Genomic DNA, 57671 nt, shown 5'->3' with positions numbered 1-57671 from the left:
CAACTCGGCACATACGGCGCGGCCGAGCGTGCCGCTTGCGCCTATGACGACAATTTTCATTGTTCTGCTCCTGCAGATGATTGGAAGAGGCGGGAAGTCATTGCGCGACCCGCAACCTTCGCAGCGGCAGCATCAGCAATATGGCGGCCGCCAGTTTGCCGATCACGCCAAGGCCGGTGACGATCGCCGCAAGCGGAAATACGTGCCACTCGCCGGGTAGCATCGGCGTCACGAAAAACGCCGCAAGAAAGCCGAGCGAGACGGCGATCCAGCGAGCCCAGGCGCGATGCAACGCGACGAAGACGTACAGCGCGCCGAGCAGCACTCGGGCGACGATGGCCGCGAGGAGCGCGGACGCGCCGGCCGCGCTGGTTTGCCCAGGCTGAAACGCGAACTCCAGCGGAATTTCGACCCATGCGAGCGCATAGCTCGCGAGAAGGCAAATGACCGCGACACGAAAACGCGCGGCGGCGGCCGGCTCGAGAGAGCCAGGACCGGATCCGGGCGCGAGCCGGGCGCGCCGTCTCGGCGCGCCGGAAATCAGGCGGCTTGCATTCATGGTCTACTCGCTCGCGGTCGCGTGCGCCCACTGTCGTGTGGCGGGACGAAGGTTCGACGCGTTTCAAACGCGCGTCGTCTTTCCCCTCATCGTAGCGCAGCCACTCGCAACTTCAAGCATGCATCGTGCACGGCGTATTTCATCCCGTGGACGACGTCGCCGGCTCGTCAGACAAGGCCTGTGCTGCCCGCTTCTCGAGACAGCGCGAGGGTTCTCCCCGATTCTCATTTTGGAACGTCACTCCAGCCGCGGCTCGGACGGCGTACCGAGAGTCCGGACCGGCCCGATTTTATTTCTTCGTGGAACCCGTGGTTTCTCGGGAGTATGATTCCTTTCCGGCGACCGGGCGCCCACGATCAAGAACGAGCCGCGGCCTGCCCGATTTCGCCGCCAGTTGGCGACTAAGAAAGGTTAGCGAGAGGGGATTTGGAGGCAGGCGACAATATGCATTCCGACGCCGCATTCACTCATCGGGGATACTTGCTGAACTGCGCGCCCGCGCGGGCCGTGGACGGCACTTATCAACCGTACGTCGTCATTTCGCGCACGAGCGATGGCGAACTCGTGGCCAATCGTTTCTTTCCATCCGATCTGCGTTTTTCCGACGAGGCATCCGCCATCGCACATGCGCGCGATTGGGCGGTGCGCTTGATCGATGCGAGCAGCGTGACCGTGTAGACCCGGGTCGGGCGCGTGCCGATAAAACGCGGTAATCTTTTCGACGTTTTCACTTTCAGGCCGCGCCATGCGGTTTTCGTCGAGCCATGTCCAATCCGCTTGCCCGCCACTGGGGACTCGAGACGATCGTCGCCGAGCTGCGCGCCTCCCGCGAAGAACGGCATCGCACGCGCCACCCGCGCGGCATTCGGGAGCTGCCTTCGCGCGATGCGATCGTTCATATCGTCGACGGACTGCGCGCCTCGATGTTTCCGACGCATTACGGCGCCCCCGATCTGACTGACGAGACTGTCGACTATTACGTCGGCCATACGCTCGACAGTACGTTGAGGCTGCTCAGCGAGCAGGTTCGCCGCGCGCTGCGCTTTTTGCCCGAGCATGCGGAGACGGCCGACGCGGACCTTGGCGCGCTGGCGTTCCAAATCACGCGTACGTTCGGCACTCAGCTGCCGTCCATCCGTGCGCTGCTCGTCAGCGATATTCAAGCTGCATTTGCCGGCGATCCGGCCGCGCAGCACATCACCGAGATTTTGCTCTGCTATCCGGGCGTGCTCGCCGTCGTGCACCATCGCATCGCGCATGCGTTGCATCAGCTCGGCGTCCCGCTATTGGCGCGATTCATCAACGAGATCGCCCATTCCGCGACCGGTATCGACATTCATCCGGGTGCGCGGATCGGTCCGAGCTTCTTCATCGATCATGGTACGGGCGTCGTGATCGGCGAGACCGCCGTCATCGGCGAGCGCGTGCGGCTCTATCAGGCCGTGACGCTCGGCGCCAAGAGCTTTCCCGCCGACGGCGACGGTACGCTCGTGAAGGGGCAGCCTAGGCACCCGATCGTCGAGGACGACGTAGTCATCTATGCGGGGGCGACGATCCTCGGCCGCGTGACGATCGGGCGGGGTGCCGTCATCGGCGGGAACGTCTGGCTGACGCATAGCGTCGCGCCGGGGACCCACGTTTCACAAGGCAACGTGCGCGAAGGGGCGCGTGCCGACGAGCGCGAGCACGAGCCGGCGAGGCGCGCGCGCAAATGAACATCAGGCGCAACGGCCGCGTCGTGATGTACCGCTGCGCGTTGGCAGGCGTGGAGGCAACGTATGCCGACACCGCCCGGTCGTTCGCTCGCCATTCTCATGACCGCTTCGGCGTCGGCGTCGTTGTCCGCGGAGCGCAGCGCTCGGCGAGCGGATGCGGGCCCGTGGAGGCGCGCGCCGGCGACGCCATCACCGTCAATCCCGGCGAAGTGCATGACGGCGCACCGTTCGACGCGCGTGGACGCAGTTGGCGCATGCTCTACGTCGAGCCGCTGCTGGTGCACGACATCGCGCGCGACCTCGGCGCGCCCTCGCCCGCGTCGCTCGAAATCGAGCGCCCGGTGCTGCGCGATGCGAGGTTCGCGGGCCTCTTCGATCGAGCCTTCGTCGCAGCGGTGCACGGTCCGGTTGCGTTGGATGCCATTGCACGCGAAGAAGCGCTCTTTGCCTTTCTCGCCGACGTCGTGGCGCGCCAAACCACGGTTCGACTGCGGCAATCCGCGCCGTTGCCGCGCGGCCGGACGAATATCGCCGTCGCACGCGCGCGCATGCGCATCGACGACGATCCCGCGGGCGCCCTGACGCTTGCCGATCTCGCGGTCGAGGCGGGGCTGAGCCGCTTTCAGCTGCTGCGCGAATTCACGCGCGAAACGGGCTTGCCGCCGCACGCGTATTTGATTCAGCGGCGGGTGGCGCTCGCTCGCCGGCTCATCTCAGCGGGCGCTGCGCTGGCCGACGCGGCGCTCGGCGCGGGCTTTGCCGATCAGAGCCATATGACGCGCGCGTTCGTGCGCTTCTTCGGCGTAACGCCAGCCGGCTATGCCGCCGCGGTGCGTTGAGGCGCCGACCAATGCTTCGGGTCGGGCGGTTCGCGCTCGAGCCGCCGCAGCGCTTAGGAGCATGCGTCCGTAGTCACACGCATTGTTAAGCCCTTGCCGACGTGCGACATTCGGGCGGGGTTTTCCCTGACTGCCTTGAAAATCAAAAGGCTTTCGAAAACAAAACGCGAGAAGACGAAAATGCAAGAAGACATAGAGGCAAAGATGTCCACTCAGAAATCGGCTGAAATCGCGGCGCGCTTTGATCGGCTGCCCCCGTCCCGGACCATCTGGACCATGGTCATCCTGATCTCCCTCGGTGGCGTCTTCGAGTTCTACGATCTCTTCTTTACCGGCTATGTCGCGCCGGGCATGGTTCAATCGGGGCTGTTCAAGCCTGAATCGCTCGGCTTTTTCGCCGCGCTGGCGCCGCTCGCCGTAGCCGGCTTCGGCACGTTCGTCTTCTCCACCTTCGCGGGCTTGTGGATCGGTGCGCTTGTGTTCGGCTTCGTCGCTGATCGCTTCGGCCGCCGCTTTATCTTTACCTGGTCGCTCGTCTGGTATGTCGTCTGCACGGCGATCATGGCCTTCCAGGACTCAGGGCTCACGATCAACCTCTGGCGCTTCGCGGCCGGCATCGGCATCGGCGTCGAACTCGTGACGATCGACTCGTACATCTCTGAACTGATCCCGAGCCGAGAGCGCGGGCGCGCGTATGCCGTCAATCAGTTGATCACGTTTTCGGCCGTACCCGTCGTCGCCTTTCTCGCCTATATCCTCAAAGACACGAAGCCATTCGGCCTCGAATACTGGCGCGTGGTGATCCTGATCGGCACGCTCGGCGCGATCCTGGTCTGGATCATCCGCCGCAACATTCCGGAAAGCCCGCGCTGGCTTGCGCGTCACGGCCGTGCCGACGAAGCGGAGCGGATCGTGGCCGATCTCGAGCGCCGCGTGGCCGCTGAAAAGGGCATCACGTTGCCCGCGCCCGAGCGCGCCGCGGCGGAAATGGAGGGACGCGGCTCGTTCCGTGAAATCTTCGGACCGCTCTATCTGAAGCGCACGATCATCCTCTCGATCTTCAATATGGCCCAGGTCATCGGCTTTTATGGCTTCGCCGCCTGGGTGCCGACCCTGCTCATCCATCGCGGCGTTCACGTGACGGCCAGCCTCGAATACGCGTTCATCATCGCGATCGCCAATCCGTTCGGGCCGCTGCTGGGCACGTTCTTCGCGGACAAGCTCGAACGCAAGACGCAAATCTGCGGTGGCCTCCTCGTCATGGGCATCGTCATCGCGCTCTTCGCTCGCGCGTCGGACCCGGCCGTGCTGATCGTGCTCGGGGTTCTCTTCACGCTTGCTTCGAACGTCATGTCGTACGCCTATCACGGCTATCAGGCCGAGCTCTATCCGACGCGAGTGCGCGCTCGCGCCGTGGGCTTCGTCTACTCGTGGAGCCGCATCGCCGCCGCTTTCGCGGGGCTTGCGATCGGCATTCTTCTGCATAGCTATGGCGTGCCCGGCGTGGCCGTCTTCATCGCGGCATCGATGTTGGTCGGCATTTGCATGATTCTGTTGGGGCCGTCGACGAAGGGGCGCATGCTCGAAGCCATCAGCCACTGACGCGCGCCGGCCACGGCGAGCCGAAGAATCGTCACGCGACGTGCGCTCGCCGCCCGAGAGGCGTACGCTTCCTTGTAGGCGCGCAGGCGGCTACCCCGCCGCGAAGCCCGAAGCCGAAGGAGAATTCTATGAAATCGACCGTTCGGACCGGCGCTCATATCGAAGGCATCCATTGGGTGGCCGAATACGTTGAATCGACGCACGAAGTGCGTCTGCTGCGAGAAGGCGCCGAGGTGGGCGTCTATGACGCGCCGCCCGCGTTCTTCGGCGAGGAGGCGGATGCGGGCGCGAAGAACGCCGCCGATCATCGCGCGCTCGAGGCCGCGCTGCGCGCCTACCTGCTTCGCTTCGTCGCCGAGCACGACGCCGAAGAGTAAGCGCTGCCGGCAGCGTGCTTCTAGCCGCCGCTCGCGGCCGGGCGCGGCTCGTTCAGAAAGTTGAGGACAGCGCGGGTGAACGCGTCGGCCTGCTCGACGTTCGGCAGGTGAAGCGCGTCGAGCTCGACATGACGCGCGCCGGCGATCGAGGCTGCAAGCGCACGGCCGGCTTCCGGAGCGATCGCCGCATCGTGCGTTCCCGTCAAGATCAGCGTAGGCGCTTCGATGCGGACGAGCTCAGCGGTCAGGTCGGTCGATGCGACAGCCGCGCAGTTTCCCGCGTACCCCTCGGGATCGGTATGCCGGATCATGTCGCGGATGGCGGCACAGACGAGCGGCTCGCGCGCAACGAAAGCGGCGCTGAACCATCGGGCAATTACCGCATCCGCGAGTGCGGGCATGCCGCCGCCGCGTGCCTGCTTCATGCGCTCCGCCCATATTTCGGCCGAAGTTGGATTGCGCGGCGGTGCGCTGACGGAGATCAAGCGATCGATGCGCTCTCCGTGTCGCGCGGCCAGCGCCATCCCTGTCGCGCCTCCGAGAGAAATTCCGCAGAAATGCACGCGTTCGATTCCGAGCGCATCGAGGAGAGCGAGCACATCAGCGCTCAGTTGCTCGATCGTATAAGGGCCGGCCGGCGCGCTCGAGCGCCCGAGGCCACGCGTGTCATAACGCAAAACGCGAAAAGTCCGCAACAGCGTATCGATCTGCGGGGACCATAACGCGACATCGGTGCCGAGCGCATTCGATAAGACGAGCCACGGCGCATCGGCCCGCTGGGCGCCGTCGATCCGATAGTAGAGGCTGATGTCGTTGACATTGACGTAAGGCATAAAGGCACTCCTTTTTCCAGACCGAAGCATTTATTGTGCAAGAGGGCGCTCACGCGCGCCGCGGACGTGCGCAGGGCCCTACGAAACGTGAAACAATGGCTGGAGCGGCCGATGCTGAATACGACGACGGTTCGCTAGTGCATCGAGGTCGACTCGATTGCGCCAACATCAAGCCCCATACGCTACATCATAGGAGGACAGTCAGCGATGAGCAGCGGACCCCGATCGAAGAAGAAGAGCGAGCCGATGGCCAAGACCAGGGCGAGCGCCGCAGTGGACGTGGATCCGTCGACGCGCTGGTTAGCGCGGCCGACGCGCGAGCAGGCGGAGGACGCCGTGCGCGTGTTGCTACGCTGGGCCGGCGACGACCCCGACCGGGAAGGCCTGCGCGATACGCCCGCGCGCGTCACACGTGCCTACGAGGAGTTTTTCGCGGGTTACAACGTCGATCCCCGCGAGATCCTCGTCCGCCAGTTCGCGGAAGTCGACGGCTATGACGAAATGGTCGTGCTGAAGGACATCCGCTTCGAGAGCTACTGCGAGCACCACATGGTGCCGATTATCGGACGCGCGCACGTCGCCTATCTGCCGAAGCATCGCGTGGTCGGCATCTCGAAGCTGGCGCGGCTCGTCGACGCATTCGCGAAGCGGCTGCAGATCCAGGAAAAAATGACCGTCCAGATCGCCGATACGCTCAATGAGATTCTGCAGCCGAGAGGGGTAGGCGTCATTCTCGAAGCGGCGCACCAGTGCATCACGACGCGCGGCGTCCACAAGCCTGGCGTCGCGATGGTCACGTCAAGGATGCTCGGTTCGTTCAGGACCGACCCTTCCACTCGCCGCGAGTTTCTGTCGATTGTTGGTACCTCCAGCGTATCGGGGATGCCCAACGTTTGAGGCATTCGACTTCGAAGGCGTCATTCGCGCCGGGCTCCGTCGAGGGCGATCAGCGCCACGGCCGCAAGCACGCATCCCATTGCCGACCACTGTGCAGGGCCGACGGACTCGTGCAGGACCAGCGCCGCGAACGCGGCTGCCGATACGGGGACGAACGCCGTGAACGCGCTCGCCTGCGCGCCGGCAATGCGCGCCGCGCCGGCGAACCAAAGGAGGAAGCCGCCGACCGTCGGTACGAGCGCGTAGTAGACGACGCCCGCCAATGCCGATCGATCGATGCCGGCCGGGTTCCAGGGATGCTCGAAGAGCGCCGGCACGAGCGACAAGGCGAGGCCGATGCCCGACATCAGCGTGGACATCTGTAGCGGCGAGACGGGCGTCTGCAAACGCTTGTTGAGCAGGATGAAGAAGCCTTCGCAGAATACGGCGGCGAGCACGAGCAGATCGCCGAGCAGCGAAGACGCCGCGAGTGAGTCCGGGCGTGCGCCAGCCGCGGCGGCATCCGCCCTCAGGGTGCAGACGACGACACCGACCGTGGCCAGCGCGACGGCCGCGATCGTCATCGCGCCGGGCCGCTCGCGCAACGCAAGCACGGCGACGAGCGCCGCGACGGCCGGCAGGCTGCCGGCAATAACGCCGGCATCGGTGGCCGAGGCGAGGCGCATCCCGCTCAGCAACAAGACGGTGTAGCCGACGCTTCCGCAACCGGATTGCGCGACCAGTAGCCATGCCTCGCGCCGGCGCAGGCGCGGCCAGCGCTCGCCCGTGAGGCGCATCGTCGCCATCAAGATAGGAAATGCAATGGCAAAGCGCAGTGCCGTGGCGGAGAACGGCGGCAGCCCATGTGCAATGAGCTTGCTCGCGACGACCGTGCTGCCGACGCCGATCATCGCGAGCGCGCAAAACAAATAGCCAGTCAGGCGTGAACCCATTTGCAGACCTCTTCGTCTCGTCGAAAGATGAGCGCGAAGTTAGCCTGCGTCGAACGGGGGATCTTGAACGAAATTGCAGTCGGCCGCGTGCGCGTATCGCTCACTGCACGGTAGCGAGCACCTTCCTGACCGTCCCGAAGATCTTCTCGATCTGTTCTTCCTCGATGATGAGCGGCGGCGAGAACGCCACGATGTCGCCCGTGTAGCGGACGAGCACGCCTGCCTCGAAGCACTTGACGAACACTTCGTAGGCGCGCGCGCCAGGCGCGTCGGCCCGCGATTCGAGCTCGATGCCCGCGACGAGCCCCAGGTTGCGTACGTCCTTCACGTAAGGCGCATCGGCAAGCGCGTGCGCCGCGCGTTCGAAAGCGGGCGCGAGGCGACCGGCACGCGCAAAGAGGTCTTCCTTGCGATAGACGTCCTGCGTGGCGATGGCGGCTGCGCTTGCGACCGGGTGAGCCGAATACGTGTAGCCGTGAAAGAGCTCGATCGCGCCGGGCGGACCGCTTTCCACGATGGCATCGTGAACCTTGCGGCTCGCGGCCACCGCGCCCATCGGCACGGCCGCGTTGTTGATCGCCTTGGCGAGCGCGATGAGATCGGGCGTTACGCCGAGGAATTCACTCGCCGTCGCGCGGCCGAGCCGGCCGAAGCCCGTGATGACTTCGTCGAAGATCAGCAGAATGCCGTGCTTCGTGCAGATTTCGCGCAGCCGCTGCAGATACCCCTGCGGCGGGATCAGCACGCCCGTCGAGCCGGCCACGGGCTCGACGATGACGGCCGCGATCGTCGAAGGATCGTGCAGCATCACGAGACGCTCGAGCTCGTCGGCGAGGTGAGCGCCCCACGCCGGCTGCCCCTTCGAGAACGCGTTCTGTTCAAGGTTGTGCGTATGCGGCAGGTGGTCGACGTTGCCGAGCAGCGAGCCTGAGAAGGCCTTGCGGTTCGGCGAAATGCCGCCGACTGAAATGCCGCCGAATCCCACCCCGTGGTAGCCGCGCTCGCGGCCGATGAGCCGCGTCCGTTGCCCTTCGCCACGTGCCCGGTGATAAGCGAGCGCGATCTTGAGCGCCGTATCGACGGCCTCCGAGCCCGAATTCGTGAAGAAGACGCGATCGAGTCCGGCCGGCATGACCTTCGCCACTTTTGCCGCCGCTTCGAACGCGAGCGGATGGCCCATCTGGAACGGCGGGGCATAGTCGAGCGAGGCGGCCGTCTGTTGGACTGCGGCAACGATCTCGTCGCGGCAGTGGCCTGCGTTCACGCACCAAAGACCCGCGCAGCCATCGAGCACTTCCCGCCCGTCGCTCGCGCGGTAGTACATGCCGCGTGCCGAGACGAGCAGCCGCGGCGCGGCCTTGAACTGGCGGTTGGCGGTGAACGGCATCCAGAAACTTGCAAGATCGTCGGACGCAGGGTGGGCGGTCACGGCTTTTCTCCTGTTGTAGGGGTTTCGATCGGCGCTGCGATCAAACGATGCTAAGCGCGCTCGCGGCTTGGCGACGAATCACTCTAGCGCCCCCCGTCAGCCGATGGACATGCACAGTTATTCCACCGCCCTGCCAACTGTGCTGGTAAATTGGCGTTAACCGTATTGGGAAGTGGAGATGACAGCGTGCCCGCCTTGATCGATCTGAACCTCGAGCGCGACCGGGCGCGCGCGCCGACGCTCGTCGAGCAACTGGTGCGTGCGTTCGCGCAGGCGATCGACGCGCAGACGCTGAGGGCCGGCGCCGCACTCCCTTCGGTGCGGCAGCTGGCGCGCGAGCAGGGGCTCAGCACCTTCACGGTGACCGAGGCGTACGGGCGGCTCGTCTCGATGGGGCTCGTCGCGTCGCGGCCGGGCTCGGGCTACCGCGTCGCCGCACGCGGCGAGGCGACGCGCAGCGAGATGCCCGCCTGGCAGCCGCCGAGCTTGACGGCGACTTGGCTGCTCTCGGACGTCTATGCCGACCATTCGGTGCCGATCAAGGCCGGATGCGGCACATTGCCCAACGAGTGGGTCAACGAAGGCGGCCTGCATCAGGCGTTGCGCGCCCTGGCGCGCGTGCCGGCGGCGCGTCTGGCCGACTATGGGCATCCCTACGGTTTCGCGCCGTTGCGCGAGCGAATCGTGGAGCAACTCGATCGCCTCGGGCTGCCTGCCGCGCTCGATAACGTCCTGCTGACGCAAGGTGCGACGCAGGCACTCGATCTCATTGTGCGAACGTTGCTGAGGCCGGGCGATGTGGTCATCGTCGAAGACCCGGGCTACTGCAATCTTCTGCAGATTCTGAAGCTGGCCGGCTTGAAGGTGGTCGGCGTGCCGCGCACGCCAACCGGGCTCGACATCGACGCGCTCGATGCGCTCGTCGCGACGCATCGTCCGAAGGCCGTCTTCGTGAACACCGCGCTGCAAAACCCGACCGGCGCGACGTTCAGCATGGCATCGGCATTCCGCCTCGTTCAGATCGCCGAGCGGGCCGGCATGTGGATCGTCGAGGACGACGTGAGCCGCGAGCTGGCGCCGTCGAACACGCCGGTCATCGCGGCGATGGAAGGATTGCAGCGCGCGCTCTACATCGGCGGGTTTTCCAAGACGGTCACGCCCGCGCTGCGCTGCGGCTACGTCGTCGGTCAACGCGACGTGCTGCGTGAGCTTGCGCGGATCAAGATGGCGGTCGGGTTGACGTCGTCCGAGACGATCGAGCGCATCGTCGACAAGGTTCTCGTCGAGGGGCATTACGCGCGACATGTCGAGCGCGTCGACGAGCGGCTCAAAGAGGCGCATGCGGCCGTCGAGGCGAGCATGGACGAGTTGGGGCTGGAAATCTTTCATCGACCGCGCGCGGGACTCTTCCTTTGGGCTCGCTTGCCGATCGAGGACGAGCGTGCCGCCGAAGTGGCGACCGAAGCGCTCGGCGACGGCATCTGGCTCGCACCTGGCTCCTACTTCCGCCCGGATGATGCCGCGAGCGCCTGGTTTCGCTTCAACGTTCCTTATTCGAACGACGGGCGGCTCTGGCGGTTCTTGCGGCGCGTCGTCGGTACCTGATCGTCAGCATCTGAGACCGGCCGCACCCGCCGTCGCGGTCAAGCAGCGAGGGCCGGCGGCGCGGAGCGATGGAGCAGCACGGGTATCGACTTGGAAGTCGGCGTATTGCACACGTCACCCACGCTCGAGAGTGGCACGAGCGGATTGGTCTCGGGGTAGTAGGCGCCGATGCACCCGCGCGGAATGTCGTACTCGACGAGCAGGAAGGAATCGGCGCGACGGTCGATGCCGTCGTCCCACACCGTAGTCAAGTCGACCCATTCGCCGGCCTTCAGGCCGAGCATGTCGAGATCGGCGCGATTGATGAAGACCACTCGGCGTTGGCCGAACACGCCGCGATAGCGGTCGTCCAGCGCATAAATCGTGGTGTTGTACTGATCGTGTGACCGTGTGGTCATGAGCACCATGACGCGCTCCCCGTGGAGCTTCTTCGCACGCGCGATCGGCGTATCGTGCTCGATCGCGTTGACGACGAAGTTCGCCTTGCCCGTGCCCGTCTTCCAGTCGCGCTCGCGCGATGCCACGCGCAGATGGAAGCCGCCGGGGTGTGCGATGCGCGCATTGTAGTCTTCGAAGCCCTCGATTGTTTGCTCGATCGCATCGCGGACGCGCGAGTAGTCGTTCGCCATGCCGAGCCAGTCCACTTTATCGCTGCCGATCGTCGCATGCGCGATGTTCGCCACGATGGCGACCTCGGACAGGAGATTCTTCGAAGCCGGAGCGTTCATTCCGTATGAGATATGGACCATGCTCATCGAATCCTCCACCGTGACGCCTTGCGCAACGCCGCCTTGCTCGTCGATTTCGGTTCGGCCGAGCGTCGGCAGAATCAGCGCATGCCTGCCGTGCACAAGATGACTGCGATTGAGCTTGGTCGCGATATGGACCGTCAGGTCGCAAGAACGCAGTGCATCGAATGTCCTCGGCGTGTCGGGCGTCGCGATGGCGAAGTTGCCGCCGAGACCGATGAACGCCTTAACATGCCCTTCGATCATGGCTTCGATCGTCTCGACGACATCGTAGCCGTGCTCGCGTGGCGGCTCGAAGTCGAACACCTTGCCGAGGCGGTCGAGAAATTCCTGCGTCGGCTTCTCCTCGATGCCGACCGTTCGATTGCCCTGTACGTTCGAATGTCCGCGCACGGGGCAGAGCCCCGCGCCTGCGCGCCCGATGTTGCCGCGCATCATCATGAGGTTCGACAGCATCTGCACGGTCGCCACCGAGTTCTTGTGCTGCGTCAAGCCCATACCCCACGTCGCGATGACGCGGCGGCCGTTGGCATAAATACCCGCGAGCGCCTCAATGTCCTCGCGCGCCACGCCTGATTCCGCTTCGAGCGTGGGCCAGCTTTCGGCGCGCAGATCAGCGGCGAATGCGTCGAAGCCGTGCGTATGGGCCTCTATGAAGTCGACGTCGAGCACGCGCTCCACGCCGCGCTCGCGCGCTTCGTCATCGAGCTCGAGCACCCGTTTCGCGACGCCCTTGAGCAGCGCGAAATCGCCGCCGACCTTGGGGCGAATGAACGTCGATGCGATCTTCGTGCTCGAAAGCGTCAGCATTTCGATCGGATGCTGAGGGCTCGCGAACCGTTCGAGCCCGCGCTCGCGGAGCGGGTTGATCGAGACGATGGTCGCGCCGCGCCGCGAGCATTCGCGCAGCTCACCGAGCATGCGCGGGTGATTGGTGGCCGGGTTCTGGCCGAAGATGAGAATCGTATCGGCGAGCTCGAAGTCGTCGAGCGTGACCGTGCCCTTGCCGATGCCGACCGTCACCGGCAGGCCTCGGCTCGTCGCCTCGTGGCACATGTTCGAGCAATCGGGGAAGTTATTGGTGCCGAACATCCGCACGAAGAGCTGATAGAGGAATGCGGCTTCGTTGCTCGCACGCCCGGAGGTATAGAAGGCCGCTTGGTGTGGCGAGGAGAGCTTCTTCAGCTCCTCGGCGATCAGCGCGAAAGCGCCGTTCCACGAAATTGGCTTGTATTTATCGGTCAGTGCATCGTAGACCACGGGGTCGGTCAACCGTCCATGCTGCTCGAGCTCATAGTCCGTTTGCTTCATTAGCGCTTCGATCGTATGCGCTTCGAAGAACGCCGGCGTCACCCGTTTCGTCGTCGACTCGGCCGCGACAGCCTTAACTCCGTTTTCGCAGAATTCGAACGTTGAGGAGTGCTTACGATCGGGCCACGCGCAGCCTGGACAATCGAAGCCATCGGGCTGGTTTTGCTTGAAGAGCGTCCGGTAGTTGCCGCCCGCGACCTTCTCCTTGATCAGATTGATCGCGACGTACTTGAGCGCCCCCCAGCCTGCCGCGGGGTGATGATAGGGCTCGATGCGCCCTTGCGGTTTCGATTTGTCCATGACGTCGGTTCCGATGACTTGTCGCGATGCCGAACGGCGCCTCATGCGGCCCGTTGCAGTATTGCCAGATGCGATGGTTGAAGCGTAAAGGCATCGCGGCCTCATCGGAGCACACACATCGGCGTGCGGAAAAAGAGTACAGTTCTGCGGGATGCGGATCTGCTCTGGAACTGTGCTCTATGACGGTGCACCGAAGCAAGGTCAGGGCGCGGCGCGCATGGATTTTGTGCAGGCAGTCAGTTGCGCCGTTGGCGCGTTACCCCGGGGAAGGACGCGGAACACCTATGGTGAAACTCTACGAACAGCTCGCGAAGGACATCGACGATCTCGTCCAACGCGGCGTTTTTCGCGCCGGAGACCGCATTCCGTCGGTCAGGCAGACGAGCCAGCATCGGCAGGTGAGCATCACGACGGTCATCCGTGCGTATCTGCTGCTCGAGAGCAAAGGGGTGATCGAGAGCCGACCGCAGTCGGGGTACTTCGTTCGCCGCGGTGCCGCCGACGCGGCTGAGCGCGACGTGGCGGGGTTGCGCCCCTCGAAGCCGCTCGCCGTTTCGTCGAAGGTCGACGTCAGCCGCCTCGTGCTTTCGACACTTCGCTCGATCGGCACCGATGAGGCGATACCGCTCGGCTCGCCCTATCCGGACCCGCGGCTCTTTCCGTTCGAGAAGATCAACCGCTATGCGTACTCGATCGGACGCGACAAGGCGATATGGGGCGTGACCGACGAATTGCCGCCAGGCAACCCCAATCTCATTCGACAAATCGCCCGCCGTTACCACGAGAACGGCATTGCGGTCGATCCACGTGAAATCGTGGTGACCGTCGGAGCGACAGAAGCGATCAACCTCTGCCTGCAGGCCGTCGGCAAGCCCGGCGACACAGTGGCTGTCGAGTCGCCGACCTTTTACGCGATGCTGCACGCAATCGAGCGCATGGGCATGCGCGCGATCGAAGTCGCGACGCATCCGCGCGAGGGGATCGATCTCGGCTCGCTCGAAGAAATCCTGAAGAAACGAACGATCGCGGCGTGCATGGTCATGCCGAATTTTCAGAACCCGCTCGGATTCCAGATGCCCGACGAGAAAAAGCGCGCGCTGGTCGCGCTGCTGTCGCGTCACGACGTGCCCATCATCGAAAACGACGTCTACAACGAGCTCTATTTCGGCGAGGCGCATCCGAGCGCGCTGAAATCGTACGATAAGAAGGGCATCGTGCTTCATTGCGCGTCGTTTTCGAAGAGCCTGACCGCCGCCTACCGCATCGGCTGGGCAATGCCTGGCCGATATCGCGATCAGGTGGAGAAGCTCAAGTTTCTCAACACGCTGACGACACCGTCGATTCCACAGCTCGCGATTGCCGAGTACCTCGAAAAGGACGGCTACGAGCACCATCTTCGCCGGGTGCGCAAGCTGTACCGGCAGCAGGCAAAGCTGACGAAGACGATCGTCGATCGCTTCTTTCCGGGGGGAACGCGTACATCGGAGCCGATGGGCGGCTACGTGTTGTGGGTCGAGCTGCCCAACAAGGTCGATTCAATGAAGCTCTACCAATCGGCGCTGGAGCGCGGCATCACGATCGGGCCCGGCTATATGTTCTCGACGTCGAACCGCTACAGCAATTTCATTCGGCTCAACTATAGTTATCAATGGTCTCCCGAGCTCGAGAACGCGCTCGTGACGGTCGGCAAGCTCGTCGCCCATGGTGCGCGATAGCGGGCGGCCGATGTCGATCTGACGGCGGGAGACGCCCACGCGGCACGGTATTCGACTTCCCACAGACGAGCAGAGGAGCGCAACTTGGCCCCCGACGAACAGGTAAAGACGCACGACGACGAGCTCGACCCCGTCGTCATGACCGTGCTCCTGTATCTCTGGACGGCGTGGCAGGAATCGCCCGACAAGCCTTGGTCCCTGCCGAAGCTCGGCAAGCGGACGGACCTGCCCATGAGCACACTGCGCCGGACGCTGTCGCGGTTGCAGGGCGCCGGTCTCGTGGAATTGAGGACGAGCGAGGACGACGAGAGGACGACGGCGGCGCTGAGTTCAGCCGGAATCGAGTTTTCCACTCAGCTTTTTCGCCCCGAGTGAACGGCGCTCCCGCGGTTCACCTATCGGCCGTATCCCGAGCAGTGGACGGCTTCGAGCGGCCTGGTCACGCACCGATTCGATACATCTCGTACATTCATTGCTGACTGCGAGTGGGCTTATCGCATCTCCCGAGCAGGACTAAAGTTTTGCGTCGGCGTAGGCGCTGTCCTATGCGAGGCGCAGGCGACATGAGGAGAGATGCAGGATGAAGCGTGAACGTAACGCGAAAATCATCGCGACGCTCGGGCCGTCGAGTTCCGACGGGAAGACGATTCGGCAACTGTTCGAGGCGGGCGTGGATGTCTTCCGTCTCAACTTCAGTCATGGCACGCATGACGACCATCTGCGGCGCTTGACGGAAATCAGAAAGCTCGAGAAGGAGAGCGGCCGGCCGATTGGCGTTTTGCTGGACCTGCAGGGGCCGAAGCTGCGGCTCGGCACGTTCGAGGGCGGCAGTGCCGAGCTGCGCAGCGGCGAACGCTTTCGGCTTGATTTGAATTCGTTGTCCGGCGATGCCACGCGAGCGCCGCTGCCGCATCCGGAGATTTTCGAAGCGATCGAAGCCGGGTCTGACTTATTGCTCGACGACGGCAAGATCCGTTTGCGCGTCGAGCGGAAGGGGCGCGATTTCGCCGACACCCTGGTCGTCGTCGGCGGGCGAATATCCGACCGCAAGGGAGTCAACGTACCGGCCGTCATGCTGCCGATTTCGGCGTTGACGCACAAGGACCGAGAAGACCTCGCGTTCGGGCTCGAGAACGGCATCGACTGGGTGGCGCTGTCGTTCGTGCAGCGCGCCGAGGATATCGACGAAGCGCGCGAGATCATCGGCGATCGCGCGTGGATCATGGCCAAGCTCGAGAAGCCGCTGGCGATCGATCATCTCGACGAAATCGTCGACCGTTGCGACGGCATCATGGTGGCGCGCGGCGATCTCGGGGTCGAGCTGCCGGCCGAGCAGATACCGGAGTTGCAGCGGCGGATCGTGCGTGCTTGCCGGGCGGCTGGAAAGGCGGTTGTCGTTGCGACGCAGATGCTGGAATCGATGACGAACTCTCCCGTTCCCACGCGGGCCGAGACTTCGGACGTGGCGGGCGCGATCTACGAAGGCGCGGATGCGGTGATGCTGTCGGCCGAATCGGCCAGCGGGAAATATCCGCTCGAGGCCGTATCGATGATGAATCGGATCGTCGAGCGCGTGGAACGAGACCCGGAGTACAGGTCCGGAATCGATGCCTCACACACGCGCGCACAGTCGACTGCGGCCGATGCCATATGCTGCGCGCTGCGGGAGGTCGTTCAGCTCATCGGTCCGGCCGTGACGGTGACGTATACGTCGTCGGGTTTCACGAGCGTGCGCGCGGCGAGAGAGCGTGTCGCGACCGCGATTATTGCAATGACGCCTTCGTTGGCGGTGGCACGTCGGCTCACCCTCGTTTGGGGCGTGCATTCGATTGCGTTCAGGAACGCACGGGATGTCGACGATATGATCGCGCTCGCCTCTGAAGCCGCGCGAAGCTCGGGATTCGCGAAACCAGGCGAGTCGATCGTGATCGCGGCCGGCTTGCCATTCGGCGAATCCGGGACGACGAATCTCCTGCATATCGCCAAAGTCGGGCCGTGAGGCGGTTTGCCGCGCATGTCAGGGCGCGGGAATGTGTTTTAAGCGCTGAACTCATTGATGAGGGCGGTTGGAGGGCGATTACTAAAAGTTTGTGGGCGGATGTCGATTCGACGCACTATCGTTCGTCGTGGGTATGGAGCCAGTCGAAGCATCGATTCGACCGTGCGGCTCTTTTCCTCATAACGTTCCAACAGGAGCCATCATCATGTCCGCGACATCCGTCAAGCCGATTCCCGAAGGCATGCATTCGCTCACGCCGCACCTCGTCTGCGCGAACGCTTCCGAGGCTATCGCGTTCTACCAGAAGGCTTTCGGGGCGACGGAGCTGTTCCGCATGCCGGGCCGCGAAGGCAAGATCGCGCATGCTCAGATCAGGATTGGCAACTCCCCTGTGATGCTGACCGACGAAGCACCGGAGCACGACTGCCTGGGCCCCAAGGCGCTCAAGGGTACGCCGGTCAGTCTTTACTTGTACGTCGAGAACGCCGACAAAGCGTTCGAACAGGCCGTGGCGGCAGGAGCGACTGTCAAGATGCCGCTCGCCGACATGTTCTGGGGCGATCGCTGGGGGCTCGTCGAAGATCCGTTCGGGCATCAGTGGCATATCGCGTCGCATACGCGTGATGTCAGCGCTGAGGAAATGCAGAAGGCGATGAAGGAGATGAATTGCCCGGGTTAAGGAGGGGATTGCTCGGTTGGGCATTGTTGTACACGCGCGTCGCCGTCGTTGCGAAGTGCAAACGGCTACGATCGGCGGCGTGCGTTTCGTGCGCGGTTTCTAGCTCGTTGCTAGCCGCCGCTGCGGACTGACGAATTTCGCTGACGCCAGCCGAAAGCGAGCAGCGCGGTTGCCGACATGCCTACCATCGCTGACAGCAGTTGGTAGAGGGCTGGAATGGAGAAATGATCGCAGACCGTGGGTGTCATAAAAATGACGACGCCGACGAAGCTGGTGATAAACAAGCTATTCGCGCGGAAACGGCCTAGGAGGTGCGTGGGGCATTCCGTTAAGAAGCGCGTTTCGCTACGTATGCGGACGAGCGAGAAGGCGGCACCCAACAGGAGGTGCGCCGCAAGCAACGCAGGCAGCCACGGCAAGCGCGGAACAATCGATAAGAGGCCGGTGACAATCACAATGAGGACGAGATCATTGCGGAGGTCGCCGACTCTGACCTTCGGGGATCTTCGCCAAGCCAACGCTCGCTGCGAGTGCACCGATCGACCACGCTGCCTCCACAAGAGAATAGCTCCTGCCTGTAAGCCCAAGATGAAGGCTCATTAGCGGGGGCAAGAGTGTATTCGTGGCCTGTCCAATTGCGAATGCCAGCGCGGAGCAGCACGCGATCGAAAACAAGTGATGATGTTTCAGATACAGAGCGGGACCAGCCAGGAAGACCCCGCGCCTCCTGTCCGGTTGATTGACAGCGGCCAGCGTTAACGGCGGCAGGCGAAAGGCGCAAAGGGCGACGAGAAGGAAACTACATCCGGTAATTGGAAGGAATGCACTCCGCCATGACACACAGGAAACGATGTAGCCACCGAACGCGGTGCCTGCGATTAGTGCGAGCTGAGATACGGAGCTAATCGTCGCAAGTTTCTTGATCCGGTCATCTGATGCAATGGTGAGCTTTGTGAAGTAGTCCATTCCGCCGCCGATGACGACGCTCGATACACTGGCGAGCAGTGCGACGAAGGCAAGAGCGGAGAAGGGTGCCAGTTCAGGCAAAAGAAAATCGATGAAACAGGGGGCCATACCGCAAAGCAAAATGCCCGTATGTCCCGCCATTACCAACGGCTTTTTGCTGACGCAACGATCGATAAGCGCGCCGATGAGAGGGGAAAGCGCGAGGTTCGCCACGCTCGTGATCAGCAGGATCTGACCTGCGGACTCCGCCCGCCCTGTGATTTGCACCGCGGACCATGCGGTGACGACCAGCTGACATCCGATCCTGAAGAAGTTGAGTGCTACCAGCACGACTAGCAGGAGGAAACCCACCGAGTGTGTCTGAGCGTTTGTCGTCGTCGTCGGATCGTTCGTGAACGGGGGCACATTCGTTGTTCGCATCGGTTCGAGATCGGTGGCCAATGTCATCGACAAACCGCAGTTTGCGTATCTCAGTATTTGGCGTCACGTCTATCCGCGCAGAATGCGGCTCTTATATGCGGATCGCATAAAAACCCACTAGCAGTGGCGCCTACCACCTGGATCGGCAAGCTGGTTGGAAGGTGCTTGTAGGTGGGGGCGGCTCCAATGTCATCCGGGGCAGAAAGTGCGAATTTCGCAACATCAGTCGGATATTGATACCGACCGCGACTAACGAATATAGAAAGCTATATGTAATTTTAGTGAAAGATTGTGGCTTCACCTACAGCATCGGTGGCCAAATGAAAAGCCCGTCGGTGCAAGCCACTAACTTATTTTCGCTCGGCCTCGATTGCTTTCAACTTGACATCCATTGAAGCTGCGGAGGCGAAGAGGCGCGTCAAGCTGACGTCGATAGAGACCTTCAGTTAATCGATTTCGTCCGACTTTTTTGTTAGCATGCACCCCGTTTGCCGTCGGGGCGGCCAGCCCGGCAGCGAATGGTTTCGTCAAGAAACGGAAGTCAATAACAAACGAGCAACAGCGCGAGCGGAGAGAGGCTGCAATGAGAGCGGCCAAAACGCGCGGGGACCTGACAAACAACAATGCATTACCGTAAAAGCCGTGCGGGGCTCACGGAAACAACGGTCATCACGCTACGAGGGTTGGCGTTGCGGGCCGGTCGATATGCAAATGTCGTGGCGTTCGTTTCGATCGCCGCGGCTGTTTTCGTTCGTCCGGCGGATGCCGCCGGGATCGTCCCCGACGGCGCAACGGCGACAACCGTCACTACGAGCGGCAATGGCCGGCAGACGGTCTCGATCGCGCCTGCCGTCTTCGGCGTATCGAACAATACCTATACGAGCTTCAACGTCGGAAAACCCGGCGCTGCGCTCGACAATACGAGCATCAACGCTCGCACGATCGTCAATCAGGTCACGGGTACGAACCCGAGCCTCATCGAAGGCCAGATCGCAGTCCTGGGCCCGCGCGCGAACGTCGTGCTCGCCAATCCAAACGGCATCACGGTTAACGGCGGCTCATTCGTCAACACAGGCCACGTTGCGCTGACGACGGGGCAGGTTAGCTTCTCCGACGTTCAACTCGCTTCGGGGCAATTTCAACGCAACGTCGTGCTGAACACGCAGGGCGGCACGATCACGGTCGGCCCCGGCGGCTTGGCCGGGACGCTCATCGGCCTCGACCTGATCGCGAAGAACGTTCAACTGAACGGTCCGGTAACGAACCGCTTTTCATCCGCGACGGCGTACGTCCGGGCCGTTGCGGGCACGACGCAAGTCACGCTCAACACCGGCATCTCGCCCGACGACAACGGCAACGATTGGCTTTCACTGGCCAACAGCCAGATCGCGAACCCGAACTCGATCGCGATCGACGTCGAGCCCGCCGGCAGCATCACGGCCGGCAGTATCCGTCTCATCGCCACCGATCTCGGCGCCGGTGTGCGCACCGCCGGCGCAATCGCGGCCAATGCCGGCGACTTCACGTTGACCGCGGCCGGCGATGTGCAGTTGCTCCAAGGCAGCAGCACGGTCGCCGCGAATAGTGTCACGGCTCAAACGAGCGGCGCCTTGTCGCTGACCGGCGCCAGCTTGCAAGCCGGCGGCGCGCTGTCGATATCGAGCAACGGGTTCACGTCGACGAACGCCGGTGCGACCGAGTCCGTCATCTCGTCGACGTCGAGCGGCGTGCTGATCCGCAGCACCGGCGACATCACCAACAACAGCAGCTTGATCCAGGGCGTCACGCGCATATCGAACAACAGCGCATCGCTTGGCGCGGTCACACTCAATGCGGCCGGCAACGTGACCAACTCGTCGGATACGACTCAGCCCGGAACGCTCGGCGTCGTGTATGGCAGTAGCGACGACGTATCGATCACCGCCAGCGGCAACGTCGTCAACCGCAACGCGCGGATCGAATCGAACGAGAACGTAGCGATCGGTGCGCAAGGCGATATCGACAACATCATCGACCATACGCCTGGCGCGAATGGTGGCCAGTTGACGAGCTATTCCAATCATGGCCACCGCTGGCTGTTCTTTACCGCGAACGACGACGGCTTTTCGATCGACTACGGCGCACTGCCTGCACCGACGCAGCAGTCGTACATCTTTGCCGACTCAGGCAACGTCACGCTGACGGGGCGCAACGTCAACAACCTCGGCGGTAATGTCCTCTCCAACGGGGGCAATGTGACGATTGCGGCGCAGCAGCAGATGGTCAATCAGGCCGTCTTTACCGGGCAGGCGTCTTTCAGTCAGCACTGCTTCATTTTTTGCCACGACAATGCTTGGACCACGATTCAATCGTTCGGCGGACAGATCGAGGCGAGCGGCGACATCGCCATCACCGCCGGAACGCAAGCGATCAACATTGGCGGCAACGTCTACGCTCAAAACGGCAACCTGACGGTGAGCGCACCGACCGTCACGGCGCAGGGCGTGATGGGCTATATCGCGTACAACCGCGATATTGGCCTGAAGGCATGGTTCGGCAACCACTGGGCCGCAATCTACGCGGCCGATGACGGTGGGCTTTTTGAAGCGGCATCCGGCCAAGTCGTGCTCGTCGGCCAGGGCGTGATCAACGGCGGGGTGTTCTCCGGCGCGAAGGGCGTAACCGCGACGAACGGCATTGTCACCGTCGCACCGCCTTATCATCAGCCTGTGACGATCGGCAGTCACAATCACTTGGGGCTCGTGTCATGGTTCGGCCTCTGAGTGCATTGCGGTTGCCGATCGGCGCAAAGCGGGCATTCACGCCGTTGACGATGGCGGCGGCGAGCGTCATATCGCAGCCCGCACTCGCACAGCAGGCGATACCGGCGGCCGCGATTCCTCCGGCATTCGCGGCCGCGGCGCAGCCACCCGCGCCACCGATCATTCAGGACCCAGGCCAGCGGCTGCTCGACGATCAGCGCGCGCGCCAACGCCAGCGCGAGCTCGACGCGGCGCCCGCGCAAATCGAAGCGGCGCCGGGCGCGCTGCCCGCGATTCCAAATCTGCCGGCAGGCGCTGACGTTGAATCCTTGCCCGAGACGGGGCCGACATTCCTGATCGAGCATGTCACGTTTTCGGGCGAGACGGTGCTGTCGCAAAAGCAGCTCGACGCGGTCACGCAGCCGTTCGTCGGCAAGCATCTCGGTCGAAATCGCATCGATCTATTGCTGCGGAGATTGACCGAGGCTTATATCGCCCACGGCTACATCACGACGCGCGTTTATCTGAGCACCCCGCAAAACCTGGCATCGGGAACGCTCGCCATCACGGTCGTGCCGGGGCGCATCCAGGCGATGATGATCAACGGTTCGCCGCTGAGACCCGCACCGCCGTTGCCGAAGAGCGGCTTGCCGGAGACGAAAGGCGGCGGTTTGCTCACCGACGCGGGCACGGCATGGGCGTTTCCGGAAGGTGTCGGCGATGTGCTGCGTCTGCCCGATCTCGAGCAGGGCGTCGATCAGATCAACCGGCTGCGGCGCAATCAAGCACAGATTCAAATACTGCCTGGGCAGGCGAGCGGCGAATCGATCATCGCGCTCACCAATCCTTATGGCGATCGCTTTTCGTACAACCTCGGCGTCGACAACTACGGCGATTCGGCGACCGGCCGGCTGCGCTATCGCGCGGGTGCGGAGGCTGACAATGTGATCGGGCTGCAAGAGTCGCTCGCGCTTTCGTACATCGGAACGAACGATAGCAACGCCGTGGTTTTCTCGGCGGCCGTTCCGTTCGGATTTCAGACGTTCAGCTACACCACATCACTTTCCGAGTACCAGCAGACCATCGGCGACTCGGCGCTGCTGTTCGGCCGCACGTTCAGCCAGATTGTGGGATGGGACTACGTTTTTGCGCGCTCTTCCGTGGCGCGATACGCGTTCGATGCCACGCTGACGAAGCTCAGCTCGCAGCGCGAGGTGAACGACATCCAGCTGACCCCGCAAAACCTCACCGTTCTCCGCGTCGCGGTTTCGGGCTTGTGGCATTTCACGTCGCATGACGAACCTGCGGCATTGAGTGCCGAGGCCGGAATTGCGCAGGGCATGCCGTGGCTCGCCGCGACTCACGATGCGCCCGGCATCGACGAGACCGATGCGCATGCGCAGTTCACGCGGCTCGATGGGACCGCCACGCTGCAGATGCCGCTCGGACGTCTGGGATCGAGCGCGTGGACGTACCGCGGTACGTTGACGGGGCAGTACAGCCACGATGCGCTGTTCGGCAACGAGCAGATCTTTCTCGGCGGCACGGATACCGTGCGCGGCTTTACGCAAGGCGCCGTCAGCGGCGACAGCGGCTTTTATCTGCGCGACGAGTGCGTCTGGACCAATGCGCCTTCGTGGCGTGACGGTCATTGGGAGCCGTATGTGTTTCTCGATGCGGGCAAGGCGCACCTCGTTTCGCGAGGAGGTTGGCCGACGCTTGCAGGAGCGGGTATCGGGGCACGCGCGCAATGGCGCGTTCATTCGCAGTTGCTTTCCGGAGAAGTCATGGCCGGGCAGGCGCTGCTGCAGCCCGCCTCGATGGGGCCCAAGGCGCGCGTGCTGTTATTTACTTTGAACTGGGCGACGTAGGGCACATGCATACGGGTGGCCTGCGTTTTTCCATTAATTGATCCCTCTCAGGGGAAAGGAAAGGACGAGTCGATGAAGCATGATCTAAAAGCCAGCATCAAGCGAGGTGCCACTGCCGTTTTGCTCTTGTCGTTGATGAGCGCAACGACGACAACGTTTGCCGCGAAGAAGTCCGCGCAGGAGCCGGCGACGGCACAGGCGGCGATCGGGGCGAGTGGAGCGTTGCCATCGGGCGTGATTGCGCGAGTGAATAGTGTGTCGATTCAGCAATCGGATCTCGATGCCGCTGTCCGCGCGACCGGGCAGCCGGATACGCCGGCCCTGCGTGCGTCCCTGAAGAACCAGCTCATCGCTCGCGAGCTTTTCCGTCAGGCGGCGCAGAAGCAGCACTATGAGACGCACGCCGATGTGCAAGCGATCGTCGAGCAGGCAAAGACCGCGGCGATGATGCAGGCGTATCTGCGCGATGCGGTGAAGCCTGCACCGGTTACCGATGCCGACGTGAAGGCCAGGTATGACTCGATCGTCGCGTCTCTCGGCGAAAACGAATACAAGGCAAGTGCGATCGCCGTGAAAGACGAGGCGACGGCCAAGACGATTCTCGATCAGTTGAAGAAGGGTGGTGATTTTGCGCAGCTCGCCAAGCAGTACAGCCAAGGTCCGAACGCCGCGCAAGGTGGTGTGCTCAATTGGGTATCGTTCAAGACCCCGATCGTCGCGGGGCAGACGCAGAACTGGCCGCAGCCGCTTGCGGAGGCGATCGTGAAGCTGCCGCAAGGTGCGGTATCGAGTGCGCCGATACAGGTCGGGGAAGCGTATTGGATTCTGCGCGCCGACCAGGTGCGCAAGACGCAGGTTCCGACGTTCGATCAAACGAAGGATTCGTTGCGTAAGGAGCTCGAGCAAGTGGCGTTGGCGAAGGCGACGGCGCAGGTGGTGACCGAGCTCGTCAAGAGCGCGCATATCGAGCAGTGAGCGTGGCATTGAGCTTGTAGGACTTGCGCATCGGAGAGATGAATCGCTAAGGAGTGCGAACTCCATCCGATGCGCCGCCGGTAGGCCACCGGCACATGATCGGCTCGACAAAAATCAACAACGATCGAGAAGAAGAAATGAACAAGGCAAAGCGGGGTATCTGGTCGCAACTGGAACGCGCACGGATGGCGCGTGACGGGCTGCGAGGGATGACGGGGTTGACTGCGACCGAGGCGGGCGAGCGCCGCTATCGCTCGTGGCAACGCGTGCTGAGCGCATTCGTCGCGGCGACGCTGTTCGTTGGGCCGATCACGGTCACGGTCGAGACAGGCCGCGATGCCGCGGGTGTGCTTGCTGCCGGCAGCCATCGCCTGGATGACGAGGCGTGGCGCACGATCCAGGACCTCGCCTCGCTACGCATCCGCTTTGCCATGAACGCGGCCGAGGCCACGCCGATCGTCGATCCGACCGCGCCGATCACGTTCCGGCCGCAAATCACGCAGTCGACTGGCTCGGGCGGCGGCGTGCCCGTCGTAAACATTGCCACGCCCAATCAGGCCGGCATCTCGCTCAATCAATATCAAAGCTTCAACATCGATGCAGTCGGGCTGATTCTGAACAACAGTCTGCAAGGCGGCACGACGCTCACGGGCGGCAACGTATCGGCGAATCCGAACCTGAACGGACGCACGGCCAGCGTGATTGTCAATCAGGTCACTTCGAGTGGGCCGAGCTATGCGAGCGTGCTGGCGGGGCCGTTGGAAGTCTTCGGCGCGCCGGCTACGGTTGTCATCGCGAACCCGAACGGCATCGCCGTGCGCGGCGCCGGCTTCACCAATACGGTCGGGGTGACGCTCACCACCGGCACGCCGCAGTTTCTGACCAGTGTTGGCGGTACGCAAACCGACTTCACGAACGGCGAGGCGCTCGCCTATGACGTGACGGGCGGCCACATTCAGATCGAAGGCAACGCGGGCGTGAACGGCCCGGGCGCTGGCATCGAGGGCACGGTCGGCACGATCGATTTGATCGGCGAGACGATCGGCATCAACGCGCCGCTCTATGCGGGCACGCGTATCAATGTGATCGCGGGCGATCAACGCGTGACGCCGACCGTAGTCGATGCAACGACGGGCAGCACGACATACGGCACGAGCGCGAACGGCAGCGCGAATACGGCGGCGGCGATCGGCAACGTGAACCAGGGCTACGCGATCGACGCGACGGCGTATGGGGCGATGACGGCTGGTCAGATCGCGATCGTCGCGACGCCGGCGGGCATGGGCGTGCGCAGCGATGCGGCGCTCTCGGCCACAGCGGGGGATTTGACGTTGTCGTCGAATGGCGATTTGACGACGACCGGGGCGGGGCTCAGCGCCGGCAACTACGAGGTCAGCGCGCAGGGCGATGTCGTCTCAACCGGAACAGTGAAGTCGAATGCCGACCTGTCGGTTGTGGCGGGGCACAGCGTCACCATCTCTGCTCAGACGACAGCGGTCAACAACATTACGCTTTCGGCTGGGCAGGACGTTGCCTTGACTGGCTCGCTCGCCAGCGGGAAGGCATTTGACGCAGCCGTCGGCGGTGCGTTCAACGTGTCCGGTTCGCTGCTGACCGGCACCGATGCCACGATCACCAGCGGTACCTTCGATGTACCGGGAGTCGTCATCGTTCAGCAGAACGGAATCGTGACCACACAGGGCGACATCACCGGTAGCGGCTCCATTGCGTTCGGGCAAAGCGGAACGATGGCGAGCGGCCATGACGTCAATCTGAGCGGGAAGCTCCTTGCCAATGACCTACAGGTCAATGCTGCCAACAGCGCGACGTTCGCCGACGTACAGGCGGGTGGCGCGTTTGGGGTGGTGGCTAACGGCTCGGCCGGCAACGGCAACGTGACGTTCAACGGTAACGCGGCCTCAGTGGGCGATGCGACCGTTCGGGCTGCGGGCGATGTGGTTGTCAATGGAACGATGGCCGGCGGGGCGCACACCGCCGTGACGGCGCAAGGCAACATCACGGTCGCAAGCTGGGGAACGCTTCAATCGGTCGGCGATCTGTCGATGACCGCGTCGACCGGCAGCGTCAACTCGACGGGATCGATCACTAGCGGTGGTGCGCTCGCAGCACAGGCCGCACAGAACGTGGCGTTGACCGGCACGACGAACGCGGTCGGCGATACGAGTCTCAGTGCAGGGAGCGACGTGACGATCGCCGGTACGTTCGCCGACAAGGGCAACGGCACGCTGACGGCGGGACACGACGTGACGCTAGCCGGCACCAGCGGATTTACGAAGGATGTGACCGCCACCGCCGGCAACAACATCTCCGTCACTGGTGCGCTGCAAGGCAACAACGTCACGCTGACCGCCAACGATGCCATCGCGCTGAACGACGTGCAGGCCAACGGTGCATTGGCCATAACGACGACGGGGACGGCGGGCAGCGGCGACATCGCCGTCAATGGGACCGTCGCATCGCTTTCGAGCGGCGCCCTGAACGCGGCTGGCGCCGTTGCTGTGAACGGCACGCTGAAGACGGCTGGTACGCTGGGTATCGCGGCGGCGACGGATACGACTATCGCGGGGACGTTGACGTCCAACGGCGATATGACGCTCTCGAACACGACCGGATCGTTAGCGAGCACCGGCACGATTCAGTCGGGCGGGAATCTCACGGCCAACGCCGCGCAGTCGATCGATCTAGGAACCGGCGCCACGTCGACATTGGGTGATCTCTCGTTGACGGCGGGTCAGAACGTCACCATGAACGGCACGATCGTGAGCCAGGGCAACGGCACGGTCACGGCCGGCGGGGCGATCTCGGGCGCGGCCTCGCTTGCGTTCGGTCTGAACGCGAGCCTCGCCTCGGTTGGAGATACCACGCTCACTGGCTCGCTGCGCGGCGCGACGATTCAGACGACCGCGGGCGGCTCAGGCACGTTCGCCAACGTGCAGGCCGGCTCCAACATCGCCATGGCGGCCAGCAGTGACCTGAGCGTGACAGGCACGCTCGTCGGCGGCGCCAATGTGAACATGACGGCGGGGCGCGATGTCAACGTCAGCGGCACGACGACGGTGACGCTCGATACCACGTTGCAAAGCGGGCGCGATGTCAACGTCACAGGTACGTTGAACGGCCAAGGCAACGGGTACCTGACGGCGGGCCGCGACATCATCGGAAACGGATCGCTCGGGTTTCAACAGTCGGCAGTCCTAAACGCCGCGGCGGATGTTGCGCAAAGCGGGCTGATACAAGGGCAGAGCGTGCAGGCATCGGCCGGCGGCAACATGGCGCTGAACAACGTACAGTCGGCAACCACTGTCACCTTGAACGCCGGCACGAGCAGCTTGGGTGACCTCACGGTCAATGGCGCGGTGTCCGCCGCGCAAGGCATCACGGCGACCGCGCTCGGCAATGTCACGATCGGCAGCAACGGCAAGCTGGCGGCCGGTTCGACGATCGGCGTCGCGGCGCTGAACGACATCAACGTGGCCGGTGCGATCGAATCGGTAGGCGACACCGCGCTCAACGCGCAGTTCGGCAGCGTGAATGCGACGGGCGGCATCAATAGCGGCGCAAAGCTGTCAATTGCGACGTGGCTAGACCTGTCGCTCGGTGCGAGCACGACCTCGGTGGGCGACATGACGCTCACGGCGGGACGCAATGCGGTCCTGAACGGCACGCTCGTCAGTCAAAGCAACGGCTACGTCAGTGCTGGGCAAGACATCACCGGCCCGGGCACGCAGGCGTTTTCGGCTGCGGCCGTGCTGACTGCGCAACGCGACATTTCGCTGATCGGCGCCTTGCAGGCAAATTCGGTTCAAGCGGCGGGGGGCGACAGCGCGGCGCTGAATAACGTCACGTCCGCAACGACGCTGTCCTTGACGGCCAACGGCAATGCCGGCAATGGCGATGCCTCCATTGCGGGCACGGCTACGGCGCCGGGCGACGTCACGATCACTGCTGCGCGAGATGCAATCGTCAACGGTTCGCTGGGCGGTGGCTCGATGGTCGCACTCACAGCAACGCGCAACCTCACGATCACGGGCGGCGTGCAATCGGCTTCCGACCTGAACATCACCGCGACGAGCGGGACGGCATCGCTCACGGGTACTGCAGCGACCTCGGGTGCGCTGAACATCACCTCGGGCCTGGACACGATCCTCGGCGGACAGACAAACGCCTTAGGTGCGGTCAATGTTCAGGCAGGCAACAACGTTCAACTGACCGGGTCTCTCGCCGGTCAGGCCGCAGGTACCTTGACGGCAGGCCAAGACATCACGGGAGCGGGCTCGGCAGCGTTCGCACAGGCCGCGACGCTGGCGGCGACCAACAATGTTGCCTTGACCGGATCGCTGCAAGGCGCAAGCGTGAGCGTGATCGGCCTGAACAACGCCGGTCTCGGTACGGTGCAATCGACAACGGGCGACCTGAGCGTGAAGGCGTTCGGCCTCGCGGGCCAAGGCGATGTGATGATCGGCGGCGCGGCGACGTCGATGGGTAATTTGATCCTGCAAGCGGCCCGCGACCTAAGCGTGACTGGAGCCGCCAACGGCATTGGAGCGGCGACGATCGCCGCGAGGCGCAATGCGACGACCTCCGACGTGACAGCGGGTGGCGCGCTGTCAATGACGGCGGCAAACGGCAGCATCAAGACCGGCAACCTGAAGACAAACGCCAATCTTTCCGGCACGGCGGGCAACAGCTTATCGACGGGCCTAATCAACGCTGGTGGGACCGTTACACTGCAAGCGCAAGGTCTCGACGGAACGGGCGATCTTACCGTGGGCGGTGCAATGGCGTCGGGCGGTGAGACCGGCATCACGGCTACGCGTGACGCAACGCTCAGTTCGACCGTGAAGACGGGCGACGCATTGACCGTGTCGGCGGGTCGCAATCTAACGGTGAACGGCGACATCTCGACGAACGCCGACACCACGCTGACCGCGACGATCGGCAACCTTGGCGTGACCGGTGCTGTCACCACGGTTGGCAATCTGAATGCCAGCGCGGGCGGACCACTTGCGTTGGCGGGTGGCCTGATCAACGGCAATACGACGCTGACCTCGGGCACCGCGATGTCGCTGACGAATGCCTTCTATGGGCTCGGTGTCGCGACGATCACGGCGGGCGGCGCGATCAGCGGCGGGGGCTCGCTCACGTTCGGCAACGATATCGCGCTAACATCCGGTGCCGGCTTGACGCTAGGCGGCGTACAGGGTGCTGGGCAGTTGACGGCCACGTCGGTGGACGATATGTCGTTCGGTGCAACGACGGCAGTCGGTAACGTCACAGCGAAATCGACTGCGGGGAGTATCGCGTTCAATGGCCAGTTGCAATCCGGCGGCGATGTTCAGCTCACTGCGACCAACGACGCTTCGGTAACGGGAGGTGTGTCGTCCGCCGGGAAGGTGACCGTCACTGGAAAGCACGGCAACGTCAATATCGCGGGCGTGTCGTCGAACGGCGATACGACGTTGACGGCAGGCAAGACGCTCACGCTGAGCGGCACGAGCGTGGTGGCTGGCGAATTCTCGCTGACGGGAGGCAACGTCACGCTGTCGGGCTCGCAAAGCGGCTCGAAGAGCATTGCTGTCGCCGCGCAAGGCACGCTTGACGCGAGTCAGTCGTCGATCGTGTCATCGCAAAACTTGCAGATGAGTGGCACGAACGTGACGCTCGGCAATGCGATCGTGGGCGGAACGTTGAATGCGCAGGCGTCGAATCAGTTGTCGCTTGTGGGCAGTGCGGTTGATGTCGTTGGAAATGCAACCCTTACGTCGCAGAACGGACTCTATAACGCAAGCAATGTGCTGGCCGGAGGTGCACTCAACGTTTCAGCACCTTCCATTACCAACGCGGCCAATGCGTCGCTTGCTTCGACTAGTACAACGACGATTAGCGCGACGAACTTCACGAACGCCGGCCTCGTCAACGGCAAGACGACGTCTGTCAATGTAGGCGGCACCCTGAATAACAGCGGTGGCTCGCTGATGGGCGTCAACGCGCTGACGATCAATGCAGGAGCGCTGAACAACCAGAACGGGCTCATCTTCGCGGGCGACCCGAATTCGCCGACGGGCGCGACGGGGGACTTGTCGATCACGATTAATGGTGGCGGCAGCGCATTCGCGAACGCAGGCGGACAACTGTTGGCCCAGCGCAATCTGACGCTCGGCGCGGTCAATGCCGCGCTCGATCCGTCGCAGGGGACGATCAGCCAAGGCGGTCAGCTGTCGATTACGGCGGGTTCTATCAACGTCGGGAGCATGTGGAATTACGGTGGCCAAAGCGTTTCGGTTGACGGGATCAACGGCATCACCAACACCGGCACGATGACAGGTACCGCGCCGCTCACGATTTCGACGAATGGCACGTTCACGAACTACGGCCAGGTCATTGGCAACGACGTCACCTTCAACGGTTCGCTTTACAACGTCGCCAATGCGGTGATGCATGCCGGCAGCACGCTCAGCCTCAATGGCAGTGTAACGAATCGCGGTACGGTCGAAAGCGCTGGCGACATCGCTTTCAACGGCGGGGGGAATTACGACAATCAGAGTGCAACGACACAGGCAAACGGCAACATCTTGATCCAGACCGGTGGCACGGTGTACAACCAAGCCGGCATGATAACCGCGAACGGGAACGTCACCCTCAGCGCAGGCGCCGTCATCAACGATGCGACGGCTGGCGCGATGCAGACGCAGGTGCAGATGATTGCGGCGTCGGCGGACGAGGCGCTCTATAACCCTCTCATAATTGGCACCCGGTACGGGCGCGCCACGCGTTGCGGCGGGGGGGGCGATGGCTGTGGCGGCTTGGTGATCACGCCGAGGAATGCGACTTTTGCGGACCTCGGGCCGGACTGGGCGAATGGCGTCATCGATGTACAGACCAACGCGCCTGGCACGTGCGATATGGCGACTGATTGCTATCCCGATCCGACGGTGCAGGTCGGGTCGAAGCTGACGCCAGGTCAATACGGATACGAAACGATCGCGCTGCCAGAAATCGAGCGCACGATCACCTCGCAGGCGGCTGGAACAGCCGGCACAATCATGGCCGGCGGAAGTGTCAACATCAGCACGGCTTCGCTCTCGAACGCGGCGGGCGTCGTATCGGCGGGGCTAGACGTCAACCTGAATCTCCAGTCGCTCAACAATGGCACGCTCGGCAACGTATCCACGCAGGTCGTCGATCAAATTGATCAAGGCCAGCTCAACACCTTTCTCGCCCAGTTGAATGCATTCGGCACGATCGGACTGGCGAATGTCGCGTTCAGCGAGATGGAATCGACGGCGACGATCAACGCCTCGGTCGCCGCACCGTCGTCAAGCGGCTCGGCAACGAGCTTCGGGCAACAAGGCACGCTTCTCGCCGGCCGCGACCTGAACGTGTCGGGCGGGAATGTCGTCAACGCGGGGATCATCTATGCAGGCCGGAACTTCAATGCGTCCGGCACGCAGAGTTTCACCAACCAGGGCTCACAGCTTTCCTCGACATCGACGCAGCCCGGCTGCACGCCAGACGCGACTACCGTGCAATGCGCATTCTACGGCTACGGCATGCGTAGCGGCGCAAGCACGACGACATTCAGCTATCAGCAGCAAAACGCCACGATCGTTGCAGGTAACGATCTGGTGATTGCGGCGGGGCAAGTTAGCAATACGTACGGGACACTGCTGGCCGGGCACGATGTCGTAATCGGAGGGGTTGGCACGACGGCCAGCTCCACGACGCCCGCGCAAGGCTTGACCAACACCTCGGGGACCATCGTTGCTGGCAATAACGTCACGTTGAACGTTTCCGGCGCACTCACCAACACTTTGCCGCCGCCCGTATCGGTTCATCAGAACTATGGGACGAAGGAGGAGTACACGGGCTGCATGACCTCGGGTGGGTATAAGCAAGGCTACTGCGAGGCTTACGTCGATCAGCAATCGGGCAACTCATCGCTGATCAGCGCGGGCAACAACCTACAAATCAATGCAGGCAGCCTGGCGAATATCGGCAGCCTAATCTCGGCAGGCACCAGTGCGGCGATCAACGTCGCGGGCCCCGTCGTCAACGAAGCACAAACGCTGAACGCCTATTGGCACTCCCACTGGGTGCAGGAAACGGGCATGTTCAGCAAGGACAAGCCGCACGACATCTGGGCGTGCGGCTCGGCGGCCGAATGTACGGCGTTGTATGGCAGTGCCTATACGAGTGTCGGCGGCACGATCGACCCGCCGCAACCGGTGGGCAACATCGCGGCGACAATCGAGGCGCCGAATCTGTCGATTACTTCGGGTGGACAGATTGAGAACGTAGGCAACGTGCTGGGCATGTCGGTGACATTGACGGGGCAAAAGCTCATCAACGGCATCACGACGGCGAACACCTACGCACCGCGTGTAAATGCACCTTCGCAAGTCATCTCATTGAGCCCTGTAAACGTCAAGGGAGCGAGCCTGTTCAGCTCGCATGCGGGGACGGTATCGACGCCGGTTGCGGGGCAAGCATCGTACGTCGATCAATCGCTGGGCAGTACCGCGATGGTGGGACCTCAGTTGCTGCTGACGAGTCTGCCATCGAAGCTGCAGCCAAGCTCGACGCTGTTTTACTACAACCCGCAGGAAGAGGACCTGTTGCTGCAACAGGCGGCGTTGCAGCAAACGGGCAAGGCGAGCTTTGTCGATGGCTTGTCGTACGACAGCAAGAGCAATCTCTCGGTTACGGAGCAGGAGAAGGCCTACCTCTATGCGAACGCGCTGAGCTATGCCGAGGCGAATGACCTCCAGCTCGGGCAAGCGTTGACGCAGACGCAAATCACCGCGCTCGACAAGCCGATGCTGTGGTACGTGGAGCAGACGGTCCCGGATCCGAGTTGCACGGCGACGGGACCAGCCACGTGCCCGACGATCACGGCGTTGATGCCGCAGGTGTATCTACCGTCGACGACGAGCGCGTTGTCCGCGGGCGGCAACATCATCGGCACCGATGTGACGCTGAACTTCGAGGGCAACGGGCAGGGCAGCATTCTCAATACGGGGTCCATCACTGCCTCGGACACATTGAAGGTCGATACGCCGACGCTGACGAACGAGGCGAATCAGGTCAACATCGGGCAGATCTGGAGCAAGGTCAAGGGCGGATACGTCGATACGACGGGCACCGAGGTCCAGCCGGGCGGGTTCATGAGCGCGGCGAACATGGACCTGAACGTGCAGACGTTGAATCAGATCGGCGGCGCGCTACAAAAGCTCAACGCGGACGGCACGATCGATCAAGCGGGCACGCAGCAGATGCTCGCGGCCCTTCAGCAGCAACTGGGCGGCAACTTCACGCAGATGACGTTGACCGATCAGCTGCATACGGACTTCGTGAAACAGGGGGGCGGCCTACCGACGTTCGTCGTCGCAGCCCTTGCCATTGCCGCGTCGATCGTTACGGCGGGTGCCGCGGCGGCGGCCGCAGGTGTCGTGATGACCCAGCTGTCGATCGGATCGGTGCTGATCGGCGCGCTCGGTGGGATGGTCGGCAGTGCGGTCAGCCAAGTCGCATCGGGTCAAGGCTTCAATTTTGGACAGATTCTAGAAGCTGGCGCGATCGGCGCTATTACCGCGGGTGCATTCGCGGCGATGGGGGCGAGCACGCAAGCGCTTCAGCAATTCGGCAGCAAGATCGCGAACGGGACCGTTGGTCTCGCCGACGTTGGAAATGCACTGAAGGTGGTGATCGAGCGCGGCGTGGTGACTGCTACGGCCGAAAGCACTATCGAGGGAACCGACTTTGGTCAGGCGCTGGAAGGCAGCGCAATCAGCGATCTCGGCGCCATCGGGGCCTCCGCGATCGGTACGGAATTCAACGGAGCGAACGGGCATCCGGACATCAACAATCCGCTCTATGTAGCAAGCCATGCCGCGCTGGGCTGCGTGTTGTCGGCGGCACAGGGTACCGGATGCGCAGGGGGGGCGATCGGAGGGGCGGTGTCTGCCGCCTCGGCCGAAACGATTGCGTACGGTATTACGGGGGGGCAAGGTAATCCGAATTCCGCTCAGTTGGCAGCGATCACATCACTATCGATGCTCGCAGGAGGGAGCGTTGCAGCTGCACTAGGTCAAAATGCTGACGCTGCAGCGAGCGTTGCTGAAAATGAGACGTTAAACAATACATGTGGGAGTGACGATCCGAACGGCTGTGGCAAGAAGCTTGGCGCATTGGGAGCTCTCGCGGGCGCCGCGAGCGCGTTCTTCGCCTCGCTGGTGGGCGACGAAGTGACCGTTGGCGGCAACTTGCCGTTGACGCTGGAGGAAATGGCTGCCGGCGCAAGCCTGGGACGAAAAATCGGTACCACGATCGGCAACGGCGCCGATGCATTGCTTTCGGAAGGAAACACTCAAACCACTGGCACCGCGAATTCGACGGAGGGAGGGCAGAGCACGCCTGGGCAGACATTGGCCAACTCACGTGCGGCACACAACGCTGCGGTAAACGAGGTGGCCAACGGCTTCGCCGAACAAGGCGCGGTCGTCCAGCCAGAAGTAACGTTGGATGCCGCCAACGCCGCGGGCGAGTCCGTGCGCGCGCGGGCCGATCAGGTCGTCACCGTTACAGGATCTTCGGGGGGGACGCTGCAAGTGCCTCCTGGATATGTAGCGACCGACTTAAACGGCAACGTTCTACAGTCGATTCCACTAAACTCCGCAGGGCAGGTCATCGTCGAGGTGAAGACTGGCGGAGGGAATTTGACGTCGAACCAAGCGACGGTCTACCCCAGCGCTTCCGTCGGCAATGCTGCCGGCGCGGGACGCAACGCAGCAAATGCCAATGTCCAAGGGCCGATTTCCCCTACTCCTGTCGTAATTATTCGTCCGAAAGCGCTATGACATTCAAGACAGAGATATTTGACATAGGTCGTCAGGTGGCTGTACAGACGGCTGACTGGGCTTTCAGTTCGGCCGGTGACTTTGTCAACAAGGGGCTCAAGCACACGGACCTGGTTGTCAGCCCAGGGTTCACCTTCAACAATGAGCCAAGTTGCTCGGTTACCCCCATTGCAGGTCTACGGAACAAAAAGATCATTCGTCTCTGCAAAGAGATTCTCGGTCGAGACCCGTTTTGGACGTTGTCGATCAAATTTCAGTTGGAATCGGAGAAGTATCGTGGGCCTGCGAGTCCCAAGCGGATCTATCCCCGCAAGGTTCCGTTTACGACAGTGCACGGTGAACCCAACTACTGGCCTGCGGACTTCATCACCCAAGAGCAGACCTACGACTACCTTCGCGGCGTCTTGGCGGACGGCAACGAGTATCTCGGGCGGTATTTCAACTTTGAGAGCGAAGAAGCTTTGCTTAGCCATCTGCCCATGACGTATCGGTGGATGGACAAGGGAATCGGAAACGCTGGCCTGATGGGATCTTTTTACGAACAAATGGACGGGATAATTCATTGTCTTGCCGCTATCGTCCTTGGTAATTTTGAGTTTGTCGAAAGATACGCGAGCGATGATTTCAAGACGATGGCGCCAAAGCGCATGCAGGACCTGGCGAAGATTATTTCGGCGTTGCCGGAGCTTCAGCGCCGCTTCGCTGAGACGGGGAAGGTGGTCTAGCCGGGAGGCACGTGCCGCCGGCGGGTGAGAGTGGTTGGAGCTGGGAAGCCAGGGTTTCCAGGTGGAACCACGATTCCACCGACGATTGTCGAAATTATCCGAGGGCCTTGAGCGTTATGTCTATTGAGCAAACCGGTACGGTCGACGTCGTGAACGTTGATCGTGTCTCTGGCGATCTATTGCTTACGGTGAGCGATCATCTTCCTTGGTGCGAAGGAGAGCGACAGCACCTCCTTCTTCTCCAGGCGAAATTGAATGCATACCTTCGCTTCATTGAGAGTGGCGAGCTTGCTAAGAGATTTCCTGAAGCGAGCGGGCGGCGCATAGTGATCAATGTTGTGGGTAAATTCCCCTTGAATGAGACGGCTCAGGCGTTCTTCGAAAAAGTAGGAGCCGCGATTGATGCGGCTGGATTCAAGCTTCGATTTAGCCCCTTGCGCCCGAATTGAGCGAGAGATATAACTTCGCATGTGCAGCGAGCCCGGCTTCGGCCGGGTTCGCTGCCTCGATGGTTGTTCAGGCGGGCGTGATCACAAGCCGTTCGTCATGGACTTCGATCTTGAGCCGTTGGTGGGGCTTGAAGCCGGCATGCTCTAGCCAACGGCCTGAGACCTTGAACCAGGGAAAGAGCGGCGGGTCGGAGCGGTAGCTGCGGTTGGGCTTCCATTGGCGATAGCGCCACGACTGCTGAATGGTGACGCGCCGCTCGGGATGGACGGGACGTGCGTTAAGATTGGCGTCAGCCATGATCGACTCTCCTAGCGAGTTGATGGTGGTCAGCGGGTCGTATGGGTTGCAGCCCATGCGGCCCGCGCTGCGTTTACGGCGATGGAAGGGGTAGCCGTTCTCCTGTTGGTGGTGATGTTAAGTCTTTGATTGTATTAAAAATCACCACTCCTAACCATTAGCCGATCGGCCTAGGACGCTGGGTAATGCAGGGCGGGCCATGCGGCTGTGTGCCGAGCATCCCCTGCGGCAATGGCAGGCCACGGCGTGTTTCGAGATAACTACACTTGCCGTATACAAGCAAAGGTTGGGAGTGAAAACATGGGGACGAACTACGAGACGGATGTAGTGGCGTGGGCCAACGAACAGGCCGCGTTATTGCGAGCGCGAAAGTTCTCGGCGCTAGATATCGAACACGTAGCGGAGGAGATCGAGAGCGTGGGCAGGAGCGAGCAGCGTGAATTGGCAAATCACCTGGCCCTGCTAGTGGCCAACCTTCTAAAGTGGCAATATCAATGTGGCCGCCGCTCGTCAGCTCGACGGCGTGTGATCGGGGAGCTGCGACGCCTACTTAGCATACAGTTGCAGATGACGCCCACTCTACAAAAATCGCTCACTGATCCGCACTGGGCGACGAGAGTTTGGGCGGACGCGATCGTTCAATCCGTTGAGGAAATCGGTTTGGCGTTACCGGAGACTTGTCCATGGACGATGCAGCAGGTGATCGACGAGACTTTCCTACCGGAATAGAGCGAATGGCACGGTCGCCGAAGTCCGGGGCAGTTTGCTCTTAGCGCCTGCGACCAAAGGGTCCTCTCCCATCGCTGCCCGGCGGATACATTCGGCCCACGGCGACCGCCTGCCCGCCGCTCGCTCAATCGTCTTTGTCCCCGCTGTCCTGGGCCGTCGTCGCGGAAGCAGCTGCACCTGTCGCAGAGCCTGCCTCCGGCGCCGAAGCTTCGTCGGGCCCATCCTCATCCTTGATTTCATAACGCGCATTGTGAACCCAGCGCCGCAAGTCTTTAGCGATGGCCACGCTGGTGCGATCAAGAATCGAGCAAGTGCCTTTAAATGCGCCCCACACGCCACCGACAGACCAACGCTTGAACTTCGTGTGACGGACGACCTTCCCGTTGTCGATCAGATCGGCTGACAGAGAGATGGCTTTGGGCCCCGTCCATGCGCCGCCGCCGACGCCCATCACATACGTAATCTGCAGTCTCAGAACCTCTGCGTCGCCCGGAGAGCTGTTCGCGTCGATCGTCCCTTCGCCGGTCCGATTGAGCCGGCGAAGGGCTTCCCCGACGCGACGCGTCAACAAATCGTCAATGTGGCACTCGTCCTTCACTCGCTCGACGACGCCGGCACCCGAAGCGTAGGTGACCGGCGTTTCGAGCAAGACCTGCCTGCGCTCTCCCGAGAAAGCGGCGGCGGAGACCAGGCACAGGGCAATCAAAAGAAGGCGTTTCATGGAATTATCGGACCCCTCGTGTGGTTGGTCGTTATTGTCGAAGCGATGCCATCAAAAGCCGTCAATGTCGAAGGCTCGCGCCCACTCCTTGGCTATTACGGCCTCGCTTTGTGGATCTTTAACGCGCTACCTGCGGAGCCGCCGACAGGCTGCTTGTCACATCTCGGCGCTGGCGATCATCTCATCCGTTGCCGCCTTTGTGGCGTCACATCCGCCAGATTAAGACTTGCCTTCCCAGTCACGATATCCTCAGCGAGTTGAAAGGCCGAACGCTGGCTTTCGAGGTCAGCTTCGGCCATGCCGCAGCCCTCGACATACAACGAGCGCCACGATTCGTGAACCGTCCTGGCCATCACCTGCAGCGTTTCCCATGCTTCTTGTTTTGTGTAGGAAAACAGATCAGCGCTATAGACGAGCGATTCGGGCGTCGCGATGCGTTGTCCAACCCGCCCGGTTTCGAGCCGCTTTCGGTTGATGGCCATGCCTTGCCCGCCGCGGCTGTTTGGCATCGCGACGATGTCATAGGCTGGCGAAAGCCCCCAGTTGCCGTCACGAAAGAGCAGCCCGTGATTGCGCGGGTGATCGTCGATGTTGCCGACGAGCGCGTTGAACACCATGCGACGCCATAGCTCACGTTGCTCAGCGGCGTATCGCTCGCCTTCGACGGCGCACCAGCGCCGTATTTCATCGGAAAACGCAACGTAAGATCGCGCATCGTCTTCCCGGGTAGTAACGCTGCGCAATCGCAGGACCGTTGCCGCACTTGCGAAAAGCGATCGCTCGATTCCGGCTGGACTGACCTTGCGGTCGAAGCGCCGGATAAGGACGATCCCGTGCGGTCCGACTCGCCGATAGTTGACCGTGGCGGCGTCGATGTCGCACTTTCTGGCGAGCGTCATAGCCACGTACTCGCGGGCCGGCAACAAGAGGCTGCCGCCACGCTCCGGCAACTTCGCGATCCACCACTCATGTGCATTCCCGACAGCTCGAGAAACGGTCAGCTTGGGTTTCTCTCCACCGAGACTCGTGCCGTCGTCCGCACCTGATAGACGTTGTACGATGGGGCGGACTGATCCAGGCAGGTCAGCTTTCCCCAGTTCGGCGAGCAGCTTTTTCTCGGGGGGAGGAGCGAAGGCCAGCTTATGTTCCAACTGTTCCTCGGAGCACACTTCGATCGCGCCGACGCCGTCGCCAGCCGACAGCTCCATTCGGTCGATCTCATCGAGTGACTCACGCGAGTATTTGGAAAGCAGCAGGTCTAGCCCAAAGCCTTCCGGTGCGGCGTCACGCAGGACGCCAAACAGTCCATTCCATTGGTCGGTCGAATAGGGCTTGCTCGACCGCGTAAAAGGCAAGTTGATGGGATCGATGGGTACCGCACCCGCAACCTTCCTGTATTCCTCTCCATAACGGAAGCGGCCCAGCCCAGGCGACCACCAAAATGTGCCGCATCGAACGGGTTCGGTTCGGCCAGGAAGCCACACCCATACCGGCCGCTCCTTTTCAGCCATGACGGTCTCCGCGAGCTCGTCGCGGAATGCGGCGCAGCCCCTCGGCCTGGACCACCGGATCGAGTTCGGGACGTAGCGAATCCTGAAGCACGTCCAAGCGGTCCAGAGTCCATAGTGCCTTGAGCAGCTGCGCCAACGAGACCGACGGTCGGCCCTTTTCGAGATTGACCACCGTGTTGACGCTGACGCCCATCTTCGCGGCGAGATCGCCTTGCGTCCAAAAGCGTGCTCGGCGTGCCAGGGAAATGGTCTCACCCAGCGCGCGAGCCACATTCTCGGCCTCATAAGGCAGAAGTTCTGCAAGCTGGCGAGTTTTCACGATATATTCAAAGCAAAAGCTGTTTTATTTGAGTATAAGCAAAATTCTCTGGCAGCTCAATGACGTCGGGACGACTTCGACGTTCCGTATGCGCATCACCGCAGCGGCGCTAGGGGTTAGGCGAGATTCCGCGCGTATTTGCGTTCTAATGCCGTCTCGAACAAAAGAGCCAGGAGCCAACGTCCGATGTCGGCGCAATTTCCTCAACGCCTTACCGCAAGCACCGCTGTACTCCTCACCGTCCCGCCGATGATGTGGGCGGGCAATGCCGTAGTCGGACGGATGGTGAGCGGTTTGGTGCCGCCCGTCACGCTGAATTTTCTGCGTTGGGCGCTGGCCTTCCTCATTCTTCTGCCGCTCGCGGGACGGGTACTCAGTCCGGCAAGCGGACTCTGGGCGCATTGGCGTCGATTTGCAGTGCTCGGCCTGCTGGGCGTCGGCTGCTACAACGCCTTGCAGTACCTGGCGCTGAAGAGCTCAAGTCCCCTCAACGTCACGTTGATGGCATCGAGCATCCCGGTCTGGATGCTGCTCGTCGGCTGGCTATGGTTCGGACAACGAATCAGTTATCGGCAACTCATCGGAATTGTCTTCTCCGTCGCCGGCGTCGTGCTCGTGCTGTGCCGCGGACAGTTAGCACTACTAACGCATTTCCGGCTGGTCCCCGGCGACCTGTTGATGCTCGTCGCGGCCTTTGCCTGGGCCATCTATAGTTGGCTGCTGGCGCGCTCTCGCGAGCCCGCCCGCTGGCGCAACGACTGGTCGGCATTCCTGCTCGCACAAATCACTTTCGGCTTGTTCTGGTCCGGCATCTTCGCCGCTGGAGAATGGGCTTCGACCGACGCGCGTATCGTCTGGGGCTGGCCGCTCGCGGCCGCGCTGCTCTACGTCGGCATCGGCCCCGCAGTGCTCGCCTACTGTTGTTGGGGGCTCGGCGTGCAGCGCGTCGGCCCCAACATCGCCGGCTTCTTTTCGAATCTCGCTCCGTTGTTTGCGGCGCTGATGTCGGCCGCGTTTCTCGGGGAGCCCCCGCAGCCCTATCATGCCGCGGCGTTTTTGCTGATCGTCGGGGGCATCGTAGTCGCTTCGCGTCGCTGATCTCGCGCCGAGCCAAGGCTGGCGCGGGACGCAAGCAGGCAGCCGCTCCTGGCCGACCGAAGGGGCGGGCCGTGGGCCATTAAGCGGCCGTTTCCGTCGCCAATATCGCAGTACAATCGCCGGAAGTCGTCGTAATATACCAAGCTCTATAACGCTACCGGGGATAACATGCTTCGCAAGCTGTTCGTTTGCTGCACGGTACTGGCTGCCGCGCTTGGAACACAGGCACACGCCGCCGACGACGACACGGTGAAAGTGCTCTACGCGGGCTCGCTCGTCAATTTGATGGAGCGCAGCGTCGGTCCCGCCTTCGAAAGGGAGACGGGGCTGCACTTTCAGGGCTACGCGGCCGGGTCCAACAAGATCGCGAACGAAATCAAAGGCAAACTGCGGCGCGGCGACGTGTTCATCAGCGCGAGCCCCAAGGTCAACACGAGCCTGATGGGAACGGCGAACGGCAATCACGTCACGTGGTACGTCAATTTCGCGGAATCTCCACTATTGATCGGCTACAACCCGCAAAGCCGCTTTGCGAACGACTTCAAGACGAAGCGCTGGGACGAGGTGCTGCAAGAGCCCGGTATTCGCATCGGTCGCACCGATCCCGCACTCGATCCGAAGGGCGCGTTTACGGTGGAAATGATGACAAAGGCCGCCGAGCTTTATCACCAGCCCGACCTCGTGGAGAAGACACTCGGTGCCCCGGAGAATCCCGCTCAGGTATTGCCTGAGGAAACGCTTGTCGGCCGCCTTCAGTCGGGCCAGCTCGATGCGGGATTCTTTTATTCGACCGAAACGTCTGACCTGAAGATTGCCGCAGTGAGCCCTGCACCCGAGCTCGGCGTCAAGGCGAGCTACACGCTGACGATTCTCGCCGATGCAGCCAATCCGACTGGCGCCGCGCGGTTCGTCAATTTTCTGCTGAGTGCGCAGGGTCGCACGCTGCTGCGGGAGCACGGCGTCGATGTCGTGAAGCCGGCCGTGACGGGCGACGCTCAGGCGATCCCGGCATCACTGCAGGCGGTCGTCGAAGCGGGGCCGTGAATCTATGAAGACAACCGTGGCGCGGCCGCTCGCCGCGCTTGCCGTCCTCCTTGCCGTCTATCTCTGCGCGCCGTTCATCGCGAGCCTGCCTCAAATCGGCCACGCCGATTGGGCGAGCGTCGATTGGCGAACGATGGGCGCGGCGGTCGGCACGTCGGTTGCCAGTGCCAGCGTCGCGGCGCTCCTCATTCTTATCGGCGGTGTGCCGCTCGGCTATTGGCTTGCACGTTCGTCGTCGCGAGCGATGTCGCTGCTCGGCTTCGTCGTTCAACTGCCGCTTGCACTGCCGCCGCTGACGAGCGGCGTGCTGCTGCTTTTTCTTTTCGGCCCTTACAGCTTGATCGGTCGCACGGCGAGCGGCCTGCTGACCGACTCGTTCGCGGGCATCGTGCTCGCCGAGACGTTCGTTGCCGCGCCGTTTCTGATCGTGGCGGCGCGGTCGGCGTTCGCGTCGGTGGACCCGGTGCTCGAAGATGTCGCCGCAACGCTCGGACATCACGCGGCCAGCCGCTTCTTTCGCGTGGCGCTGCCGGCCGCGTGGCCCGGGATTCGCGCAGGGCTTGCGCTTGCATGGCTGCGCGCATTCGGCGAATTCGGCGCGACGGTGATGGTCGCCTACCATCCCTACTCGTTGCCGGTTTATACCTATGTCGTCTTCGGCGGGCAGGGTTTGCCGGCGATGATGCCGTTGCTGTTGCCGACGCTCGCCATCGCCGTCGCGTGCGCTGCGTTGTCGGTCTATCGCCGCGGCAACCGATATGAAACAACGGTATCGCACATCGAGAATGGCGACGAACCGCTCGTCCCCGTGCCGAATTCCATCGCAACGGCGCCGAGCCGAGATCTGCGGCTCGCCATCCAGGTGAGTCGCCGGTTGGGGCCATTCAGCCTGGATATCGCGTGGGCGCCTTCAACGCGGCGGCTCGCCATCATTGGGCCTTCCGGTTCTGGGAAATCGCTGACGTTGCGTCTCATCGCAGGCCTCGAGGACAACGAGGGCGGCACGGTCATGCTTGGCGCGGCGGATCTCTCGAAGTTGCCGCCCGAGCGGCGGCAAATCGGCTATATGCCGCAGGATTACGGGCTTTTTCCGCACATGACAGTCGGCGAGCAGTTGGCGTTTCCTGTCGATGGGGATCCGGCCGCCGCGCGTTACTGGACCGGCCATCTGGGGTTGACGGGATTGCTGGGCCGTTTTCCGCGCGAGCTGTCGCTCGGGCAGCGTCAGCGTGTTGCGCTCGCGCGAGCGCTCACGCGTCACAGCCATCTGTTGTTGTTCGACGAACCCTTTGCCGCGCTCGACACGCCGCGGCGGCGCCGTCTGCAGCGATCGCTGCGCGATCTGCAGCGCGAAATCGCGGCCGTCACGATCATCGTCACCCATGACCCCGACGAGGCGGCGCTGCTCGCCGACGAGATTCTCGTGATCGATCAGGGTCGTGCGCTACAGGCTGGAACGATCGAAAGCGTGTTCGAGCAACCGGCGAACATGCGCGTGGCGGAACTGCTCGGCTTGCGCAATGTAGGCACAGGCGTGGTCTGTGCGCCGGGATCGATCAGGATCAACGATCGATTGGTGTTGGAAACGGCCGACCGTTCAACCGAGGTCGGGACGCGGGTGATGTGGCGCGTTGCATCGCGGGCGATTCGGCTGTCGGCGCGGGGGCCGCTCGAGGCCGTCGTCGATTCGGTCGAACTGCGTGACGGAGAACGATTCGCACGCCTGAATATCGGCGGCGTTCAGCTTGACGTCGCGGTCAACGACGCTTTGCTGCGCGAGCGGGAGGTCTGCCGATTCTTTATCGATCCGGCCGGAGTGTCGGCGTGGACCAGCGGCGCAGGGGCCCGCCAGGAAGCGCTTAGCAACGCCGCACAATGCTGTCCTTAGCCTTGACGATTCCCGTTGCCGGAAGCCTTCGGCGATTGGCGTTAGACTTGTTGCTATGGAAAAGTGTCGCTACTGCGGAAGAATTCGTGACGAATGGGACTGTCACGGGGACGAGTGTCGCAAGGCGATAGCCAGGGCTTTGCGGCGGCAACGCTCCGGCTTGCCGATGATTCCAAATGTGATCCGAAACGAGATTCCGCCTGATGCAACGACGGATCAGGTAATTGGCGTGCTCTCGCGACAACGGCTGCGTGCACGCCGTGGCAATGAAGAACGCCGGGAACGCAAGGCGGTGGAAGATGGCGAGGAAGGTTGACGGTGCGTTGCGCTCTCCCGATGGACTCGCCTTAACCGCGTGACGCGCCTGCCTCGCTTGCTCAGCGCTCCGCAACCGGATCATACGGCTCCACCCGATCATTTTCCTCGGCCATGTTGCGCGCGACGATCGCGCGCGCGGGCATTGTGTCGCTGAGGTTGACCGGTTGATGCGGTACGCCGGGTGGCACGAACAGAAAATCTCCGGCCTCGGTGACGACTGATTCCCGCAAGCCCGGACCATAGCGCGTCTCGACACGGCCTTCGAGCACGTAGATCCCCGTTTCATAACCGACGTGCACATGTGGTTCCGCCTGCCCGCCGGGCGGCACGACAACGAGATGCATCGACAAATTCTTCGAACCCACGGTATCGGCTGAAATACCCACGAAGTAAGGCAAGCGCTGAGTTGTGGCGATCTCGCGATCGGGATGCACCACCACCAGTGATGCTTGCATGCCGGACGAGCCGTTTTCCATGGCGCACCTCCGAATGACGAACTCTTACTGCGTAACCGCAGTTTGGCGTTTGCGGCGCCACTCGGCATATTGCCAAGCGAAGAGTCCCGGCAAAAAGATGATCAAGTCGCGTATCCGTCGGGCGCCCGCGAGTGCCAAGCTGGTCTGTGCATCGAGGCCTAGCGCGCTACCGATCAACAGGAATCCGCCCTCCTGAATGCCGAGCGCGCCTGGAACAAAGAACGCGGCGCTGCTCAACGCCTGAACGAGCGATTCAATGGCGACCGCCTTCAAAAAACTGACTTTCGCGCCGAGGAAGTAAAGGGCGAGCCAGATCTCGAGCGCCGTCGCGAGCCACTGCAGCGACTGCCAGACGAACAGGTAGCGGGTCACGATGCCTGGCTGGCGCCAGATCCTCTTGATCGATTGATCGATGCGCGCTGATTCGCCGACGAGCGTCGCCAGCTTGCCGCTCGTGACGTGATTGAAGAAGTGCGTAAGGCGTTGGAACGGCCTCGCATGTTGCACGAGCGAAAACAACACAAGCACCGGCGTCAGCAATGCGAGGCCCCACGCGAAGTTCGCTGCCAGCTCGACTGAGCCTGACACGGTATGCCCGAGCAGATAGCCGATGCCGGCTATGGCAAAAATCACCTGGCTGATGAGCGTGAGTTGAATATCGACGATCAGGCTCGCCATCGCGGCAGCGGGGCGCATGCCCCATTGCCGCATCATGCGAAACGTGACGATCTCGCCGCCTATTCGCGCAACGGGCAACATGCCGTTCACGGACTCACGAATCCATACGAGGCCCAGGACGGCCGACAGCTTCGGCTTGATTGCACCGCGCATCAGCAATTGCCAATCCTTAGCATTGGCGAGCATCGGCAAAACGTGCGCGATGCCGGCGAGCAGCAGCCCCGCGCCCGCGGCGCGCATCAACGTGAGCACGGCGTGGGCGTCCTCGCGCCAGAACAGCCAAACGGCGACGGCCAGTCCGACGACTGCTGCAATCGGGCCTAGATGTTTCATGGTGCCGTCAATATCAAACATACGTCGCGCAGCGCCGCCGGCCCGACGGTGCGAAGCCCGAGCATAACTGGCTGAGCCCGGGCGATGCGGACATCAAAACACGTGCGGGCCATGGCTATTTGTCCTGGACGGGGCGCAGCAGCCCGTTGCGATCGACTTCGAAGCTGGCGCCTCGCCAGATCACGCGCGTCGAGAAGAAACTGACGATTAGGACTGCGAACGATGCGACGTCTCTGAGCGGCAGCAGCCACAAGTCGCGACCGGGTTCTCGAACCGCCGAATCCGAAAGGCATTTCAACGCGATGCGGGCGAGGAGCGCGGCGAGCACGAGCAGCCATGCCCACGCGGCCCCCTCGGACAGCAGGGCGGCCAGCAGAGCGAGCGGCACGGGATGGGTCAGCACGGAGCCGAGGTGCCCGAGCGGATCGACTGCGCGAATCGTTCGGCTCCAGCGCAGCTCATGCGCGGCGAGCGCCCGCGCGCTCGGCTCCTCACACGTATGCGAGACGACGAGTGGAGGAATCGCGACTTTCTGGCCAGTTTTGCGGACAGCCTCGCCTATCGCATTGTCTTCAGCCAACAGGTGCGCGAACTGGCCGAATCCGCCGATCCGCTCGAGCGTGGTGCGCCGCGTGGCGATGGTCTGGCCGAAGCACGGGCGCGCGAGACCGAGCGCCAGCCCGGTCATCACGCTGGGCATGAAGTGATAGTTGATCCATTGCGCCGACAATCTTGGCCACAATCCGGGGCCGGGCCTGCCGCGATAGACGCAGGTCACGAGTCCGACGTTGGGCTTTTGCAGCTCCCCAATGACATGGCGAAGGTAGTCCGGAGGGGCGCTGACATCGCTATCCGCGAATACCAGCAAGTCGTGTAATGCGTGCGGCATCATGTTGAGAATGTTGCTGATCTTCCGATTCGGCCCGTGCATGCGGGTATCGGTCACCACGGTGACATGTGCGCCCGGATAGAGACGCTGAAGCGTTTCGACCGCCTTCAAAGCGGGGTCCGCGCTGTCTTGCACGCCGAACAGAAACTGTATTGGACCCGGATACTCCTGCTCGCAGAAGCTCTTCAGATTGCTCAGCAATTCCCACTCGTCGCCATGGAGCGGTTTGACGATCGTGACCGGCGGGAAGCTCGTGGGCTCCGACGTGGGCTGCGCGAAGAACCGGCAAACGAGCACTGTGGCCAACAACGTGTACAAAATTCCGAACAAAGCGGCCACGCTGAAGATGAACGCGGGCAGCTGGGTCAGAAGATGTGCCGCATCGGATGTGCCGGCCCGAACCAATAGTTCGAGCGCGGCAAGCACGCCGACCAAGCAGGCAAGCCACGTCAATTGCCTCATATTCCGGAGCTCTGGAGAGGGTGGAGAAACGAGGCGAGTGCGCCTCGTTCCGAGGTGGGACTTCGCAGGCAAGGCTTCGCGTATCCTACAACAGTCCGGACCTCATTTGCTCCGATAAGAGAACCTGAAAGTCAGATGAAAGAGCGATGCGACTCCTCATATTGTGTGATGACGTCGCTCAAAGCAGGCGCTTTGCAACGGTTGAGGGTGTGACAGTCGGCGGTCTCTGCCCTCCGGTGCCCAGGGGATTCGGAGGAAGCGCTAGCGCTCAGCGTCTTGTCGGTCGATTCCCGCCACACCATCGAGCTCGCGTACCGCTTCTTCGGGCAAGTCGATAGCGGCTGCCGCGAGGTTTTCGCGCAGATGCGCGAGCGACGACGTGCCGGGAATCAAAAGGATATTAGGCGCGCGGCGCAGCAACCACGCGAGCGCCACCTGCATCGGCGTCGCATGGAGCCGAGCAGCCACATCGCTGAGGATCGACGATTGCAACGGGCTGAAGCCGCCGAGCGGAAAGTACGGCACGTAGGCGATTCCGTCCTGAGCGAGTGCGTCGATGAAGTTGTCATCGGCCCGGTGCGCGAGATTGAAATGGTTTTGCACACAGGCGATGTCACAAAGCCGGCGAGCTTCCGCCACCTGCATGGGCGTGACATTGCTCAAACCGATATGGCGCACGAGACCTTGCCGCTGGAGCTCGGCCAGCACGGTGAGCGGGGCCTCGATCGAGCCTTCGGCGGGCTGGTGCGCATCGAACATAATCCGCAAGTTCACGACGTCGAGTACGTCGAGGCCAAGGTTGCGAAGGTTGTCGTGCACCGCTTGCGTCAGTGCGTCAGCCGAGAATGCGGGCTGCCACGACGCGTCGTCGCCGCGTCGGGCACCGATCTTCGTCACGATGACGAGATCGTCGCGATACGGGTGCAACGCCTCGCGGATCAATTGGTTCGTGACGTGAGGACCGTAGAAATCGCTGGTGTCAATGTGATTGACCCCGGATGCGACGGCTTCGCGCAGCACGGCCAGTGCCGTATCGCGATCTCTGGGCGGCCCGAACACGCCGGGCCCCGCGAGTTGCATCGCACCGTAGCCGAGGCGGTAAACGGTGCGGTCGCCGAGGACGAAAGTGCCGGATTTGCGGACGCTGGTCATGGTTGCTCTCCTTTCTCGAATGATCCGCAAAGACTAAGCGCTGCGTTATCGAACGGGAATAGGCCATAATCCGCACAGGCCGTTCGGGGAAGCGAACAATGCAAGTGGACCTTGGTGATCTGAGCGCATTCGTCGCGGTAGCGCGTGCGAAGGGCTTCCGTGAGGGCGCGCGCGTCAGCGGCGCCAGCGCATCCGGGCTTAGCGAGGCGCTACGCCGGCTCGAAACGCAGCTCGGTGTCCGATTGCTTCATCGCACGACGCGCAGTGTCGTGCCAACGGAAGCCGGCGAGCGGCTGCTGGCACGACTCGGGCCCGCACTGACGGAAGTCGAGGCGGCGCTCGACATCGTCAACCATTTCCGTGACCGGCCCGCGGGGACGCTCAAACTCAACGTCCCGGTCAGCGCGGCGCGGCTCGTCCTGCCTTCGATCGTCCCTGCATTCCTCGACGCCTATCCCGAGATACGGCTGGAAGTGATCGCGGAGGAAAGCTTCGTCGACATCCTGGCCGCGGGCTGCGACGCAGGCATCCGCTATGAGGAGCGCCTGGAGCAGGACATGATCGCCGTGCCGATCGGGCCTCGAGAGCAACGCTTCGCAACTGCCGCGGCGCCTGCATACCTCGATCGCCGTGGCCGGCCGGCGCACCCGCGAGAATTGCTCGATTACGCCTGCCTGCGCGGACGTTTCGCGAGTGGCGCGATGCCGCTCTGGGAATTCGAGCGCGACGGGGAGGTCGTACGCCTCGATCCGTCGGGGCCGCTCCTGGTCCAAATCGGCGGTGGGGCCGATCTGCTAGTCGACGCAGCGCTCGCCGGAACCGGCATCGTGCATCTCTTCGAGGCTTGGCTGCGCCCGTACTTCGAGAGCGGAGCGCTCGAACCCGTTCTCGAGCCCTGGTGGCGGCCCTTCTCGGGGCCGTACCTGTATTACCCGGGCCGGCGTCTCGTGCCCGCGCCACTGCGCGCGTTCATCGATTTCGTCAAGGGGCGGTAAGGCTTCGTGCTGATCGAGCTCGAAGAAAAAGCAAGGCGCCTTTCGCCGTGGAATCCGCTTTCTGTTCTTCCGGGCGCAGCCTAATATTCCTCTACGCATGTCTTGTCCGAACGTGATCTATCGGGTTCGACCCAATGGGGAGAGAGCGATGGCGGATCAAGTCCCATGGCACCTTTCCGGTGACTATTTCGAGAATTGCAGTTGCAGCATCGTGTGTCCGTGCCTCGTGTCGGCGGCCGCCCCGCTGACTTCGCGACCGACCGAGGGTTTTTGTGACGTCCCGCTGATCTTCCATGTCGCAAGTGGCCGCTATGGGGACACCGAGCTCGATGGTCTCAATGTTCTGGTTGTCTTCCACGCACCTGGGGTCATGGCGGACGGAGAATGGTCGATGGCCACCTACGTCGATGAGCGTGCCGACGACGCGCAGACCGAGGCGCTAGCTGCGATTTTCACCGGCACCGCCGGAGGGCCTATGGCCGCGTTCGCACCGCTCGTCAGCCAGAACCTGGGGGTGAGCAAGGCCCCGATCAGCTTCCGCATCGAGGGCAAGACGCGTTCCGCGGAAATCCCGGGCATTCTGCACATGTCCGTCGATCCGCTGCCGACGATGCATCCGGGCGAGGAAATGTGGGCGAATCTCGGCCATCCGATCAGCCCCGACAAAATGGCATTGGCGGTCGGGGCCCCCGGCAATACGTTCAGCGATCACGGCATGCGCTGGGACAATTCCGGCAAGAACGGTTTCTACGCGTCCATCAGCTGGTCGAACCAGGCTTGATCGATGTACGTGACGAGGCGGTCCGTCGGCTGGGCCGATGAGATCGTAAGTTCATGGGCGATGGCACTCTGGAAGCGGTGCTGCGGCGCGATCGCGTCGTCGTTGCGGGCGCTCTCGGCGTAGTCGCTGCGCTGGCGTGGGCCTATGTGCTTTGGCTCGCCGCCGATATGAGCATGGGTGGGATGAGCATGCGCGGGTACCGCATGGTACCTGCGGGCCTCGGCTGGATGGCGCCGGCCGCCGCGCCGTGGAGCGCTATCGAATTCGCCCTCGTGTTCGCGATGTGGGCGGTCATGATGGTCGGCATGATGGCGCCCTCCGCGGCGCCAATGCTGCTCATGTATGCCCACGTGGGTCGCAACAAAAAAAGCGCAGGCAAGCCGTTAGCGGCGACCGGTTGGTTCGCGGCAGGCTATTTCCTGGCGTGGACCGGATTTTCGCTGGCCGCAACGGTTGTCCAATGGGCGTTGGAGCGGGCAGCCCTCATCGATGCCCGCATGGCGAGCGGCAATGTCGTGCTCGGATCGATCGTGCTGATCGCGGCCGGCATCTACCAGTGGACACCCATCAAGAACGCCTGTCTCACCCAATGCCAGACGCCGTTCGGGTTCCTGATGAGACACGGCGGCTTTCGCGGCAATGTCCTCGGGTGTTTGCAGCTGGGGCTTCTCCACGGAGCTTATTGCGTCGGCTGCTGCTGGGTCCTGATGGCGCTCTTGTTCGTAGTTGGCGTGATGAACGTACTCTGGATCGCGCTTCTGGCGCTGCTCGTCCTCCTGGAAAAGCTCACCCCGTGGGGACGGTGGGTCGCACGCATTGCCGGCGCCGGTTGTATTGTCGCGGGCGCCTGGATGGCATTTTCGTGACGCTATCGGCCCTCGGGGCCGAGCGGTTCGGCGACCGTCGAACCGATGTTTCCCTCGCGATATTTTTCGGCGCTGATGTCCATCGGCGTCCGGCCCGCGCGTCATTGTCATGGCGGCCCGGTGTAGTTACCGCCCCAACTCTACGACGGAGGCTCAAATGCAATACCTGTTGATGATCTATTCGGAAGAAAACCGCTGGAATGAGATGAGCGACAGCGAGCGGCAGCAAGGTGTTGCCGCGTATCAGGCGTATACGGAATCGCTGAAGAAGGCGGAGGTGCTGGTGGGCGCGAACCGGCTGCAGCACACGAATACGGCCACCACGGTGCGGCTCGTCGACGGCAAGGCGCGGGTACTCGACGGCCCGTATTCCGATTCCAAGGAACAGCTTGCCGGATACTACCTGATCGATGTACCCGATCTTGACGCCGCGATCGCGTGGGCATCGCGTTGCCCAGGCGCGGCGCACGGTCTCATGGAAGTGCGCCCGGTCTGGAACGCTCCCGACTATGCGCGATCCGCGGCATGAGTCTTTCCGCCGGCGGGCGCGACGCTGAGGACGCTGCGCGCTCGATCGCGGAGGCGGTCGCTCGGCGCAGCTACGGCAAGCTCGTAGCGCTTCTGGCGATGCGAACGCGCGACGTCGCCGCGGCCGAGGACGCGCTGGCCGACGCGTTCGCGGCCGCGCTGGCGGACTGGCCGGAGCGCGGCTGCCCCGCGAATCCCGAAGCATGGCTGATGACGGTGGCGCGCCGCCGAGCGATCGATGGCGTGCGCCATCGTCAGCTTGGCGATGAGGTGACGAACCAGCTCGCGATCCTCGCGGATGAAATCGACGAGCGGGAAGGCGGTGCATTGCCCGATCGGCGGCTTGCCTTGCTGTTCGCATGCACCCACCCTGCGCTCGAGGCCGCGATTCGCACGCCGCTTATGCTGCAAGTCGTACTGGGACTGGAAGCGAAGACGATTGCGTCTGCCTTTCTGATGTCTCCCTCGGCGATGAGCAAGCGCCTCGTGCGGGCGAAGACCAAGATCCGTGAAGCCGGCATTCCGTTCACCGTGCCCGAGCGCGAGGAGCTGCCGGGCCGGCTCGATGCGGTGCTGGAAGCCGTCTATGCAGCGTATGCGGAAGGGTGGACCGATCCGGTCGGAGGCGATGTCGTGCGGCGCGAGCTCACTGACGAGGCGCTCTATCTTGCGCATGTGCTCGTCGAGCTACTGCCCGGGGAGCCCGAGACGCTCGGTCTGCTGGCGCTGATGCTGTATGCGCAGGCACGGCGCGACGCGCGACGCGATGTGGCCGGCAACTACGTGCCGCTGTCGGCTCAGGATCCAGCGACGTGGAACGCGCCGATGCTCGACGCAGCCGATGCACTGCTGCGGCGCGCGAGCACGTTCAACGCGATCGGCCGCTTCCAACTCGAGGCCGCGCTGCAGTCTGCCCATGTTTACCGCTGCCGGACGCGTTGCCCGAACTGGGACGAAGTGGTGCAGCTTTACGATGCGCTGCTCGCGATTGCCGCCTCTCCGGTAGTCGCGGTGAACCGTGCAATCGCGCTGGCGGAAAGGGACGGCCCGCAGGCGGCGCTGGACGCCCTCGCGCCGTATGCGGATGATCCGCGGCTCTCCGACTACCAACCATACTGGGCCGCGCGCGCCGATTTGCTGTCACGCGTGGGTGCAATGACAGAAGCCCTCGGCGCGTACGATGTCGCGATCGGGCTGGAGCGCGATCCTGCCGTGCGCCGGTTTTTGCAAGGCAAGCGCGCGGGATTGTCGCCGGCGAGCGGATAAAGGGAAGCCCTGCCGCCGCGCTGCTCGGCATCACCCTAGCCTTTGTCCATTCCCCGTATCGAAGAGATGCACGTGCTCGGCCGGCAGGCGCAACGTCACGCGCTGTCCGGGCTCGATCGACGCGCGCTGGCGCGTCGTGGCACACCACGTGCTGCCGCCGATCTTGCCGTACACGTGGGTTTCGGCGCCGGTCGGCTCGATTACTTCCACTTCCATCACCACGCCCTCGGACGCGCGCGTTTCGATGTGCTCGGGTCGGACGCCGAGCGTAATCTTCGCGCCCGGAGCCGCGGAAACATTCGTCTGCGGTAGCGCAATCGAACCGCCATCGGCGAGCAAAAGCCGCGCTCCCTGAGCGTCGCGCTGCCATTCGCCTTCGACGAAATTCATCGACGGCGAGCCGAGAAAGCTCGCGACAAACAGGTTCGCAGGCCGGTCGTACAGTTCGAGCGGCCGGCCGATCTGTTCGATGCGCCCCGCGTTCATCACGACGATGCGGTCGGCCATCGTCATCGCCTCGATCTGATCGTGGGTCACATAAATGACCGTGTTCTTCAAGCGCTGATGCAGCGCCTTGATTTCGGTGCGCATCTGCACGCGCAGTTTCGCGTCGAGGTTCGACAGCGGTTCGTCGAACAGGAACAGCTCCGGCTCGCGCACCACCGCGCGCCCCATCGCCACGCGCTGCCGCTGGCCGCCCGACAGCGCGCGCGGCAAACGGTCCAGATAGCCGGAAAGGTTCAGCATCTTCGCGGCGGCCTCAATGCGCGGCTTGAAGCGCGTTGCCGGCTCTTTGCGGATGCGCGGACCGAACGCGATGTTCTCGAAGACGGATAGATGCGGGTAGAGCGCATAGCTCTGGAATACCATCGACACATTGCGCTGCTGCGGCGAAAGCCCATTCGCGCGCTTGCCGCCGATGGTCAGCTCGCCGCCGGAGATCTCTTCGAGCCCGGCGACCATTCGCATCAGCGTGCTCTTGCCACAACCCGACGGGCCGACCAGCACGACGAACTCGCCGTCGTCGATCGAAAGATCGATGCCGTGCACGACCTGGGTGTCGCCATAGCGTTTGAAAATGCCGCTCATCTGCACTGCTGCCATGCTGTCCTCGTTGCGGTCGGATACGTCGTTCTCGTTACAGGATGGAAGCGAGGATCAGAACGATTCGAGCGTCAGCTCCTCGGCCATTAGCCGGTTGCCCGCCATAAGCCCGCCGTCGACCGGCAGCGCGACCCCGGTGATCACGCGCGCCATCGGGGAGGCAAGGAAGATTACGGCGTCGGCGACATCGTCGGGCGTTGGAAAGTCCCCGAGCGGGTACCATTTCTTCAATGCTTCGAACACCTGCGGATTCTTGTCGACGCGCGCCTGCCAGGCCGGCGTTTTCACGGTGCCGGGGCAGACAATGTTCGCGCGGATGCCGTGGCGGCCCAGTTCCATCGCAAGCGCCTTGGTATAGCTGATCAAGCCTGCCTTCGCGGCGCTATATGCCGGGTGACCTAACGCGGTCATGCCGTTCACGGAGCCAATCAGCACGATCGCGCCGCGCCTGCGCTCGATCATCGAAGCGCGCACGGCTTCGACCGTGTGATAGGTGCCGTTCAGGTTGAGATGCACGTCGCGCTGCCAGCTTGCCGGGTCGGTGGAGGCGAGCGAGCCGCTTGTCGCCCCGCCCGCATTCGCGACGAGCACGTCAACGGGGCCTGTGGCGGCAACGGCCTGCGCGACGGCCGATTTGACGGCGGCTGCCTCGCCCAGGTCCACTGTGACAGGGCTCATGCGATCGGCGCCGAGCTCACCAGCGAGTGCGCTCAGGGCTCCCGCGTCGATATCGAGCGCGAGCACGTGGTCCCCTGCCTCTACGAAACGCCTGCACAGCGCGCTGCCGATCCCGCCGCATGCGCCAGTCACCAGCACGACACGATTCATCCTGTCCTCGTCTGTTGGGCCGTTTTCAAAAGACCACCACGGAAGCCCGCCTCCGACTGGTTCGTCGCGCTGAGACAGCCATGCCGGCCACCGAGTCCGCACTGCAGCAATTTCGCGTTGCTAACAAGATATCAGGCAAACGATAGGCGCGCGGGAAATGTCGCAGATCCTACGTGACAAGCGCATTTTCGTAACGTAGGATTTTTGCAAATCGAATAATCAACAACCCGGCGGCCTGTCAGGCGGCGGATTCATTCAGGAGAGTCAACATGTCGTTGCAATCCCGTGCTTCCCTCGCGCTTGGCAAATTTGCCGCGGCCCTGGCGTTTGCTGGACTCGCCGTGTCGGCCTCGGCCGACACCGTCCGGGTCACCGTCGCCCACTACAGCGATGCGACCGCGCCGTACTTCGAGAAGATGGCCCGCAACTTCGAAAAGGCCAACCCTGGCACGACGATCAAGATCGAGGACGTGAACTGGGACACGCTGCAACAAAAGCTGCAGACGGACATTTCCGGCGGTGCCAACGCGGACCTCGCGATCATCGGGACGCGTTGGCTCCTCGACTTCGTGAAGGACGACGTGGCCGAGCCGCTCGACAGCTACATGGGCCCGGACTTCAAGAACCGCTTCATCGCCCCGTTCCTGGCCCCGGGGCAGATCAACGGCAAGACCTATGGCCTGCCCATCGCGGCTTCCGCGCGCGCGCTCTACTACAACAAGGACATGCTCGCGTCGGTGGGTTATCCGGATGGTCCCAAAACGTGGAACGACGTGATCGATGCATCGAAGAAGCTGAAGGCGAAAGGCATCGCGGGCTTCGGGCTGCAAGGCAAGGAGATCGAAACGGACGTCTACTTTTACTACGCGCTGTGGACCGATGGCGGCGAGGTTGTCAACAAGGCGGACAAGGCCGCATTCAATTCGCCGGCCGGCGTCAAGGCCGCGACGATGTACAAGATGATGATCGATGAAGGGCTTACGCAGCCGGGCGTCACGGGCTATAGCCGCGAGGACGTGCAGAACCTTTTCAAGCAGGGCCGCGTCGCGATGATGATTTCGGCGCCGTTCCTCGCGAAGCAGATCAAGAAGGAAGCGCCGAACCTCAAATATGGGATCGATCCGATTCCGATGGGTACGACGCATGCGACTTACGCGGTCACCGATTCGATCATGATGTTCAAGAACTCGAAGGTGAAGCAGACCGCGTGGAAATTCCTCGACTATCTGTTCACGAAGGAACCGCGCGTCGAGTTCACGAGCACCGAGGGTTTCCTGCCGACCACGAAGGCCGAGGCCGACGATCCGGCCTTCAAGGATCCGGACACCAAGGCGTTTGTCGCGCTCCTGCCGACGGCCCGCTTCGCCCCGACCGTCACGGGCTGGGAAGACACGGCGAAGGCCGTGACGGACGCGATGCAGTCGATCTATCTCGGCAAGGCGAAACCGGCCGATGCGCTGAACGCGGCGGCCGCCAAGGCCGACAAGTCGCTCGGTCATTGACGTAACGATGTCACGGCGGGTGGCCTGGCGCGAGCCTGCGCCGCCTGTCCACGCACGCAATTTATGGCCCATCTCTCCTATGACCAAACCGGTGTCGGCCGCCCGGCAGCGTCGCGCTTCAATCAGCCATGGCTGCTGATCGTGCCGAGCCTCGTCCTCGCGCTTTTCATCATCAGCTACCCGATTTTCAACATTGTGTACCAGTCGGTGCATGATGTGTCGCGCTTCGGGGCGATACGCGGCTTCAACGGCCTGCAGAACTTCTACGACGTATTCAGCGATCCGGTCTTTATTGGCTCGGTCAGGCGCACGCTCGTGTGGACAGCGTGCGTAGTCGGTGGCACGGTGCTGCTTTCCGTACCGGTCGCGCTCGTGCTCAACCAGGATTTTTACGGGCGCGGCGTGGCGCGCACGATCGTGATGCTGCCTTGGTCCGTTTCGTTGACGATGACGGCCGTCGTCTGGCGCTGGGCGTTCAATGACGATTACGGGATGGTCAACGTCACGCTGCAACGGCTCGGGCTGATCAACGGGGCGATCCACTGGCTCGCGAGGCCCGAGATCGCTTTTCCGGTGGAGATCGGCATTGGCATTCTCGTATCGATTCCCTTCACGGTGACAATCCTCCTGGGCGGTCTCTCTTCGGTGCCGGCCGATATCTATGAAGCCGCGCGCATCGAAGGCGCGAGTGCATGGCAGCAGTTCCGCAAGCTGACGCTGCCCTTGCTGCGGCCTTTCGTGAACATGGCGATCCTGCTGAATGTCATCTACGTCTTCAATTCGTTTCCCATTATCTGGGTCATGACGCAAGGCGGACCCGATGAGGGCACACATATCCTCGTCACGTACCTCTACGAGCTCGGCTTCAGACTTGGGCGTCCCGGTCAGGCGGCGGCGGTATCGCTGATCATGCTCGTCATGCTCTTTGTCTTCACGGTGATCTACTTACGGCTGCAGCCTAAGCAGGGAGGGGAATAATGGACGACCCCCACACTCACTTTCGTTCGCTGCCCCCTCCCACACGGGGACTTCCTCAGGGGGCCCCCGAGAGGGTGCCCCCTTCGGGGCGCGAGGGGGCGGATGCCTCCCTTGGGGCGGCCCGGCAGGAGGCATCGTGAATGCCAAGCTGAAACGCACCGTATGGTGCTGGCTCGCGCTATCCCCGCTGATCGTGATCGTGCTGTTCCCGTTTGCGGTCATGCTGTGCACTGCGTTCAAGCCGGCCGATGAGATCTTCGTCTATCCGGCTCGCTGGCTGCCCGTGCATTGGCGCTGGGAGAACTTCGTCGAGATGTGGGATGCGGCCAACTTCGGCGTCGC

The 57671-nt window shown here is 62.8% G+C and carries 48 protein-coding genes (2 of these 48 only partly in view); 30 read left to right on the top strand and 18 right to left on the bottom strand.

From position 1 onward, the window contains the following. Positions 1 to 60: the start of a short chain dehydrogenase gene (locus AB4Y31_RS20780; protein WP_018444421.1), read on the bottom strand. It extends 543 nt beyond the left edge of the window; 60 of the gene's 603 nt are visible here — the first part of the coding sequence; it begins with the start codon at positions 58 to 60; its stop codon lies beyond the left edge, outside the window. 37 nt (positions 61 to 97) lie between these two features. Continuing rightward, entirely contained in the window at positions 98 to 559 is a 462-nt protein-coding gene (locus AB4Y31_RS20775) for a hypothetical protein (RefSeq protein ID WP_368675575.1), read from the bottom strand. 444 nt (positions 560 to 1003) lie between these two features. On the opposite strand from AB4Y31_RS20775, the gene AB4Y31_RS20770 reads away from it, so the two are divergent. From AB4Y31_RS20770 to AB4Y31_RS20750, 5 genes are all read left to right on the top strand, one after another. Beyond that, positions 1004 to 1237: a hypothetical protein gene (locus AB4Y31_RS20770; protein WP_018444423.1), complete on the top strand. Its 234-nt coding sequence runs from the start codon at positions 1004 to 1006 to the stop codon at positions 1235 to 1237. An 86-nt stretch (positions 1238 to 1323) separates the two neighbouring features. Next, positions 1324 to 2274, top strand: coding sequence for a serine O-acetyltransferase EpsC (epsC, locus tag AB4Y31_RS20765; protein WP_368675574.1), 951 nt, complete (start codon positions 1324 to 1326; stop codon positions 2272 to 2274). After that, on the top strand, positions 2271 to 3113 hold the full coding sequence (locus AB4Y31_RS20760) for an AraC family ligand binding domain-containing protein (RefSeq protein ID WP_368675573.1): 843 nt from the start codon (positions 2271 to 2273) through the stop codon (positions 3111 to 3113). The genes epsC and AB4Y31_RS20760 overlap by 4 nt, the downstream gene beginning before the upstream one ends. A 276-nt stretch (positions 3114 to 3389) precedes the next feature. Beyond that, on the top strand, positions 3390 to 4715 hold the full coding sequence (locus AB4Y31_RS20755) for an MFS transporter (protein ID WP_368675930.1): 1326 nt from the start codon (positions 3390 to 3392) through the stop codon (positions 4713 to 4715). Between the two features lie 128 nt (positions 4716 to 4843). Continuing rightward, positions 4844 to 5092 carry a hypothetical protein gene (locus AB4Y31_RS20750; protein WP_368675572.1) on the top strand — a complete coding sequence of 83 codons (249 nt, stop codon included), beginning with the start codon at positions 4844 to 4846 and terminating at the stop codon, positions 5090 to 5092. A 20-nt stretch (positions 5093 to 5112) separates the two neighbouring features. Here the strand turns inward: AB4Y31_RS20750 and pcaD are convergent, their stop codons facing one another. Next, positions 5113 to 5925: a 3-oxoadipate enol-lactonase gene (pcaD, locus tag AB4Y31_RS20745; protein WP_368675571.1), complete on the bottom strand. Its 813-nt coding sequence runs from the start codon at positions 5923 to 5925 to the stop codon at positions 5113 to 5115. 246 nt (positions 5926 to 6171) lie between these two features. Here pcaD and folE point away from each other — a divergent pair, with 246 nt between their 5' ends. After that, on the top strand, positions 6172 to 6822 hold the full coding sequence (gene folE / locus AB4Y31_RS20740; protein ID WP_368675929.1) for a GTP cyclohydrolase I FolE: 651 nt from the start codon (positions 6172 to 6174) through the stop codon (positions 6820 to 6822). Positions 6823 to 6842: 20 nt separating this feature from the next. Here the strand turns inward: folE and AB4Y31_RS20735 are convergent, their stop codons facing one another. Beyond that, complete coding sequence (locus tag AB4Y31_RS20735; RefSeq protein WP_368675570.1) at positions 6843 to 7754, bottom strand: DMT family transporter; 912 nt, start codon at positions 7752 to 7754, stop codon at positions 6843 to 6845. 100 nt (positions 7755 to 7854) lie between these two features. Next, on the bottom strand, positions 7855 to 9183 hold the full coding sequence (locus AB4Y31_RS20730) for an aspartate aminotransferase family protein (protein ID WP_368675569.1): 1329 nt from the start codon (positions 9181 to 9183) through the stop codon (positions 7855 to 7857). A 195-nt stretch (positions 9184 to 9378) separates the two neighbouring features. Here AB4Y31_RS20730 and AB4Y31_RS20725 point away from each other — a divergent pair, with 195 nt between their 5' ends. After that, positions 9379 to 10788: a PLP-dependent aminotransferase family protein gene (locus AB4Y31_RS20725; protein WP_368675928.1), complete on the top strand. Its 1410-nt coding sequence runs from the start codon at positions 9379 to 9381 to the stop codon at positions 10786 to 10788. A 38-nt stretch (positions 10789 to 10826) separates the two neighbouring features. Here the strand turns inward: AB4Y31_RS20725 and AB4Y31_RS20720 are convergent, their stop codons facing one another. Beyond that, entirely contained in the window at positions 10827 to 13148 is a 2322-nt protein-coding gene (locus AB4Y31_RS20720; RefSeq protein ID WP_368675568.1) for an FdhF/YdeP family oxidoreductase, read from the bottom strand. Positions 13149 to 13435: 287 nt separating this feature from the next. On the opposite strand from AB4Y31_RS20720, the gene AB4Y31_RS20715 reads away from it, so the two are divergent. From AB4Y31_RS20715 to AB4Y31_RS20700, 4 genes are all read left to right on the top strand, one after another. Beyond that, a complete protein-coding gene (locus AB4Y31_RS20715) occupies positions 13436 to 14863 on the top strand; it encodes a PLP-dependent aminotransferase family protein (protein WP_368675927.1) in 1428 nt (475 codons plus the stop codon). Between the two features lie 84 nt (positions 14864 to 14947). After that, the gene (locus tag AB4Y31_RS20710; protein WP_368675567.1) at positions 14948 to 15238 is read left to right on the top strand and encodes a helix-turn-helix domain-containing protein; all 291 of its coding nucleotides are present in this window, start codon (positions 14948 to 14950) and stop codon (positions 15236 to 15238) included. Positions 15239 to 15443: 205 nt separating this feature from the next. Then, entirely contained in the window at positions 15444 to 16862 is a 1419-nt protein-coding gene (pyk, locus tag AB4Y31_RS20705; protein ID WP_368675566.1) for a pyruvate kinase, read from the top strand. A gap of 205 nt (positions 16863 to 17067) precedes the next feature. Beyond that, the gene (locus AB4Y31_RS20700; RefSeq protein ID WP_368675565.1) at positions 17068 to 17541 is read left to right on the top strand and encodes a VOC family protein; all 474 of its coding nucleotides are present in this window, start codon (positions 17068 to 17070) and stop codon (positions 17539 to 17541) included. Between the two features lie 110 nt (positions 17542 to 17651). Here the strand turns inward: AB4Y31_RS20700 and AB4Y31_RS20695 are convergent, their stop codons facing one another. After that, positions 17652 to 17960 (bottom strand): hypothetical protein, encoded by a 309-nt coding sequence (locus tag AB4Y31_RS20695; RefSeq protein WP_368675564.1) that lies wholly within the window; start codon positions 17958 to 17960, stop codon positions 17652 to 17654. Positions 17961 to 18009: 49 nt separating this feature from the next. Then, entirely contained in the window at positions 18010 to 18954 is a 945-nt protein-coding gene (locus AB4Y31_RS20690; protein WP_368675563.1) for an MFS transporter, read from the bottom strand. Between the two features lie 596 nt (positions 18955 to 19550). On the opposite strand from AB4Y31_RS20690, the gene AB4Y31_RS20685 reads away from it, so the two are divergent. From AB4Y31_RS20685 to AB4Y31_RS20660, 6 genes are all read left to right on the top strand, one after another. Then, entirely contained in the window at positions 19551 to 21689 is a 2139-nt protein-coding gene (locus AB4Y31_RS20685) for a filamentous hemagglutinin N-terminal domain-containing protein (protein ID WP_368675562.1), read from the top strand. Continuing rightward, positions 21674 to 23539 carry a ShlB/FhaC/HecB family hemolysin secretion/activation protein gene (locus AB4Y31_RS20680; RefSeq protein WP_368675561.1) on the top strand — a complete coding sequence of 622 codons (1866 nt, stop codon included), beginning with the start codon at positions 21674 to 21676 and terminating at the stop codon, positions 23537 to 23539. The genes AB4Y31_RS20685 and AB4Y31_RS20680 overlap by 16 nt, the downstream gene beginning before the upstream one ends. A 135-nt stretch (positions 23540 to 23674) precedes the next feature. Beyond that, the gene (locus tag AB4Y31_RS20675) at positions 23675 to 24514 is read left to right on the top strand and encodes a peptidyl-prolyl cis-trans isomerase (RefSeq protein ID WP_368675926.1); all 840 of its coding nucleotides are present in this window, start codon (positions 23675 to 23677) and stop codon (positions 24512 to 24514) included. A gap of 137 nt (positions 24515 to 24651) precedes the next feature. Beyond that, positions 24652 to 35391 (top strand): filamentous hemagglutinin N-terminal domain-containing protein, encoded by a 10740-nt coding sequence (locus AB4Y31_RS20670; RefSeq protein ID WP_368675560.1) that lies wholly within the window; start codon positions 24652 to 24654, stop codon positions 35389 to 35391. Continuing rightward, positions 35388 to 36116 carry a hypothetical protein gene (locus tag AB4Y31_RS20665; protein ID WP_368675559.1) on the top strand — a complete coding sequence of 243 codons (729 nt, stop codon included), beginning with the start codon at positions 35388 to 35390 and terminating at the stop codon, positions 36114 to 36116. The genes AB4Y31_RS20670 and AB4Y31_RS20665 overlap by 4 nt, the downstream gene beginning before the upstream one ends. Positions 36117 to 36232: 116 nt before the next feature. Beyond that, a complete protein-coding gene (locus AB4Y31_RS20660) occupies positions 36233 to 36565 on the top strand; it encodes a DUF6572 domain-containing protein (RefSeq protein WP_368675558.1) in 333 nt (110 codons plus the stop codon). A 67-nt stretch (positions 36566 to 36632) separates the two neighbouring features. Here the strand turns inward: AB4Y31_RS20660 and AB4Y31_RS20655 are convergent, their stop codons facing one another. Beyond that, complete coding sequence (locus AB4Y31_RS20655) at positions 36633 to 36863, bottom strand: SymE family type I addiction module toxin (RefSeq protein WP_368675557.1); 231 nt, start codon at positions 36861 to 36863, stop codon at positions 36633 to 36635. Between the two features lie 300 nt (positions 36864 to 37163). Here AB4Y31_RS20655 and AB4Y31_RS20650 point away from each other — a divergent pair, with 300 nt between their 5' ends. Next, the gene (locus AB4Y31_RS20650) at positions 37164 to 37592 is read left to right on the top strand and encodes a DUF29 domain-containing protein (protein WP_368675556.1); all 429 of its coding nucleotides are present in this window, start codon (positions 37164 to 37166) and stop codon (positions 37590 to 37592) included. A 124-nt stretch (positions 37593 to 37716) separates the two neighbouring features. Here the strand turns inward: AB4Y31_RS20650 and AB4Y31_RS20645 are convergent, their stop codons facing one another. The 3 genes from AB4Y31_RS20645 to AB4Y31_RS20635 form a co-directional block, all read right to left on the bottom strand. Continuing rightward, positions 37717 to 38313, bottom strand: coding sequence for a hypothetical protein (locus tag AB4Y31_RS20645; protein WP_368675555.1), 597 nt, complete (start codon positions 38311 to 38313; stop codon positions 37717 to 37719). 176 nt (positions 38314 to 38489) lie between these two features. Continuing rightward, positions 38490 to 39824 carry a type II toxin-antitoxin system HipA family toxin gene (locus AB4Y31_RS20640; RefSeq protein WP_368675554.1) on the bottom strand — a complete coding sequence of 445 codons (1335 nt, stop codon included), beginning with the start codon at positions 39822 to 39824 and terminating at the stop codon, positions 38490 to 38492. Beyond that, positions 39817 to 40143, bottom strand: a complete 327-nt coding sequence (locus tag AB4Y31_RS20635; RefSeq protein WP_368675553.1) for a helix-turn-helix domain-containing protein — start codon at positions 40141 to 40143, stop codon at positions 39817 to 39819. Before AB4Y31_RS20635 ends, AB4Y31_RS20640 begins: the two co-directional genes overlap by 8 nt. A 186-nt stretch (positions 40144 to 40329) precedes the next feature. Between AB4Y31_RS20635 and AB4Y31_RS20630 the strand changes: the two genes are divergently transcribed. The 4 genes from AB4Y31_RS20630 to AB4Y31_RS20615 all read left to right on the top strand — a co-directional run bounded on the left by AB4Y31_RS20630 (position 40330) and on the right by AB4Y31_RS20615 (position 44489). Further along, on the top strand, positions 40330 to 41241 hold the full coding sequence (locus tag AB4Y31_RS20630) for a DMT family transporter (RefSeq protein ID WP_368675552.1): 912 nt from the start codon (positions 40330 to 40332) through the stop codon (positions 41239 to 41241). A gap of 168 nt (positions 41242 to 41409) precedes the next feature. Beyond that, positions 41410 to 42285: an extracellular solute-binding protein gene (locus AB4Y31_RS20625; protein WP_368675551.1), complete on the top strand. Its 876-nt coding sequence runs from the start codon at positions 41410 to 41412 to the stop codon at positions 42283 to 42285. Between the two features lie 4 nt (positions 42286 to 42289). Further along, positions 42290 to 44173 (top strand): ATP-binding cassette domain-containing protein, encoded by a 1884-nt coding sequence (locus AB4Y31_RS20620; protein ID WP_368675550.1) that lies wholly within the window; start codon positions 42290 to 42292, stop codon positions 44171 to 44173. A gap of 55 nt (positions 44174 to 44228) precedes the next feature. Further along, entirely contained in the window at positions 44229 to 44489 is a 261-nt protein-coding gene (locus AB4Y31_RS20615) for a hypothetical protein (RefSeq protein ID WP_368675549.1), read from the top strand. Between the two features lie 61 nt (positions 44490 to 44550). Here AB4Y31_RS20615 and AB4Y31_RS20610 read toward each other — a convergent pair whose 3' ends face one another. The 4 genes from AB4Y31_RS20610 to AB4Y31_RS20595 all read right to left on the bottom strand — a co-directional run bounded on the left by AB4Y31_RS20610 (position 44551) and on the right by AB4Y31_RS20595 (position 48481). Then, on the bottom strand, positions 44551 to 44967 hold the full coding sequence (locus tag AB4Y31_RS20610) for a cupin domain-containing protein (protein WP_368675548.1): 417 nt from the start codon (positions 44965 to 44967) through the stop codon (positions 44551 to 44553). Between the two features lie 24 nt (positions 44968 to 44991). Beyond that, positions 44992 to 45978 carry a lysylphosphatidylglycerol synthase domain-containing protein gene (locus AB4Y31_RS20605; protein WP_368675547.1) on the bottom strand — a complete coding sequence of 329 codons (987 nt, stop codon included), beginning with the start codon at positions 45976 to 45978 and terminating at the stop codon, positions 44992 to 44994. Between the two features lie 115 nt (positions 45979 to 46093). Beyond that, positions 46094 to 47329, bottom strand: a complete 1236-nt coding sequence (gene hpnI, locus AB4Y31_RS20600; protein WP_368675546.1) for a bacteriohopanetetrol glucosamine biosynthesis glycosyltransferase HpnI — start codon at positions 47327 to 47329, stop codon at positions 46094 to 46096. Positions 47330 to 47590: 261 nt separating this feature from the next. Then, complete coding sequence (locus AB4Y31_RS20595; protein ID WP_368675545.1) at positions 47591 to 48481, bottom strand: aldo/keto reductase family oxidoreductase; 891 nt, start codon at positions 48479 to 48481, stop codon at positions 47591 to 47593. 98 nt (positions 48482 to 48579) lie between these two features. Between AB4Y31_RS20595 and AB4Y31_RS20590 the strand changes: the two genes are divergently transcribed. The 5 genes from AB4Y31_RS20590 to AB4Y31_RS20570 all read left to right on the top strand — a co-directional run bounded on the left by AB4Y31_RS20590 (position 48580) and on the right by AB4Y31_RS20570 (position 52917). After that, positions 48580 to 49476, top strand: coding sequence for a LysR family transcriptional regulator (locus AB4Y31_RS20590; protein ID WP_368675544.1), 897 nt, complete (start codon positions 48580 to 48582; stop codon positions 49474 to 49476). Positions 49477 to 49624: 148 nt separating this feature from the next. Further along, positions 49625 to 50257 (top strand): DUF1326 domain-containing protein, encoded by a 633-nt coding sequence (locus tag AB4Y31_RS20585; RefSeq protein WP_368675543.1) that lies wholly within the window; start codon positions 49625 to 49627, stop codon positions 50255 to 50257. A gap of 53 nt (positions 50258 to 50310) precedes the next feature. Beyond that, complete coding sequence (locus tag AB4Y31_RS20580) at positions 50311 to 51123, top strand: DUF2182 domain-containing protein (protein WP_368675542.1); 813 nt, start codon at positions 50311 to 50313, stop codon at positions 51121 to 51123. A 157-nt stretch (positions 51124 to 51280) separates the two neighbouring features. After that, entirely contained in the window at positions 51281 to 51652 is a 372-nt protein-coding gene (locus AB4Y31_RS20575) for a YciI family protein (protein ID WP_018440145.1), read from the top strand. Then, entirely contained in the window at positions 51649 to 52917 is a 1269-nt protein-coding gene (locus tag AB4Y31_RS20570; RefSeq protein ID WP_368675541.1) for an RNA polymerase sigma factor, read from the top strand. Before AB4Y31_RS20575 ends, AB4Y31_RS20570 begins: the two co-directional genes overlap by 4 nt. Before the next feature lie 30 nt (positions 52918 to 52947). Here the strand turns inward: AB4Y31_RS20570 and AB4Y31_RS20565 are convergent, their stop codons facing one another. Next, the gene (locus AB4Y31_RS20565) at positions 52948 to 54021 is read right to left on the bottom strand and encodes an ABC transporter ATP-binding protein (RefSeq protein WP_018440143.1); all 1074 of its coding nucleotides are present in this window, start codon (positions 54019 to 54021) and stop codon (positions 52948 to 52950) included. A gap of 54 nt (positions 54022 to 54075) precedes the next feature. Beyond that, a complete protein-coding gene (locus AB4Y31_RS20560) occupies positions 54076 to 54849 on the bottom strand; it encodes an SDR family oxidoreductase (RefSeq protein ID WP_368675540.1) in 774 nt (257 codons plus the stop codon). A gap of 269 nt (positions 54850 to 55118) precedes the next feature. Between AB4Y31_RS20560 and AB4Y31_RS20555 the strand changes: the two genes are divergently transcribed. The 3 genes from AB4Y31_RS20555 to AB4Y31_RS20545 all read left to right on the top strand — a co-directional run. Continuing rightward, complete coding sequence (locus tag AB4Y31_RS20555) at positions 55119 to 56351, top strand: ABC transporter substrate-binding protein (RefSeq protein ID WP_018440141.1); 1233 nt, start codon at positions 55119 to 55121, stop codon at positions 56349 to 56351. 63 nt (positions 56352 to 56414) lie between these two features. Then, on the top strand, positions 56415 to 57329 hold the full coding sequence (locus tag AB4Y31_RS20550) for a carbohydrate ABC transporter permease (RefSeq protein WP_018440140.1): 915 nt from the start codon (positions 56415 to 56417) through the stop codon (positions 57327 to 57329). A gap of 136 nt (positions 57330 to 57465) precedes the next feature. Then, positions 57466 to 57671: the beginning of a carbohydrate ABC transporter permease gene (locus tag AB4Y31_RS20545; protein WP_368675539.1), read on the top strand. 640 nt of this gene lie beyond the right edge of the window; only the first 206 of its 846 coding nucleotides appear in the window; the start codon lies at positions 57466 to 57468; the stop codon falls past the right edge of the window.

This window comes from Trinickia sp. EG282A (assembly GCF_040965455.1).
Lineage (GTDB): Bacteria > Pseudomonadota > Gammaproteobacteria > Burkholderiales > Burkholderiaceae > Trinickia > Trinickia symbiotica.
This window is presented reverse-complemented; position numbering and strand designations above follow the sequence as displayed.

Bases quoted from the DNA above. Each gene is read 5' to 3' on its own strand.
- epsC (WP_368675574.1), top strand. From the start codon at position 1,324: ATGTCCAATCCGCTTGCCCGCCACTGGGGACTCGAGACGATCGTCGCC.
- AB4Y31_RS20565 (WP_018440143.1), bottom strand. From the start codon at position 54,021: ATGGCAGCAGTGCAGATGAGCGGCATTTTCAAACGCTATGGCGACACC.
- AB4Y31_RS20735 (WP_368675570.1), bottom strand. From the start codon at position 7,754: ATGGGTTCACGCCTGACTGGCTATTTGTTTTGCGCGCTCGCGATGATC.
- AB4Y31_RS20700 (WP_368675565.1), top strand. From the start codon at position 17,068: ATGTCCGCGACATCCGTCAAGCCGATTCCCGAAGGCATGCATTCGCTC.
- AB4Y31_RS20660 (WP_368675558.1), top strand. From the start codon at position 36,233: ATGTCTATTGAGCAAACCGGTACGGTCGACGTCGTGAACGTTGATCGT.
- AB4Y31_RS20625 (WP_368675551.1), top strand. From the start codon at position 41,410: ATGCTTCGCAAGCTGTTCGTTTGCTGCACGGTACTGGCTGCCGCGCTT.
- AB4Y31_RS20775 (WP_368675575.1), bottom strand. From the start codon at position 559: ATGAATGCAAGCCGCCTGATTTCCGGCGCGCCGAGACGGCGCGCCCGG.
- AB4Y31_RS20570 (WP_368675541.1), top strand. From the start codon at position 51,649: ATGAGTCTTTCCGCCGGCGGGCGCGACGCTGAGGACGCTGCGCGCTCG.
- folE (WP_368675929.1), top strand. From the start codon at position 6,172: ATGGCCAAGACCAGGGCGAGCGCCGCAGTGGACGTGGATCCGTCGACG.
- AB4Y31_RS20590 (WP_368675544.1), top strand. From the start codon at position 48,580: ATGCAAGTGGACCTTGGTGATCTGAGCGCATTCGTCGCGGTAGCGCGT.
- hpnI (WP_368675546.1), bottom strand. From the start codon at position 47,329: ATGAGGCAATTGACGTGGCTTGCCTGCTTGGTCGGCGTGCTTGCCGCG.
- AB4Y31_RS20665 (WP_368675559.1), top strand. From the start codon at position 35,388: ATGACATTCAAGACAGAGATATTTGACATAGGTCGTCAGGTGGCTGTA.
- pcaD (WP_368675571.1), bottom strand. From the start codon at position 5,925: ATGCCTTACGTCAATGTCAACGACATCAGCCTCTACTATCGGATCGAC.
- AB4Y31_RS20560 (WP_368675540.1), bottom strand. From the start codon at position 54,849: ATGAATCGTGTCGTGCTGGTGACTGGCGCATGCGGCGGGATCGGCAGC.
- AB4Y31_RS20610 (WP_368675548.1), bottom strand. From the start codon at position 44,967: ATGGAAAACGGCTCGTCCGGCATGCAAGCATCACTGGTGGTGGTGCAT.
- AB4Y31_RS20690 (WP_368675563.1), bottom strand. From the start codon at position 18,954: ATGACATTGGCCACCGATCTCGAACCGATGCGAACAACGAATGTGCCC.
- AB4Y31_RS20645 (WP_368675555.1), bottom strand. From the start codon at position 38,313: ATGAAACGCCTTCTTTTGATTGCCCTGTGCCTGGTCTCCGCCGCCGCT.
- AB4Y31_RS20620 (WP_368675550.1), top strand. From the start codon at position 42,290: ATGAAGACAACCGTGGCGCGGCCGCTCGCCGCGCTTGCCGTCCTCCTT.
- AB4Y31_RS20580 (WP_368675542.1), top strand. From the start codon at position 50,311: ATGGGCGATGGCACTCTGGAAGCGGTGCTGCGGCGCGATCGCGTCGTC.
- AB4Y31_RS20680 (WP_368675561.1), top strand. From the start codon at position 21,674: ATGGTTCGGCCTCTGAGTGCATTGCGGTTGCCGATCGGCGCAAAGCGG.
- AB4Y31_RS20550 (WP_018440140.1), top strand. From the start codon at position 56,415: ATGGCCCATCTCTCCTATGACCAAACCGGTGTCGGCCGCCCGGCAGCG.
- AB4Y31_RS20555 (WP_018440141.1), top strand. From the start codon at position 55,119: ATGTCGTTGCAATCCCGTGCTTCCCTCGCGCTTGGCAAATTTGCCGCG.
- AB4Y31_RS20595 (WP_368675545.1), bottom strand. From the start codon at position 48,481: ATGACCAGCGTCCGCAAATCCGGCACTTTCGTCCTCGGCGACCGCACC.
- AB4Y31_RS20750 (WP_368675572.1), top strand. From the start codon at position 4,844: ATGAAATCGACCGTTCGGACCGGCGCTCATATCGAAGGCATCCATTGG.
- AB4Y31_RS20605 (WP_368675547.1), bottom strand. From the start codon at position 45,978: ATGAAACATCTAGGCCCGATTGCAGCAGTCGTCGGACTGGCCGTCGCC.
- pyk (WP_368675566.1), top strand. From the start codon at position 15,444: ATGAAGCGTGAACGTAACGCGAAAATCATCGCGACGCTCGGGCCGTCG.
- AB4Y31_RS20760 (WP_368675573.1), top strand. From the start codon at position 2,271: ATGAACATCAGGCGCAACGGCCGCGTCGTGATGTACCGCTGCGCGTTG.
- AB4Y31_RS20675 (WP_368675926.1), top strand. From the start codon at position 23,675: ATGAGCGCAACGACGACAACGTTTGCCGCGAAGAAGTCCGCGCAGGAG.
- AB4Y31_RS20630 (WP_368675552.1), top strand. From the start codon at position 40,330: ATGTCGGCGCAATTTCCTCAACGCCTTACCGCAAGCACCGCTGTACTC.
- AB4Y31_RS20720 (WP_368675568.1), bottom strand. From the start codon at position 13,148: ATGGACAAATCGAAACCGCAAGGGCGCATCGAGCCCTATCATCACCCC.
- AB4Y31_RS20770 (WP_018444423.1), top strand. From the start codon at position 1,004: ATGCATTCCGACGCCGCATTCACTCATCGGGGATACTTGCTGAACTGC.
- AB4Y31_RS20650 (WP_368675556.1), top strand. From the start codon at position 37,164: ATGGGGACGAACTACGAGACGGATGTAGTGGCGTGGGCCAACGAACAG.
- AB4Y31_RS20655 (WP_368675557.1), bottom strand. From the start codon at position 36,863: ATGGCTGACGCCAATCTTAACGCACGTCCCGTCCATCCCGAGCGGCGC.
- AB4Y31_RS20640 (WP_368675554.1), bottom strand. From the start codon at position 39,824: ATGGCTGAAAAGGAGCGGCCGGTATGGGTGTGGCTTCCTGGCCGAACC.
- AB4Y31_RS20670 (WP_368675560.1), top strand. From the start codon at position 24,652: ATGAACAAGGCAAAGCGGGGTATCTGGTCGCAACTGGAACGCGCACGG.
- AB4Y31_RS20615 (WP_368675549.1), top strand. From the start codon at position 44,229: ATGGAAAAGTGTCGCTACTGCGGAAGAATTCGTGACGAATGGGACTGT.
- AB4Y31_RS20755 (WP_368675930.1), top strand. From the start codon at position 3,390: ATGGTCATCCTGATCTCCCTCGGTGGCGTCTTCGAGTTCTACGATCTC.
- AB4Y31_RS20585 (WP_368675543.1), top strand. From the start codon at position 49,625: ATGGCGGATCAAGTCCCATGGCACCTTTCCGGTGACTATTTCGAGAAT.
- AB4Y31_RS20575 (WP_018440145.1), top strand. From the start codon at position 51,281: ATGCAATACCTGTTGATGATCTATTCGGAAGAAAACCGCTGGAATGAG.
- AB4Y31_RS20685 (WP_368675562.1), top strand. From the start codon at position 19,551: ATGCATTACCGTAAAAGCCGTGCGGGGCTCACGGAAACAACGGTCATC.